This window comes from Mesorhizobium shangrilense (assembly GCF_040537815.1).
Lineage (GTDB): Bacteria > Pseudomonadota > Alphaproteobacteria > Rhizobiales > Rhizobiaceae > Mesorhizobium > Mesorhizobium shangrilense.
The window spans coordinates 4,969,735-5,025,234 of the sequence record NZ_JBEWSZ010000001.1 but is presented as its reverse complement, the minus strand read 5'-3'; the positions used below and the strand labels follow the sequence as shown (position 1 = coordinate 5,025,234).

General features: G+C 63.8%; 54 protein-coding genes and 1 tRNA gene (2 of these 55 cut by a window edge). 29 read left to right on the top strand and 26 right to left on the bottom strand.

The genetic code is table 11. The features are described from left to right. From leuB to leuD, 6 genes are all read right to left on the bottom strand, one after another. Nucleotides 1–925, bottom strand: the 5' portion of a protein-coding gene (leuB, locus tag ABVQ20_RS24225) for a 3-isopropylmalate dehydrogenase (protein WP_354461993.1). 179 nt of this gene lie to the left of the window's left edge; only the first 925 of its 1,104 coding nucleotides appear in the window; it begins with the start codon at nt 923–925; its stop codon lies off the left edge, out of view. 276 nt (nt 926–1,201) lie between these two features. Continuing rightward, nucleotides 1,202–1,552: a VOC family protein gene (locus ABVQ20_RS24220; protein ID WP_354461992.1), complete on the bottom strand. Its 351-nt coding sequence runs from the start codon at nt 1,550–1,552 to the stop codon at nt 1,202–1,204. A gap of 9 nt (nt 1,553–1,561) precedes the next feature. Then, nucleotides 1,562–1,945, bottom strand: a complete 384-nt coding sequence (locus tag ABVQ20_RS24215; protein WP_354461991.1) for a RidA family protein — start codon at nt 1,943–1,945, stop codon at nt 1,562–1,564. Between the two features lie 35 nt (nt 1,946–1,980). Next, complete coding sequence (locus ABVQ20_RS24210) at nt 1,981–2,472, bottom strand: ester cyclase (protein WP_354461990.1); 492 nt, start codon at nt 2,470–2,472, stop codon at nt 1,981–1,983. A gap of 36 nt (nt 2,473–2,508) precedes the next feature. Then, the gene (locus ABVQ20_RS24205) at nt 2,509–3,441 is read right to left on the bottom strand and encodes an Ivy family c-type lysozyme inhibitor (RefSeq protein ID WP_354461989.1); all 933 of its coding nucleotides are present in this window, start codon (nt 3,439–3,441) and stop codon (nt 2,509–2,511) included. Nucleotides 3,442–3,513: 72 nt separating this feature from the next. Beyond that, a complete protein-coding gene (gene leuD, locus ABVQ20_RS24200; protein ID WP_354461988.1) occupies nt 3,514–4,119 on the bottom strand; it encodes a 3-isopropylmalate dehydratase small subunit in 606 nt (201 codons plus the stop codon). Nucleotides 4,120–4,284: 165 nt separating this feature from the next. Here leuD and ABVQ20_RS24195 point away from each other — a divergent pair, with 165 nt between their 5' ends. From ABVQ20_RS24195 to ABVQ20_RS24175, 5 genes are all read left to right on the top strand, one after another. Next, entirely contained in the window at nt 4,285–4,710 is a 426-nt protein-coding gene (locus tag ABVQ20_RS24195; RefSeq protein WP_354461987.1) for a GNAT family N-acetyltransferase, read from the top strand. An 88-nt stretch (nt 4,711–4,798) separates the two neighbouring features. Then, nucleotides 4,799–5,113, top strand: coding sequence for an ArsR/SmtB family transcription factor (locus ABVQ20_RS24190; protein ID WP_354462259.1), 315 nt, complete (start codon nt 4,799–4,801; stop codon nt 5,111–5,113). Further along, complete coding sequence (locus tag ABVQ20_RS24185) at nt 5,110–5,556, top strand: SRPBCC family protein (RefSeq protein WP_354461986.1); 447 nt, start codon at nt 5,110–5,112, stop codon at nt 5,554–5,556. Before ABVQ20_RS24190 ends, ABVQ20_RS24185 begins: the two co-directional genes overlap by 4 nt. 43 nt (nt 5,557–5,599) lie before the next feature. After that, nucleotides 5,600–6,091: an SRPBCC family protein gene (locus ABVQ20_RS24180; RefSeq protein ID WP_354461985.1), complete on the top strand. Its 492-nt coding sequence runs from the start codon at nt 5,600–5,602 to the stop codon at nt 6,089–6,091. Between the two features lie 100 nt (nt 6,092–6,191). Continuing rightward, nucleotides 6,192–6,929 carry a DUF72 domain-containing protein gene (locus ABVQ20_RS24175; protein ID WP_354461984.1) on the top strand — a complete coding sequence of 246 codons (738 nt, stop codon included), beginning with the start codon at nt 6,192–6,194 and terminating at the stop codon, nt 6,927–6,929. Nucleotides 6,930–7,025: 96 nt separating this feature from the next. Here the strand turns inward: ABVQ20_RS24175 and ABVQ20_RS24170 are convergent, their stop codons facing one another. After that, the gene (locus ABVQ20_RS24170) at nt 7,026–7,538 is read right to left on the bottom strand and encodes a hypothetical protein (RefSeq protein ID WP_354461983.1); all 513 of its coding nucleotides are present in this window, start codon (nt 7,536–7,538) and stop codon (nt 7,026–7,028) included. 279 nt (nt 7,539–7,817) lie between these two features. On the opposite strand from ABVQ20_RS24170, the gene ABVQ20_RS24165 reads away from it, so the two are divergent. Next, nucleotides 7,818–8,954 carry a patatin-like phospholipase domain-containing protein gene (locus ABVQ20_RS24165; RefSeq protein WP_354461982.1) on the top strand — a complete coding sequence of 379 codons (1,137 nt, stop codon included), beginning with the start codon at nt 7,818–7,820 and terminating at the stop codon, nt 8,952–8,954. 10 nt (nt 8,955–8,964) lie between these two features. On the opposite strand, the gene ABVQ20_RS24160 is transcribed toward ABVQ20_RS24165, so the two are convergent. Genes ABVQ20_RS24160 through ABVQ20_RS24145 form a run of 4 tightly spaced genes read right to left on the bottom strand, consistent with a single transcriptional unit; the run spans nt 8,965 to nt 13,994 of the window. Next, the gene (locus ABVQ20_RS24160) at nt 8,965–10,131 is read right to left on the bottom strand and encodes an NAD(P)/FAD-dependent oxidoreductase (RefSeq protein WP_354461981.1); all 1,167 of its coding nucleotides are present in this window, start codon (nt 10,129–10,131) and stop codon (nt 8,965–8,967) included. A 39-nt stretch (nt 10,132–10,170) separates the two neighbouring features. Then, entirely contained in the window at nt 10,171–11,754 is a 1,584-nt protein-coding gene (locus tag ABVQ20_RS24155; protein WP_354461980.1) for an ATP-binding protein, read from the bottom strand. After that, nucleotides 11,745–12,437 (bottom strand): response regulator, encoded by a 693-nt coding sequence (locus ABVQ20_RS24150; RefSeq protein ID WP_354461979.1) that lies wholly within the window; start codon nt 12,435–12,437, stop codon nt 11,745–11,747. Before ABVQ20_RS24150 ends, ABVQ20_RS24155 begins: the two co-directional genes overlap by 10 nt. 3 nt (nt 12,438–12,440) lie before the next feature. Continuing rightward, a complete protein-coding gene (locus ABVQ20_RS24145; protein WP_354461978.1) occupies nt 12,441–13,994 on the bottom strand; it encodes a DUF4153 domain-containing protein in 1,554 nt (517 codons plus the stop codon). 381 nt (nt 13,995–14,375) lie between these two features. Here ABVQ20_RS24145 and ABVQ20_RS24140 point away from each other — a divergent pair, with 381 nt between their 5' ends. Together ABVQ20_RS24140 and ABVQ20_RS24135 are read left to right on the top strand one after the other, a co-directional pair. Beyond that, on the top strand, nt 14,376–15,272 hold the full coding sequence (locus ABVQ20_RS24140) for an HpcH/HpaI aldolase/citrate lyase family protein (protein WP_354461977.1): 897 nt from the start codon (nt 14,376–14,378) through the stop codon (nt 15,270–15,272). 41 nt (nt 15,273–15,313) lie between these two features. Further along, nucleotides 15,314–15,520 carry a DUF1737 domain-containing protein gene (locus ABVQ20_RS24135; protein WP_056585621.1) on the top strand — a complete coding sequence of 69 codons (207 nt, stop codon included), beginning with the start codon at nt 15,314–15,316 and terminating at the stop codon, nt 15,518–15,520. A 252-nt stretch (nt 15,521–15,772) separates the two neighbouring features. Here the strand turns inward: ABVQ20_RS24135 and ABVQ20_RS24130 are convergent, their stop codons facing one another. Next, entirely contained in the window at nt 15,773–16,195 is a 423-nt protein-coding gene (locus tag ABVQ20_RS24130) for a metallopeptidase family protein (protein WP_111544069.1), read from the bottom strand. Between the two features lie 182 nt (nt 16,196–16,377). Here ABVQ20_RS24130 and ABVQ20_RS24125 point away from each other — a divergent pair, with 182 nt between their 5' ends. The 3 genes from ABVQ20_RS24125 to ABVQ20_RS24115 are packed head-to-tail and all read left to right on the top strand — an operon-like array spanning nt 16,378 to nt 22,167. Further along, on the top strand, nt 16,378–17,424 hold the full coding sequence (locus ABVQ20_RS24125; RefSeq protein ID WP_354461976.1) for an ImuA family protein: 1,047 nt from the start codon (nt 16,378–16,380) through the stop codon (nt 17,422–17,424). After that, nucleotides 17,366–18,847 carry a DUF6504 family protein gene (locus tag ABVQ20_RS24120; RefSeq protein WP_354461975.1) on the top strand — a complete coding sequence of 494 codons (1,482 nt, stop codon included), beginning with the start codon at nt 17,366–17,368 and terminating at the stop codon, nt 18,845–18,847. The genes ABVQ20_RS24125 and ABVQ20_RS24120 overlap by 59 nt, the downstream gene beginning before the upstream one ends. Continuing rightward, complete coding sequence (locus ABVQ20_RS24115; RefSeq protein WP_354461974.1) at nt 18,844–22,167, top strand: error-prone DNA polymerase; 3,324 nt, start codon at nt 18,844–18,846, stop codon at nt 22,165–22,167. The genes ABVQ20_RS24120 and ABVQ20_RS24115 overlap by 4 nt, the downstream gene beginning before the upstream one ends. Before the next feature lie 260 nt (nt 22,168–22,427). Here the strand turns inward: ABVQ20_RS24115 and ABVQ20_RS24110 are convergent, their stop codons facing one another. The 4 genes from ABVQ20_RS24110 to ABVQ20_RS24095 all read right to left on the bottom strand — a co-directional run bounded on the left by ABVQ20_RS24110 (nt 22,428) and on the right by ABVQ20_RS24095 (nt 25,188). Continuing rightward, nucleotides 22,428–22,670, bottom strand: coding sequence for a Trm112 family protein (locus ABVQ20_RS24110; protein WP_354461973.1), 243 nt, complete (start codon nt 22,668–22,670; stop codon nt 22,428–22,430). A 69-nt stretch (nt 22,671–22,739) separates the two neighbouring features. Further along, nucleotides 22,740–23,411, bottom strand: a complete 672-nt coding sequence (locus ABVQ20_RS24105; protein ID WP_354461972.1) for an LON peptidase substrate-binding domain-containing protein — start codon at nt 23,409–23,411, stop codon at nt 22,740–22,742. 180 nt (nt 23,412–23,591) lie between these two features. Then, complete coding sequence (gene trxA, locus ABVQ20_RS24100) at nt 23,592–24,587, bottom strand: thioredoxin (RefSeq protein ID WP_354461971.1); 996 nt, start codon at nt 24,585–24,587, stop codon at nt 23,592–23,594. 103 nt (nt 24,588–24,690) lie between these two features. Further along, complete coding sequence (locus ABVQ20_RS24095) at nt 24,691–25,188, bottom strand: prolyl-tRNA synthetase associated domain-containing protein (protein ID WP_354461970.1); 498 nt, start codon at nt 25,186–25,188, stop codon at nt 24,691–24,693. A 255-nt stretch (nt 25,189–25,443) separates the two neighbouring features. On the opposite strand from ABVQ20_RS24095, the gene ABVQ20_RS24090 reads away from it, so the two are divergent. Continuing rightward, nucleotides 25,444–25,518 (top strand) — tRNA-Gly (locus ABVQ20_RS24090). Nucleotides 25,519–25,596: 78 nt separating this feature from the next. Here ABVQ20_RS24090 and ABVQ20_RS24085 read toward each other — a convergent pair. Further along, nucleotides 25,597–26,958 carry an aminotransferase-like domain-containing protein gene (locus tag ABVQ20_RS24085; RefSeq protein ID WP_354461969.1) on the bottom strand — a complete coding sequence of 454 codons (1,362 nt, stop codon included), beginning with the start codon at nt 26,956–26,958 and terminating at the stop codon, nt 25,597–25,599. A gap of 96 nt (nt 26,959–27,054) precedes the next feature. Here ABVQ20_RS24085 and ABVQ20_RS24080 point away from each other — a divergent pair, with 96 nt between their 5' ends. Genes ABVQ20_RS24080 through ABVQ20_RS24060 form a run of 5 tightly spaced genes read left to right on the top strand, consistent with a single transcriptional unit; the run spans nt 27,055 to nt 31,284 of the window. Further along, nucleotides 27,055–27,756, top strand: coding sequence for an aspartate/glutamate racemase family protein (locus tag ABVQ20_RS24080; RefSeq protein WP_354461968.1), 702 nt, complete (start codon nt 27,055–27,057; stop codon nt 27,754–27,756). A 25-nt stretch (nt 27,757–27,781) separates the two neighbouring features. Next, on the top strand, nt 27,782–28,660 hold the full coding sequence (gene ehuB, locus ABVQ20_RS24075) for an ectoine/hydroxyectoine ABC transporter substrate-binding protein EhuB (protein ID WP_354461967.1): 879 nt from the start codon (nt 27,782–27,784) through the stop codon (nt 28,658–28,660). A gap of 5 nt (nt 28,661–28,665) precedes the next feature. Further along, the gene (gene ehuC, locus ABVQ20_RS24070) at nt 28,666–29,343 is read left to right on the top strand and encodes an ectoine/hydroxyectoine ABC transporter permease subunit EhuC (RefSeq protein WP_354461966.1); all 678 of its coding nucleotides are present in this window, start codon (nt 28,666–28,668) and stop codon (nt 29,341–29,343) included. After that, nucleotides 29,333–29,986 (top strand): ectoine/hydroxyectoine ABC transporter permease subunit EhuD, encoded by a 654-nt coding sequence (ehuD, locus tag ABVQ20_RS24065; protein ID WP_354461965.1) that lies wholly within the window; start codon nt 29,333–29,335, stop codon nt 29,984–29,986. The genes ehuC and ehuD overlap by 11 nt, the downstream gene beginning before the upstream one ends. A 53-nt stretch (nt 29,987–30,039) precedes the next feature. After that, the gene (locus tag ABVQ20_RS24060) at nt 30,040–31,284 is read left to right on the top strand and encodes a M24 family metallopeptidase (protein WP_354461964.1); all 1,245 of its coding nucleotides are present in this window, start codon (nt 30,040–30,042) and stop codon (nt 31,282–31,284) included. 262 nt (nt 31,285–31,546) lie between these two features. Here the strand turns inward: ABVQ20_RS24060 and ABVQ20_RS24055 are convergent, their stop codons facing one another. The 5 genes from ABVQ20_RS24055 to ABVQ20_RS24035 all read right to left on the bottom strand — a co-directional run bounded on the left by ABVQ20_RS24055 (nt 31,547) and on the right by ABVQ20_RS24035 (nt 37,452). Continuing rightward, nucleotides 31,547–32,989, bottom strand: a complete 1,443-nt coding sequence (locus ABVQ20_RS24055; RefSeq protein ID WP_354461963.1) for an amidase — start codon at nt 32,987–32,989, stop codon at nt 31,547–31,549. A 209-nt stretch (nt 32,990–33,198) separates the two neighbouring features. Then, entirely contained in the window at nt 33,199–34,284 is a 1,086-nt protein-coding gene (locus ABVQ20_RS24050) for a Gfo/Idh/MocA family protein (protein ID WP_354461962.1), read from the bottom strand. Nucleotides 34,285–34,546: 262 nt separating this feature from the next. Continuing rightward, the gene (locus ABVQ20_RS24045) at nt 34,547–35,704 is read right to left on the bottom strand and encodes an ABC transporter substrate-binding protein (RefSeq protein ID WP_354461961.1); all 1,158 of its coding nucleotides are present in this window, start codon (nt 35,702–35,704) and stop codon (nt 34,547–34,549) included. 75 nt (nt 35,705–35,779) lie between these two features. Then, nucleotides 35,780–36,628 carry an ABC transporter permease gene (locus ABVQ20_RS24040; RefSeq protein WP_354461960.1) on the bottom strand — a complete coding sequence of 283 codons (849 nt, stop codon included), beginning with the start codon at nt 36,626–36,628 and terminating at the stop codon, nt 35,780–35,782. Beyond that, nucleotides 36,625–37,452 carry an ABC transporter ATP-binding protein gene (locus ABVQ20_RS24035; RefSeq protein ID WP_354461959.1) on the bottom strand — a complete coding sequence of 276 codons (828 nt, stop codon included), beginning with the start codon at nt 37,450–37,452 and terminating at the stop codon, nt 36,625–36,627. The genes ABVQ20_RS24040 and ABVQ20_RS24035 overlap by 4 nt, the downstream gene beginning before the upstream one ends. A 355-nt stretch (nt 37,453–37,807) precedes the next feature. On the opposite strand from ABVQ20_RS24035, the gene ABVQ20_RS24030 reads away from it, so the two are divergent. Together ABVQ20_RS24030 and ABVQ20_RS24025 are read left to right on the top strand one after the other, a co-directional pair. Further along, entirely contained in the window at nt 37,808–38,737 is a 930-nt protein-coding gene (locus ABVQ20_RS24030) for a MurR/RpiR family transcriptional regulator (protein WP_354461958.1), read from the top strand. 207 nt (nt 38,738–38,944) lie between these two features. Further along, nucleotides 38,945–40,735, top strand: a complete 1,791-nt coding sequence (locus ABVQ20_RS24025) for an NAD(P)-binding domain-containing protein (RefSeq protein WP_354461957.1) — start codon at nt 38,945–38,947, stop codon at nt 40,733–40,735. A gap of 157 nt (nt 40,736–40,892) precedes the next feature. Here ABVQ20_RS24025 and ABVQ20_RS24020 read toward each other — a convergent pair whose 3' ends face one another. After that, on the bottom strand, nt 40,893–42,128 hold the full coding sequence (locus ABVQ20_RS24020) for an amidohydrolase/deacetylase family metallohydrolase (RefSeq protein WP_354461956.1): 1,236 nt from the start codon (nt 42,126–42,128) through the stop codon (nt 40,893–40,895). A gap of 28 nt (nt 42,129–42,156) precedes the next feature. Continuing rightward, nucleotides 42,157–42,522, bottom strand: a complete 366-nt coding sequence (locus ABVQ20_RS24015; RefSeq protein ID WP_354461955.1) for a RidA family protein — start codon at nt 42,520–42,522, stop codon at nt 42,157–42,159. Between the two features lie 207 nt (nt 42,523–42,729). Here ABVQ20_RS24015 and ABVQ20_RS24010 point away from each other — a divergent pair, with 207 nt between their 5' ends. Continuing rightward, nucleotides 42,730–43,215 carry a hypothetical protein gene (locus tag ABVQ20_RS24010; protein WP_354461954.1) on the top strand — a complete coding sequence of 162 codons (486 nt, stop codon included), beginning with the start codon at nt 42,730–42,732 and terminating at the stop codon, nt 43,213–43,215. 88 nt (nt 43,216–43,303) lie between these two features. Here the strand turns inward: ABVQ20_RS24010 and ABVQ20_RS24005 are convergent, their stop codons facing one another. Beyond that, nucleotides 43,304–44,377: a peptidase C39 family protein gene (locus tag ABVQ20_RS24005; protein ID WP_354461953.1), complete on the bottom strand. Its 1,074-nt coding sequence runs from the start codon at nt 44,375–44,377 to the stop codon at nt 43,304–43,306. A 190-nt stretch (nt 44,378–44,567) separates the two neighbouring features. Between ABVQ20_RS24005 and ABVQ20_RS24000 the strand changes: the two genes are divergently transcribed. The 8 genes from ABVQ20_RS24000 to ABVQ20_RS23965 all read left to right on the top strand — a co-directional run bounded on the left by ABVQ20_RS24000 (nt 44,568) and on the right by ABVQ20_RS23965 (nt 54,212). Continuing rightward, the gene (locus ABVQ20_RS24000; protein ID WP_354461952.1) at nt 44,568–45,491 is read left to right on the top strand and encodes a LysR substrate-binding domain-containing protein; all 924 of its coding nucleotides are present in this window, start codon (nt 44,568–44,570) and stop codon (nt 45,489–45,491) included. Between the two features lie 181 nt (nt 45,492–45,672). Continuing rightward, nucleotides 45,673–47,802 carry an acetate--CoA ligase family protein gene (locus ABVQ20_RS23995; protein WP_354461951.1) on the top strand — a complete coding sequence of 710 codons (2,130 nt, stop codon included), beginning with the start codon at nt 45,673–45,675 and terminating at the stop codon, nt 47,800–47,802. A gap of 19 nt (nt 47,803–47,821) precedes the next feature. Continuing rightward, nucleotides 47,822–48,991 (top strand): acyl-CoA dehydrogenase family protein, encoded by a 1,170-nt coding sequence (locus ABVQ20_RS23990; protein WP_354461950.1) that lies wholly within the window; start codon nt 47,822–47,824, stop codon nt 48,989–48,991. A gap of 44 nt (nt 48,992–49,035) precedes the next feature. Then, entirely contained in the window at nt 49,036–49,869 is an 834-nt protein-coding gene (locus ABVQ20_RS23985; protein ID WP_354461949.1) for an ABC transporter permease, read from the top strand. Continuing rightward, on the top strand, nt 49,866–50,666 hold the full coding sequence (locus ABVQ20_RS23980) for an ABC transporter permease (protein WP_354461948.1): 801 nt from the start codon (nt 49,866–49,868) through the stop codon (nt 50,664–50,666). The genes ABVQ20_RS23985 and ABVQ20_RS23980 overlap by 4 nt, the downstream gene beginning before the upstream one ends. Then, nucleotides 50,663–51,781, top strand: a complete 1,119-nt coding sequence (locus ABVQ20_RS23975; protein ID WP_354461947.1) for an ABC transporter ATP-binding protein — start codon at nt 50,663–50,665, stop codon at nt 51,779–51,781. Before ABVQ20_RS23980 ends, ABVQ20_RS23975 begins: the two co-directional genes overlap by 4 nt. Next, the gene (locus ABVQ20_RS23970; RefSeq protein WP_354461946.1) at nt 51,774–52,826 is read left to right on the top strand and encodes an ABC transporter substrate-binding protein; all 1,053 of its coding nucleotides are present in this window, start codon (nt 51,774–51,776) and stop codon (nt 52,824–52,826) included. The genes ABVQ20_RS23975 and ABVQ20_RS23970 overlap by 8 nt, the downstream gene beginning before the upstream one ends. A gap of 81 nt (nt 52,827–52,907) precedes the next feature. Then, nucleotides 52,908–54,212 carry an NAD(P)/FAD-dependent oxidoreductase gene (locus tag ABVQ20_RS23965; protein ID WP_354461945.1) on the top strand — a complete coding sequence of 435 codons (1,305 nt, stop codon included), beginning with the start codon at nt 52,908–52,910 and terminating at the stop codon, nt 54,210–54,212. Nucleotides 54,213–54,276: 64 nt separating this feature from the next. On the opposite strand, the gene ABVQ20_RS23960 is transcribed toward ABVQ20_RS23965, so the two are convergent. Next, a complete protein-coding gene (locus ABVQ20_RS23960) occupies nt 54,277–54,912 on the bottom strand; it encodes a methyltransferase family protein (protein ID WP_354461944.1) in 636 nt (211 codons plus the stop codon). A 493-nt stretch (nt 54,913–55,405) separates the two neighbouring features. On the opposite strand from ABVQ20_RS23960, the gene ABVQ20_RS23955 reads away from it, so the two are divergent. Beyond that, a protein-coding gene (locus tag ABVQ20_RS23955; protein WP_354461943.1) for a hypothetical protein crosses the window boundary here: on the top strand, nt 55,406–55,500 show its 5' portion. The gene runs 163 nt beyond the window's last position; the window shows 95 of its 258 coding nt (coding positions 1–95); the start codon lies at nt 55,406–55,408; the stop codon falls past the right edge of the window.

Genomic DNA, 55,500 nt, shown 5'->3' with positions numbered 1-55,500 from the left:
AGGCGATCATGGCGATCGGGTTGGCGATGCCCTTGCCGGCGATGTCGGGCGCCGAGCCGTGCACCGGCTCGTAGAGCGCCTTGCGCTTCTTGGTCTTGGCGTCCGGCGCGCCGAGCGAGGCCGACGGCAGCATGCCGATCGAGCCGGTCAGCATGGCGGCGATGTCGGACAGCATGTCGCCGAACAGATTGTCGGTGACGATGACGTCGAACTGTTTTGGCCAGCGCACCAGCTGCATGCCACCGGCATCGGCCAGCATGTGGTCGAGCTTGACGTCGGCATATCTGGCCTTGTGGGTCTGGGTGACCACCTCGTTCCACAGCACGCCGGATTTCATCACATTGCGCTTTTCCATCGAGGTGACGTGGTTCTTGCGCGTGCGTGCCAGCTCGAAGGCAACGCCCGAGATGCGCTCGATCTCGAACGTGTCGTAGACCTGCGTGTCGATGCCGCGCTTCTGGCCGTTGCCGAGATCGATGATCTGCTTGGGCTCGCCGAAATAGACGCCGCCGGTCAGTTCGCGCACGATGAGGATGTCGAGGCCCTCGACCACTTCCTGCTTGAGTGAGGAGGATGCCGCCAGCGCCGGATAGCAGATTGCGGGGCGCAGATTGGCGAACAGCTCCATGTCCTTGCGCAGGCGCAGCAGGCCGGCCTCGGGGCGCACTTCATAAGGCACGGCATCCCATTTCGGACCGCCGACGGCGCCGAACAGCACCGCGTCCGCCGCCATCGCCTTGTCCATATCGGCATCGGAAATCGCCACGCCATGGGCGTCGTAGGCTGAGCCGCCGACCAGGCCCTCGTCGGTGACGAAGCCGCTTCCCAGCTTTTCATTCATGGCGGAGATCAGTTTCTTGACCTCGGCCATGGCCTCCGGACCGATACCGTCGCCGGGGAGCAGAAAAAGATGCTTCGTTGCCATGGAAAACCGTCCCAGAAAGATTTGAACCGCGGCCTTGCTAAACGCCAAGCGCTCAGCGCGCAAGGGGACGAGCGCCGAGATCCTTCACACCCCCCTCAGCCCTATCGAGCATCTCCCCCGCAAGGGGGGAGATCGAATGTTACTTCGGCCTTCGCCAATCGCGGGCGTTGGAGGAAGGGCGGAGTTACGAAGCTGCCAATCTCCCCCCTGCGGAGGAGATGTCCGGCAGGACAGAGGGGGTGCTGTCCCGCCAGCGTTGGAAGAGTCCCGTGGCCATCACCGATGCGAGAGAATGTTGACCAGCCGGCCCAGGGGATCGCGCACGTAGAAGCGCCGCACGCCCCAGGGCTCGTCGGCGGGTCCATATTCGATGGCGAAGCCGGCCTGCTTCATGCCTTGCAACGCGGCATCGACGTCGTCGACCTCGATCGAGAGATCCGGCACCGGCGTCCCGGATCCGCCTTCGGTCATGAAGCTCACCTGCACGGTCATCGTCTCGGCAGAGCCGCACGTGGCTATCCAGCCAAGGTCCATCAGCAGATCAAGGCCAAGCACATCCTGGTAGAAGCGCTTCGCCGCGGCGATATCCGACGTGGCGATGTTGGCAACGATGCGTCGGACTTTCATGGTCGCACCTCAGACTGTGCGCCGCAACGCCGTCACCTCGATCTCGATCTTCATTTCCGGCTTGTTGAGCTGGCAGACGATCATCGTCGCCGCCGGCCTGATGTCGCCGAATGTCTCGCCCAGGATCGGGAAAACCACATCCACGAAAGCCTGGTCGGTGATGTAGTAGTGTGCCCGCACCACGTCGGCCATATCGAAGCCGCCGTCCTTCAGCGCCTTGCCGATGGTCGCCAGGCAATTGCGCGTTTGTGCCTCGACCGTATCCGGCATGGTCATGGTGGCATAGTCGTAGCCGGTCGTTCCGGACACGAAACACCAGTCCCCCTGCACCACGGCGCGCGAATAGCCGGCGGTCTTTTCGAAAGGCGAGCCGGTGGAGATCAGTTTGCGCATGGTGTCCTCGCAGAATTTTCAGTTGCCTTGGATCGTCAGGCGCGCAGTTGCGCCAGGACGCCCGCGATGTCGCCCATGCCCCAATGCTCGACGATGCGACCGTCCGCCACCCGAAAAATGTCGCATGAGGTGAAACGCAGTGCCCGACCGGTCGGCGCGACGCCGAAATAGACGCCCTTGTGCGTGCCGCTGTAGACGAAGCTCGCCGCCACATGGTCCTTGTCGGCGACCACGGCTTCGATGGCGACCTTGAGATCCGGCATCGCCGTCAGCCGTGCCTTGAAGAAGGCGACCGTTGCCTGTTTCGGGCTGACATTCGCTGGCGGTGGCGCGGCAGCGCTCTGCTGGTGATTGACATAGCTGTCGGCGAACAGCGCGGAGAAGCCGTCGATATCGCCCGCGCTCAGTGTCGCCGCGAATTGTTCAGCCAATGATTGAGGCGAGGGAGCCGACTGGGCGAGGGCCGGAGTCAGCAGCCCGCTGCCGAGAAGCAGCCCGGCTGCCGTTACTTGCCGCCGATTCTGCATCATGACCTCCGTCAGTACATCACGAACGAACGCTTGTCAGTTCGCCGAACCCGTCGCCTTGTCGAGCGCTTCCTTGATATCGGCCGGCCATGTCGCCACCGCGGGCCAGGCCTGGGGTTCGCCATTGTCGCCACGCCGGGCGAAATAGAGTTTCTGCTTGGCCGGGTCGACCGCCATGAAACCGTCATTGCCGCCGCAGTCATGCGGCACGCAACCGGTAGCGTAGAAGGCGCCAGACGCTGTCTTTTCGGTGCCGCCGCCAACCAGCAGGCTGGTTGCCATGTCGGTCATATCCTTGCCGAGCACCTTTTCGGCTTCCTTGTAAACGGCCTCATTGTGGAAGGCGTCGATGATGTTGTCGTATTTCGACGGATCGACATCCTTCCACTGCGTGCCGGGTTCGGGCATGTAGGTGAGGTTGCCGGAGGTCGAGAGGCCACCCTGCGGCGACCATTGCAACGCCGGCTTCGAATCCCCAGGCAAAAGATACGGCACGAAATAGATGGCGCTGTCGGAGATCGCGGCCGGCGGCGCACCGCATTCGTCCTGCTCGACCCTGATGCTCTGGATGGTGCCGCCTTCAGGCTTCCACACGATCAGCTTGGCTGGACCACACTGGTTGCCGCCGTCTCCGACATCCACCAGCGCGACGTTGACATCGCCAATCTTGACGATCTTGTCGAAGAAGACGTCGTAGTTGCTGGCCAGTTGCTGGCCGTCATAGGACAGCACCTTCTCACCGTCCTGCTCCGGCTGCGTGATGGTGAGTTGGCCGCCCTCGAACGGGATTGGCGCCTGCTTGTCATTCTCGGTCAGCGCCGCGCTGCTCGTGCCTGACGCGCCCTGGTCAGCGGCGCCGGTCGCATTCTCAGCCGGCACGAGCACACTGTCGGTCTGTGCATGCGCACCCGCCATCGGCAGAAGGATCACCGCCAGGCAGCAAACGCCGGCAAGAAGCGAACGTGTCATGACTCTCCCTCCCTTCAGTCGCCGCGAACCCGGCCTGGGAAGGCCGGGCCTATCCATTCCGGACGGTGCCGCTCAAGCCCAGGGGCGCAACTCGGCGTTCCGCTTTTCGAATGACGTGATGGCGCCGGCCTTCTCCATGGTCAGGCCGATATCGTCGAGACCATTGAGCATGCAGTGCCGCTTGAAGTCGTCGAGGTCGAACTTGACCACGCCGCCGTCGGGGCCATGGATTTCCTTGGTCTCGAGATCGACCGACAGCGTCGCATTGGAACCGCGCGAGGCGTCGTCCATCAGCTTCTCCAGATCCTCGGGGCTGACGGTGATCGGCAGCACGCCGTTCTTGAAGCAGTTGTTGTAGAAGATGTCGGCAAACGAGGTCGAGATGACGCAACGGATGCCGAAATCGAGCAGCGCCCATGGCGCGTGCTCGCGCGAGGAACCGCAGCCGAAATTGTCGCCGGCGACGAGGATCTGCGCCTTGCGGTAGGCCGGCTTGTTGAGCACGAAATCCGGATTCTCCGAACCGTCGTCATTGTAGCGCATTTCGGCGAACAGCCCGGTGCCGAGCCCGGTGCGCTTGATCGTCTTCAGATAATCCTTGGGGATGATCATGTCGGTGTCGACATTGATGATCGGCATCGGCGCGGCAACGCCGGTGAGCTTGGTGAATTTTTCCATGGCTTTTGCCCGTGTCTTCGTTGCAGGGATTGCTGACGCACGGTTTACACAAAGCCGTGGGCAAATAAAAGGCGGCTGTTCCCGGCCGGCCTTGGTCCATGGCGATGCATGTTAGAACACAAAAACAGCTTCGAAACCGCCGTTCCTTGGTGCAGTCTGGCCGGCATGGCTGAGCGTTCCCACGTCCTCTACGCAAGCGAGCCGGCGCTTGATGTCGCCGAGTTCCGCCGCGTGCTGATCGAATCCGGCCTTGGCGAGACACGCCCCATCGACGACGAGGCGCGGTTGAAGACGATGCTGTCGGGCGCCAGCCTAGTGCTGACGGCGCGCCTTGATATTGAAGGCAAGCCGCTGATCGGCGTTATCAGGGCCATCACCGACTTTTCCTGGGTCTGCTATATTTCCGAACTCGCCGTTTCCGGATCGGCACAGGGGCTCGGCATCGGCAAGGGCCTGCTGAATGAGGCGCGGCGGCAACTCGGGCCCTCCGTCGCCATCAGCCTGCTCTCCGTGCCCGACGCCGTCGGCTTCTACGAACGCATCGGGATGAAACGGATGCCCGACGCATTCTGGTTCAATCGCAAGCGCTGACATCCCGCCTCAAAAGGACCGCGCCTCCCAATATGAAGGTCGTGCCTCTTGACATGCAACCAAATGGTTGCATATTAGAGCCATGAGCATGGATGCCGTCTTTCGCGCCCTGGCCGACCCGACACGCCGGCAATTGCTGGACAGCCTTCATGAGAGGAACGGGCAGACGCTGAACGCGCTGTGCGAACAGATGGACATGACGCGCCAAGCGGTGACCAAGCACCTGGCGATCCTGGAGGAGGCAAACCTCGTCACCACCATCCGCAAGGGGCGCGAGAAGGAGCACTACCTCAACCCCGTTCCCATCAACGAGATCGCCGACCGCTGGATCGGCAAGTTCGAGCGAGGGCGATTGAACGCCCTCAGCGACTTGAAGAAACGGCTTGAAAGGGAAGAGCCATGAGCAACGCCTTCGTCTACGTGACCTACATCCGCACCACGCCCGAGAAACTCTGGCAAGCGTTGACTAATCCGGAGTTCAACCGGCAGTTCTTCCTTTGCTCCTATCAAGAGAGCGAGTGGAAAGTGGGCTCCAGCTGGAAGCTGATCCTTCCGGACGGGCGTCTCGCCGACAGCGGCGAGATTCTCGAGATCGACCCGCCGCGGCGCCTCGTCATCAAATGGCGCAATGAATGGATGCCGGAGGTAAAGGAAGACGGCTACACGCGCTGCACCTTCACAATCGAGCAGGACGGCGAGTTGATGAAGCTTGCCGTCACCCACGAGGCGGACGGTCCGCACAAGTTGATCGGGAACGTCGCCAAGGGCTGGCCGCTGGTGCTGGCCAGCCTGAAGAGCCTGCTCGAGACCGGCAAGGGTTTTGAGCGTCCTCCATCCAAAGGATGATAAGTCGTTTCGATCTCGAAACAAACCCTACACGGAGGCATCCATGATACGCGGTTCCAACGTGCAGAGCATGACCAATGGCGAAACCGTCATGGCATCAGCCGAGATCGACGCGCCTCCGGATCGCGTCTTCCGCGCGCTGGTCACGCAAGAGGTCGAGACGTGGTGGGGATCCGCCGATACCTATCGCACGGTCGACTGGTCGGCAGATCTTCGCGTCGGCGGCCGCTGGACGGTCGTCGTCAGAACGGCTGACGGCAGGGATCTGCCGGCCAGCGGCGAATTCCTTGAGATCGAAGCGCCACGCCGGATCGTACAGACGCGGACCTATGAGTGGGATCATCCGACCCTTGGCCGGCGGCAGACGACCGCCGCCTGGCTGCTGGAGCCGATCGCCGACGGCACGCGCCTGACCATCTGTCACGGTGGCTTTGCCGGGCTGAGCCACGCAGCGACCGAGCATGCCGAGGGTTGGGGACGGGTGCTGGCCTGGTTGCAGGCGTATGCCGACGCTGGAAGACTGGCGGCGGCTTGAGCAGCGGGTCGGGGGTGCTGTCCTGCCAGTGTCAAAGGAGACCGCCCTCCAAAGCGCCGTCACACCTTGACGTTATCGTCGCCCAATCCACATCCCATGCATGCAAAAGCAGGGATGTTTCACGGGCACGGCCGGCTGGGGCATTTCTGCGCGATACAAGGAAGACTTCCCGCAATCCGGCTCGCATCTCGAACGTTACGCCGAGCGCCTTCCGATCGTCGAAATCGACACCTCCTTTTACAAGCCGCACCGTCGCGAGACCTATGAGCGCTGGAAAGACTCCGTGCCCGAGCATTTCCGCTTCTCGGTGAAAGCGCCCAAGGCTGTGACCCATGAGCGCCGTCTCGTTGGCTGCGAGGACCTTGTCGAGGCGTTTCTCCTTGAGGTCGAAGGTCTCGGCGCCAAGCTCAGCGTGCTGGTGGTGCAGTTGCCGCCGGGCCTGGCCTTCGATCCGGACATCGCAGCCTGCTTCTTCGCCATGTTGCGCAAGCGAACCGTCGTCAAGCTGGCCTGCGAGCCGCGCCATCCCAGCTGGTTCGCTGCGGACGCGGATGCGCTCCTCGCCGGCTGCGGCGTCGCGCGTATTGCGGCCGATCCGGCCCTGGTTCCAGCCGCGGCGCTGCCGGGCGGCTGGGCCGGCCTTGCCTACTTCCGCATGCATGGCGCGCCGCGCATCTATTACTCGGACTACGACGCCGAAAGGCTCAACCAGATTGGGCGGCAAATGCAAACAGCAGCGGCAGCCGGTGCCGAAGTCTGGTGCATTTTCGACAACACCGCCGACGGCCATGCGCTTGGCAACGCCCTCGTTATCGGCCATTTCTGCACGCGGCAATAGACTTTTCACAAGAAGAGGCACATCGTCTGCTGGGCACCGACCGCATGGCAGCAGTACATGCTGTGTCGAATGCTTCCTGTGTTGGCGATTTTGCTTTCAGCATTTTGGGAGGGGTCGGTGGCGGAGAGTTTGTCCAGATATTGTGATCTTGTGATGAAGGGCGGCATCACCAGCGGTATCGTTTATCCCAATGCCGCCCTGGAACTGTCGAAAACCTACCGATTCAAGAGTATTGGCGGAACATCCGCCGGCGCGATTGCCGCCGCTGCATGCGCGGCCGCCGCGGTCGGAGAGCGGCGAAAGACCCTCGGATCCGAAATCTCCGGAGATCCGGGCCTGATCGGCTTCCACGGCCTGGCGGGAGTGTCGGGGAATCTTTCGAGCGATGGCTTCATCTACAACCTCTTCCAGCCCGCCCCGGGGGCCTGGAATGCCTACAGGCTGCTCGTTGTCCTGGCTGGAAACGCCGGCATCATACGAAAGTGCCTTTGGCTTCTCTTCGCGGTTATCGCCATCGCTCCGCTTGAAACGTTTTTCCTGTTTGCCCTCCTTTGTTGCGGATGGTGGGCCGCGGGATATTTTTCGAGCTTCTGGGCAATCCTGCTGCATGCAATCCCCTCATTTCTCGGGGCCTATGCGGTCGGCGCGGTGTTCGCGGTCTTGCGCGTGGCGCGTGTCGCGCGGCGCAATCTCCTCGGTCTCTGCTCGGGCAAACAGCAGGCCAGGCATTTCGGCGGAGGGTCGAAACCGGCGCTTACCGACTGGCTTCATGAGACCCTGCAGAATCTGTCCGGCCAGTCTCCTGACAGGCCGCTCCTGTTCAGCGATCTGTGGCACGCGCCGCGCTATGAGCATGAGCCGCATTCGGACCATGCCGTTTCGCTGACGATGATCACCACCGACGTCTCGCATAGCGAGCCGCGAAGCCTGCCCTTCGACAAGGACACACATTTCTGGTTCCTGAAGCACGAATTCGAGACGCTGTTTCCCAAGGATCTCGTTGACTGGATGATCAGGCAGGCTCCTGAAAATCGTTCCTTCAAGGGCGATACATACTACCCATTGCCAGCCGCATGCGATCTGCCGGTGCTGGTGGCCACGCGGATGAGCCTGAGCTTTCCCCTGCTGATAAGCGCCGTTCCCCTCCATGAATCGGTTGGCGCCGGATCCATTCAAGGTGTGGCGACGCCGGAGCGGAAGCGCGGCAGGCCGAAAACGCAGCTGGAGAGCACCGACTCGCTCGCAGCCGGAGGCATCGGAGAAGGGCCGGCTGCCGCCGCCTTCCGACAGTGCTGGTTTTCCGACGGCGGTATCTGCAGCAACTTCCCCATCCATCTGTTTGATGCCCCCCTGCCACGGTGGCCTACTTTCGCGATCGACCTCGTGTACCCTGATGCAAATGGGCCCAGTGCGGGCAACCAGACGAAAACCCCTGACGTTTTCCTGCCGAAACCCAGCGACGGCTGGCAGGCTCAGTATCAGTCGATCGCCAGCATGTTGGCCGTGAAGGAGCTGTCGGGATTTATTTTTGGCATCATCGCGACGATGCAGAACTGGCGCGATTTGCTCCAGTCGCGCGCCCCCGGCAATCGCGAACGGATCGTCCATGTTTCCCTGACGCAGGAGCAGGGCGGCATGAACCTGAACATGTCCAAGGAGATTCTGGCGCAGATTTCGCTGAAGGGAACGCAGGCGGGCGAGAAGTTCGCGGAATTCTCTTTCGACGACCATTATTGGACACGCTGGCGCAACCTCGCGTCGGCCATGCAGCGCTACACGATCAAGGTTGCCGACAGCGCGAACTACACGCCGAAGATCGCCGATTACGTGAACGCCTATGAATCTGCGCGTACCGACAATCCGATGCCGCCCTATGATTTCGAAGGTTCCGTGCAACGCGAGGAGGCAAGAAGTCTACTCGAAGGCCTGATCGCCAAGGGCCATGAATGGAAAGACAAAGGGCCCGATTTCACCAACACGGCACCAAGACCGCTGCCCCAGATGCAGATTACGCTGACGTATTAGGACACGCCCCTCAGATCACGTTCAACTCCCGGAACGCCCGCCCTTCGGCGACGCGGCTGTAGCCGAACGCCGAACAATCGACGGTGCGGTAGCCGCCATGCACGATCAGTTCCGCCAGCGCCTTGCCGACGGCCGGCGCCTGCTGCAGGCCGTGGCCGGAAAAGCCGTTGGCGAAGATGAAATTGCCGACCTGCGGATGCGGCCCGACCACCGCGTTCTGGTCGAGCGTGTTGTAGTCGTAATGCCCGGCCCAGGCCCGCGTCGGCTTGATCGCCTCGAAGGCGGGGATACGGGTGGCCAGCACCGGCCAGATAACCTCTTCGAACAGCGGCCAGTCCGGCTCGAAATCGGCGGGATCGGCGGGACCATCGCCCTCTTCCGGCTCGGCGCCGCCGGTGAGGTAGACCGAGCCTTCCGGGCGCACATAGATGCCGGAGGGATCGACCAGCAGCGGCATGTCGGCATATTTCTCGCGTGCCTCGAAGACGAAGACATTGCGCTTGCGCGGCTCGACCGGCAGCGCCAGCCCGGCCATGCCGGCCACCTTGCCGGCGTTCGGCCCGGCGGCATTGACGACGATACCGGCCTCCAGCGTCTCGCCATTGCCGAGGATGACGCCGGTGACGTGGTCGCCCTGCCGCTCGATGCCGGTGACCGAGGCAGCAAGGAAATCAACATTCTTGTCGCGCAGCGCCTTGCGGAACAGCATCAACATCGCATGCGCGTCGAACCAGCCTTCGCCGGTCCGGCCATAGGCGCCGGCGGAAATACCTTCGGTTGACAGCCACGCGAAGCGCCGCGTCAGCTGCTCGGCGTCCTCCAGCACGATGTCGGCGCCTTCGGCGATCTGCGCGTCATGATTGGCCTTGAGGATCGGCAAGCCGTTCTCGCCGGCGAGGATGAGATAGCCGCCCTCGCGGAAACCGATGTCGGCGTCCGTGCCGAATTCTTCCTTCAGCCGCCGGAACAGTTTCAGCGTGAATTGCGACAGGCGGATGTTTTCTGGAATCGAGAATTGCTGGCGGATCGAGGCCATGGACAGTGTCGTCGCCGCATGGGCGAATTGCGGGTCCCGCTCGATCAGCGCGATGGAGCCCGAAAACCCTTCCTCGCGCAGATAATAGGCAACCGAGGAGCCGACGATGGCCCCGCCAATGATGACGATGTCGTAGCGCACTCTCTTATGCCCTTTCCGATTCGAGCCGCTGATGGGGAGTTACGCGGCAGGCAAGATGATCTCGAAGCGCGTGCCGGCCTCGGAGTCAACCAGCCTGATCGTACCATCATGCGCTTTCAGAAGGGCCAGCACGATACCCAGCCCCATCCCGGTGCCGCCGGATTCGCGGCGCGTGGTGAAGAACGGCTCGAAGATTCGCGCCCGGTTGCTGGGCGAAATGCCGGCGCCGTCGTCATCGATCAGGATGCGCGCCTTGCCGTCGATACTCGTCGCAGTGACCGAAACCAGCGTTGCGCCGTGCCTGGCCGAATTGTCGATGAGATTGGCGAGCACGATTGTCCCGTTCTCGGTGGACATGCGCAGGCCGACATCACCGCCGGCCTCGACGCGAACCGCCAGCCGGTTATCGACGGGGAGCGCTGCAAGCGCTGCACTCATCGAGGTGCTTTCCCCGCTTGGCGGACGGTTTTCGGCGCGCGCCAAGTCGAGCAGGCGACGGACCAGAAGATTGAGACGCCCCGCATCGGTGACGATATTGTTGGAGAAGCGCCGCCGCTCCGCATCGTCCATCGCCGCACCGGAATCGCGCAACAATTCGGCCGCGCCCTGGATGGCCGTCAGCGGCGATTTGAGCTCGTGCGAGACATGGGTGGCGAAAGTCTGGATGCTGTCGGACCGCGCCTGCAGTTTTTCGGCCATGTCGAGGAAGGCGGCGGACAGTTCCGCCATCTCGCGCGTGCCGTGGTGGTCGAGCGGCCTGATCGCGTCGCGTTCGCCGGCGGCGATGCGCTGGGTGCGGTCGATCAGCGCATAGATCGGCCGGCTGACGGTGCGCAGGAAGACCAGGCCGATCAGCAGCGTGCCGCCGAGGATGGCGATCGCCGCCGCCGTCACCTTGCCGCGCTCGCCATAGAGATGCTTGACGATGTTGTTGGGCGTTCGCGACACATAGACCACTCCGGCGACATGGCCGTCGACGACCACCGGCATGGCGACGAAGACACGCACCCTGGTGCCTCGGCTGACCGAATAGAGTGGCGGCGTCGGCTGGTCGGGGATCCGCAGCCTCAGTTCGCTGGCATAGCGCCCGGCGAGCGCCTCCCGCACCTCCGCGACATCGGCCAGCGACAGTCCGACCTCATCGCGCCCGGCAATGACGACGCCCGCAGGGTCGAGCAGCCGGAAGCCGGCCAGCGTGGTTTTCTGCGTGGCGTCGAGAACACCGGACAGGCGCGCACCGATCGCCGCGAAGGCAGGATCGATGGTTGCTGCCTTCCCCTCGGGCCGGGTCGGAAGCACAGTGTCGGAGGCAAGATCGAGGCTGGGCTCGATCGGCAGGTAGGGATAGTTCACATTGCCTCGGCTGGCGGGCATCGGCGCGCCGAGCTTGTCTGCGGGAATGCCGGCATCGCGCACGTCCTGCGCATAGATGGCGGCGATGGCAGCACCCTGCGCGATCAGCTCCGCCTCGGTCTGGCGGATCAACTGGTTTTCGTAGAGGCGGAAGAAAAACAGGCCGACCAGCGGCAAGGCCATCACCAGGACCAGGATGGCGACGACGACCGTGGCCAGGCGCGGCCGCCATTTGCGGCCGATCCATTTGTTGGAGGTCGTCAGCCGCATCGGCCGAGCCGGAAGCCGACGCCATGCACGGTCTCGATCACATCCGCGCAACCCGCCGCCGCCAGCTTGGCGCGGATGTTGCGGATATGGCTGTCGACGGTGCGGTCGGCGACATGGATGTTGGCGGCATAGGCATTGGCCATCACCATGTCGCGGTCGAGCACATGGGTGGGCCGCGCCAGGAATCCCCTGAGGATCGAGAACTCGATGGCGGTCAGGGCAAGCGGCTTGCCGTCGAAGCTGGCGGCATGGCTGGCCGGCGCCAAGGCGAGCTTGCCGTGGGTGAACTGCCTGTCATCCGCCTGTTCGGGCGACACTGGGCGGGCGCGGCGCAGGATGACGTTGACGCGGGCGACCAGCTCGCGCGGGCTGAACGGTTTTGTCACATAGTCGTCGCCGCCCATTTCCAGCCCAAGCACCCGATCGATTTCTTCATCGCGCGCGGACAGGAACAGCACCGGCACGTCGGATCGCTGCCGCAGCCGCCGGCAGACTTCCAGCCCGTCCATTTCCGGCATGCCGATGTCGAGCACGATGAGATCGGGCGCGCGGCGCTCGACCGCCTGCAGGGCGGCGGCGCCATCAGCCACCGCCTGCGTTTTCATGCCGGCTTTTTCGAGCGCGAAGCAGATCACTTCGCGGATATGCGGATCGTCATCGGCGACGAGGATGTGATGCGGCATGGGTCAGCGGCCCGGTAGGTAAGGTTCGGAAACAGAGGGAATCACGACCGGACCTCTCCTGTCGAGATAGGCAAGCAGCCGCCAGTCGCGAAAGCTCCAGACACGCCAGTTTTGCTGGATGGTGCGATACCATCGTTCGTCGCTTCCACGCACTCCCGTGAGGTCGCGGAGGGCCGGATCATTGGCGGCAGCCGTCCGGCTCTGATGATCGAGGAAACGATCGAAGGCCGGAAACGCAGCCGGGCCAAGCGCACGAAGATACGAGGCGTCGAGTGGAGTGCCCTGGCCGGTCATTTCGAGGGAATGGTCGACATTGTAATTGGCGATCGTTGCTGCGAAATTGATGAAACAGCAGGTATAAAGCGTCGCCGATAACGTCAGAAGATTGGCGGACAGCAGCCACGCATTGGATTTGCCAAGCGCGATGCGGGCGATGATCAGGGCAAGACCGGCCGCCACCAGCCCCATCCACACGAAGGCGGCGATGCGCCAGTAGGTCAGCGCATAGACGCCGATATAGAGGTCGAGCCGCAGGATCGACGAGATGACCAGCATGATGTTCTGCGCCACCCAGGCGTAAACAAGCCTGCGAATAAGGGGATCGGCGGATGTCGCGCTGTCGGGACGCAGCGCCGCGAGCACGAAGCCGGCGGCGAGCAGCGCTGTGACGATCAACGGATAGGCGCCGCGATGCGCATAGACGGCGTAGGTCAGCCCGTCGGGCAGCGCGATGCCGCCCCACAGATAGACGGCATCGAGCCCGGTCTGCACCGCAAACAGGATGTTGAAGACGATGAGCGCACGCAGGATGGCGGCTTTGCCGAACAGGACGTCCTCGACGACGCGCTTGTCCGGATTGGCCGTCGGCTGAACAGCGGCAAGGTCGGGCTTGAGACGTGCAATGCGGCGCGGAAATCGTGGCAGGCGCGGTCGCAGGAAGACCCAGACGCTGGCAAGCATGAACAGCCAGAACGCAATCCGCGCGAACTGGATGAGATCGAGCAGCTTTATGAGATCGATCAGCGACAGCCAGTATTCGATGACAGGGTTGGCGGCGCCGAACAGAGCGAGGAAGACGGCGCCGAGCGTCAGCGGCATCACCCAGACGGCAAAAGTCGCAAAGCGGATACGGCGTTGGCCGATCCGTCGCGCCGCCTTTCGCCAGCGGATGAAATCGCGGATGAACCGGAACGGTGCGGCCAGCAGGAACAGCGCGACCTGGCCGGCAATACGAGCGATGCGGTCGCGCAGCCGGCCGGCCAGCGAAAGCGCGAAAATGGCCATGGCCACAAGCGCGATCGAGACAGACAAGGGGCTGACATTTTCAACAAGCGGCAGCAGCGCGACGAACAGGGCGCCCGGCCTGAGCCAGACCCTGCCGTCGCTGAAGGCCGCCGGGTGCACGGCCACGACCGCACCGGCAATCAGGATGGCGAACAGGAAAACCGTGATGCCGGCGGGCTGGCCGTAGAACAGGAAATCCGCCAGCACGACAAGCAGGACAGCGGCGCCGAAGCGGCTGCAATAACGCGGCGCGGCAGTGAAGAACGATGTCATGACCGGGCTTTCCTGATGGCGTCCAGCCGGATGGTCGGCGGGCTCCTGCGGGCAAAAGGGATGAGGATTGCCGCGGGGTTCGCACGTGTCGCATCACCGAGCCACCAGCCGTCATTGCGGAGCCGGGAGGGTAGGGACCAACGGGGTTTTCGTATTGTTTGCATGCCGCCTGTCTCACACGTCGACATGCAGGCGGTTGGGCGGTTCCGAGGAGGTTTTCGGCAATCTCGTGCAGTTTTCGTGCAGGGCAATCGCTTGAGATCGAATTCGCCATGTTTCCAGACGTTGGCGCCGCCCCTCACCCGCCTTGGCGATTGGTGGTCTATCTCAGGCACAAGTCGGACGCTTGCCTCGACCGGCCACAGGCGGCATAGATCGGGCATGACAACCGACACCTACCGCCCGCGCCGCTCGGTGCTCTATGTCCCGGCTTCGAACGACAAGGCGCTGGCCAAGATCGCGCAGCTTTCCTGCGACGCCGTCATCATCGATCTGGAAGACGGTATTGCCCAGGCCGACAAGGTTTCCGCGCGCGAAAAGCTGGCGGGAATCGTCGCCAATCGCCCAGTCGCCAACCACTTTGGCCGGCGTTGCGAGATGATCGTGCGCATCAATGCGCTCTCCAGCGAACGGGGCGCGGATGATTTGCTGGCTGCTGCAAATTGCCTGTCCGATGGCATCCTTTTGCCCAAGGTCAGCACGCCACGCGACATTCTCGAAGCCGGCGACGTGCTCGACGACAATCTCGTGCCGGACGACGTGAAATTATGGGCGATGATCGAGACGCCCAAGGCCATGCTCAACATCGGCGCTATCGCCGAACTCGGCCGCGACCCCGCCTCTCGGCTGGCTTGTTTCGTTGCCGGAACGAATGACCTGGTGAAAGACACCGGTGTGCTGCCGACGCCCGACCGGCGTTATCTCGTGCCTTGGCTGATGCAGATGGTGCTGGCGGCGCGCGCCGGTGGTCTCGACGTGCTCGATGGCGTCTTCAACGATTTTCGCGACCTCGACGCTTTCGGCCGCGAATGCGCGGAAGCCGCCGTGATGGGTTTCGACGGCAAGACCCTCATTCACCCCACTCAGATCGAAGCCGCGAACAATGCCTTTGCACCATCGTCCGAAGCCGTGGCCGAGGCACGCGCGGTGAAGGCCGCCTTTTCGCTGCCAGAAAATGCCGGCAAGGGTGTGATTGCACTCGATGGAAAAATGGTCGAGCGGCTGCATCTGGCGCAGGCCGAAAAACTGCTGGCGAAGGCGGCCGCCATCGGCGCATGATAGGGCCCGATGCACGTGCTACTCACGACAGGACTTGACGGATGAAACTCTACCGCTTTCTGACTGGCCCCGACGACGCCAGCTTCTGCCACAAGGTGACGGCGGCTCTGAACAAGGGCTGGCACCTGTTCGGCTCGCCGACCTATGCCTACGACAAGAAGGCCAAGGCCATGCGCTGCGGCCAGGCCGTGGTCAAGGATATCGACGGTCAGGAATACGGGCCGGATACGAAGCTTAGTGATTGGTAGACTCGCAAAACGCCTGTCCTTCCTTCGTCATCCTAGGGCGTAGCAGTCGCGAAGCGACGTCGCGGAGACCCTAGGATCCATGCCGTTACCTTGGCCAAGGAGCGCGGCGGATCAGGATTGGTGCGACAGGAAAAGCGCAACTGATGGTGCTCTGTCGTGCACCGTCGAGCACGGCACCACCATCCCGGCATGGATCCCAGGGTCTGCGCTCCGCTTCGCGTCGCTCCGCTCTGGGATGACGAAGGTGTGCCCCTATTCAGCCGCCTCTTCGATCTTTTCCATATCATCATCCGACAGGCCGAAATGATGGCCGATCTCGTGGATCAGCACATGGGTGACGATATCGCCCAGCGTTTCCTCGTTCTCGGACCAGTAGTCGAGGATGGCGCGGCGGTAGAGTGTGATCCGGTTCGGCCCCTCGCCGGTCTGCGGGTTCCAGCGCTCGGCGATGCCGCGTCCCTCGAACAAGCCGAGCAGGTCGAAGGGCGTTTCCAGCGACAGGTCGTCCATGATTTCATCGGTCGGGAATTCGGCGATCTGGATGACGATCTCGCCGGTCAGTTTGCGGAAATCCTCCGGCAGATGGGCATAGGCCTCCAGCGCCAGGAACTCCATTTCCTCCATCGAAGGCGAAAGCTCGTCGTGCCAGGTGCGGGTCTTGTAGATGCGGGCCATGCTTTTTCCTTTGAACCCGGCATATAGGCTTTCGCAGGGGTCGAGGCAAATGCCGGACGGCCAAGCTTTCCGCAAACCAAGCCGACAGGAATAAATTCCCCATGAGTCTGCTTGACTCTTCCCGCCCCCTCTGGAATCTATAGGAACATAACAGGAACAATTGTGAGTGGAAGCTGACCGTCATGGCGATGACCGCCGTGGCGCGGGAAACTGTTTTTGCCCTGCGCCGCCAGATCGCGAAAATCGAGGGAACGCTGCCCGAGCGCCTGGAGGTGCCGGTCGGCGCGCCTGTTGACGCCGATCTTACTCTCAAGGCCGATCTCACCTTTGTCCGGCGCGGCCTTGCCGTGGCGCCACAGGACGCGTTTCTGCAGACCGGCGCCACGCGTCTCGACGGTGCCTTGAGCGGTGGACTGCCGAAAGCCGCCCTGAACGAGATCCATGGTACTGAAACCCGCGATGCCGGAGCCGTCGCCGGTTTCGCTTTGTCGCTCATAAGCCTGATCCTCAAGCAGGGGCCGCGACTGCCCGTGCTGTGGGTCGGCACATCGGAGATTTTCCACGAGGCCGGCTTTCCCTATGCCAGGGGGCTTCATTCGCTCTTCGGCATCGAGCCTGAACAGCTGCTGTTCTCCGAGGCGCCAAAACTGGTCGATGCGCTGTGGGTGACCGAAGAGGCCGCCCGGATGACGGCGCTCGCCGCCGTCATCCTCGAAATCCGCGGCAACCCGCAACGGCTGGATCTCACGGCGACGCGCCGGCTGCACGCCCGGGCGCAGAATGCCGGCCGGCCGGTGTTCCTGCTGCGGCAGGCCGCCGAACCCGAACCGACGGCGGCACCCGTGCGCCTCATCCTGTCGCCGGCGCCAGCAACCGCGCGCGAGACCATCGCCGGGCCGCTTGCCGGCTCGATCGGCCGCCCGGCCTTCACCGTCACCATCGGCAAGAGCCGTACGGCCTTGCCCGGACAATTCACACTGGAGTGGAACCCCGATGAACACTGCTTCGAGGAAAGATGGCCCCAGAAAGGACGGACAGAGAAAGGACGGGCAGAGAATTCTGTCCCTGTGGTTCCCGCATCTCGGCGCGGAAAGGATCCTGCGGCAGCGGCTGGGGCGGTCCTGGCGTTCCCGGCCATCGGATCACCCGACGCCATCTCATCCACCGCTCGTGATCAGCCATCGCCAGGGGAACGCGCAGCGCATCTCAGCCCTCGACGAGCGGGCTGAAGCGCTTCACCTGAAGCGCGGCATGGGCATCGCCGACGCGCGCGCCATGCATCCGTCGATCGACATCGTCGAGGCCGATCCGGAGGCCGACCGGCGCCTGCTCGAAGGCCTTGCCGACTGGTGCGACCGCTACACGCCACTGGTGGCGCTGGACGGCAGCGACGGCCTGTTCCTCGACGTCACCGGCTGCACCCATCTTTTCGGCGGCGAACGCGCCATGCTGGACGACATCCTGTCGCGCTTCTTCCACCAGGGTTTCGATGTCCGCGCCGGACTTGCCGCGACGCCGGGCGCTGCCTGGGCGGCGGCACGCTTTTCCGGCGACCGCATCGTCGCTGGCGGCGGGGAGGAGGAACTGCTCGCGCCCTTGCCGCTGGCCGCACTGCGCATCGAGCCGGCGATCCGTGACAGTCTGGAGAGCGTCGGCCTGCGCACGGCGGGCGCCGTCATGGCGACGCCGCGCGCACCCCTTGCCCGCCGCTTTGGCGCCTCCCTGCTGTTGCGCCTCGACCAGGCGCTTGGCCGTCTCGACGAGGCGGTGTCGCCGCGCCTTCCCGTCGCGCCGCTTTCCGTCGAACGCCATCTTGCCGAGCCAGTCACCCTGACCGAGGAGATCGAACGACTGGTGGGCATGCTGGCGACGACATTGAAGAGCGACCTCGAACGACGCGGCGAGGGCGCCAGGACGCTGGCGCTGCTGCTCTTTCGCGTCGACGGCGCCGTCAGCCGCATTGCGCTGGGCACCTCACGGCCGATGCGCGAACCCATGCTGATCCAGAAACTGTTCCATGAACGGCTGGCCGCGCTCGAGCAGGATATCGATGCCGGCTATGGCTTCGATCTCGTGCGCCTGTCGGTGCTGTCGGCCGCCGCCTTCGACATGCAGCAGGCCGATCTGACCGGCGAGGTGACCGATGACGGCGCCGATATCGCTTTGTTCGCCGACCGCATCCGCGCCCGGCTCGGCGAGAGCGCGGTTTTGAAGCCTGTTCTTGTCGAGAGCCATTTGCCGGAGCGCGCCGTCGCCACGATTCCCTTTACCGAAGCGCCACGAAAAACCACGCCACCGAAAAAGCCGGACAGGATAACGACGCCCGTGCCCACGACCGTGTTTCGGCAGGAGCGGCCGATCCGGCTTTTCCGTTCGCCCGAACCCGTCGAGGTGCCGGCCACCGAAATGCCCGAGGGTCCGCCGCTGAATTTCCGCTGGCGCCGCGCGCTCTACAGGGTCACGCGTGCCGAGGGGCCGGAACGCATCGCGGCCGAATGGTGGCGTGAGGCTTCGAGCGACGAAGCGGCATCGACGCGCGACTATTTCCGCATCGAGGATGCCGATGGCCGCCGCTACTGGCTCTATCGCCAGGGCCTCTATGGCGGCTCTCAAGCCGCGCCGCGCTGGTTCATGCATGGGGTGTTCGCATGAACGCGCTGACCGTCATTCCCTATGCCGAGTTTGGCATCCAGTCGAATTTCTCTTTCCTGCGCGGTGCCTCCAAGCCGGAGGAGCTGGTGGTCGCGGCCAAGCTCCTGGGATTTTCCGCGATCGGGCTCGCCGACCGCAACACGGTGGCTGGCGTGGTGCGCGCCTGGCAGCAGGCCAAGGTCGAGGCGCTTGCCTACCACCCCGGCTGCCGGCTGGTCTTTGGCGATGGCACGCCCGACATCCTCGCCTATCCCAGGGATCGCAAGGGCTGGGGTCATCTGTGCCGCATGCTCACCCAGGCCAATCTGCGCGACGAAAACGAAAAGGGCGCGACCCTTCTCGAACGCAGCGACTTGCTCGAATGGGGTGATCTCATGTCGCTGGCGGTCCTGCCTGATCTGACGGCGGACGCGCAAGACAGTCTCGCTTTGCTTCGCCAGCTCAAGAGCCGCTTCGGTGGGAACCTGCGGCTTGGCGTCTCGCCTTGCTATGCGGGCAATGACCGTTTCCGGATCGAGCAGGCAGCGGCGATGGCGGACGTTACCGGCATTCCGCTGATGGCGACCAACGACGTTCTCTACCACACGGCGGAGCGGCGCCCCTTGCAAGACGTGCTGACCGCGATCCGCCTCAACACGCCCGTCGCCGAGGTGGGGCTGGAACTGACCGCCAATGCCGAGCGCCATCTGAAGCCGCCGATGGAAATGGCCAGGCTTTTCCGCCGGCATCCGCAGGCGTTGGCCGAAACCTTGCGATTTGCGCAAGAGCTGACTTTTTCGCTCAGTAACCTCCAGTACAACTACCCGGACGAACCGACGGAATCGGGCCTCGGCCCACAGGCCGAGCTGGAAAGGCTGGCGCGGGAGGGAGCGGTCAATCGCTATCCGGCAGGTGTGCCTGAATCCGTGACCAAGCGCATCGAGGAAGAACTCGCTCTCATCGAACGCCTGAACTACGCGCGTTACTTCCTGACCGTCTACGACATCGTCAAGTTCGCCCGCAGCCAGGACATTCTCTGCCAGGGGCGCGGTTCGGCCGCCAATTCGGTCGTCTGCTTCTGCATTGGCATCACCGAAGTCGGGCCGGAAATAATCGATTCCCTTTTCGAGCGCTTCATTTCCGAGGAGAGGAACGAACCGCCAGACATCGACGTCGATTTCGAACACGAAAAGCGCGAAGCCGTCATCCAGTACATCTACGAGAAATACAACGCCAAACATACGGCGCTGGCCGCCGCCGTCATCAGCTATCGAGGCCGCTCGGCGTTGCGCGAAGTGTCGAAGGCCATGGGCCTGTCGGAGGACGTCAGGGCGTCCCTGTCCGGCTCGATCTGGGGCTGGTCGACATCCGAGCTTGGCGAGAAGGAAGCAAGGGCCGGCGGCCTCGACCGCACCGACCCGGTATCGCGACATGTGATGGAGCGCGCCAACGAGATCATGGGCTTTCCCCGCCATCTGACTCAGCATGTTGGTGGCTTCGTCATCACCAAGGATCGGCTCGATGAGATCGTGCCTATCGTCAAGACGGCGATGGATCAGCGCAAGATGGTCGAATGGGACAAGGACGATCTTGACTCGGTGAAGATCCTCAAAGTGGATGTGCTGGCGCTCGGCATGCTGACCTGCCTCCAGCACGCTTTCACCTTGCTCACAGACCACTATCCGAAGGCGCGGGACCCATACGGGCAACCCTATGTGTTGGCCACCTTGCCCGCTGAAGACAAACGCGTCTACGACATGATCTGCCGCGCCGACACGCTCGGCGTCTTTCAGATCGAATCGCGAGCGCAGATGTCGATGCTGCCGCGCCTCAAACCTGAAAAGTTTTATGACCTCGTCATCGAGGTCGCAATTGTGCGGCCAGGTCCGATCCAGGGCGACATGGTCCATCCCTACCTACGTCGTCGGCAAGGCAAGGAAGAGGCCGAGTATCAAAAGCCAGAGCTGGAAGCGATCCTCAAGAAGACGCTTGGCGTGCCGTTGTTCCAAGAACAGGCGATGAATATCGCCATTGTTGCCGGTGGTTTCAAACCGGGCGAGGCTGACGAATTGCGCCGTGCCATGGCCACCTTCAAGCGCACCGGCACCGTTGGCAATTACCGCCAACGCATGGTCAACGGCATGGTCGACAAAGGCTACACGAGAGACTTCGCCGAGCGGTGCTTCAAGCAGATCGAAGGCTTTGGCGAATATGGCTTTCCCGAAAGCCATGCCGCCTCCTTCGCCCTGCTCGTCTATGCCTCGTGCTGGTTCAAGACCTTCTATCCCGACGTGTTCTGCGCCGCGATCCTGAACTCGCAGCCGATGGGGTTCTACCAGCCGGCGCAGCTGGTGCGCGACGCGCGCGACCATGGCGTCGAGATCCGTGACGTCGACGTCAATCTCTCCGTCTGGGATTGCACCTTGGAAAAGACCCCCTTCGATCCGTCGCGCATCCTCGCGCGCCATGCCGAAATGCGCGGCGTTATCGAGACCAGCCATGCGCTTCGGCTCGGCTTTCGGCAGATCAAGGGACTTTCCAACGAGCGCATGGAGCTGTTCGTCACCAGGCGTGGCGATGGCTACGAGTCCGTCCGGGATGTCTGGCTGCGCTCCGGCCTTGATGTCGACGAAATCGAAAGGCTGGCCCAGGCCGATGCCTTCCGCTCGATCGGCCTCGACCGCCGTGACGCCCTATGGGCGGTCCGCGCGCTCGACCGCAAGAGTGCCACCGAAACCCTGCCGCTGTTCGACCAGCCGGCGATCCGCCTGCGCGAGCTGGAGCCCGAGACGAAGCTTCCCAAAATGCCGCTCGGCGAGCATGTCATCCACGACTACCGCTCGCTCGGACTGTCGCTGAAGGCCCATCCGGTGGCCTTCCTGCGTGAGCGGCTTGACCGGACCGGTGTCACGCCCAATGCGAACCTCCCATCCGTACGCGACGGCAGGCGTGTCTCGGTCGCCGGCCTCGTGCTGGTGCGGCAGCGCCCCGGCAAGGGCAATGCGATCTTCCTGACGCTGGAGGACGACAAGGCCGTCGCCAATGTCATCATCTGGCCAAGGGTCTTCGACCGCTATCGTCCCGTCATCATGGGGGCCAGGTTCATCCGCGTCACCGGCAAGCTGCAGTCCGAATCGGATGTCATCCATATCGTCGCTGACAGGATCGAGGATCTGACGCCCTGGCTGACCGTGCTTCTGGAGAAGGTCAGCGGGGCCAGACAGTTGAGCCCTGACCACTCCAGCCAACCGGCGCTACGCAACGCGCCGATCAAACAGGATCTCGCAACGCTGTCTGAAGAGGCGGAAAGCGTCATGCCCAAGGGGCGCAATTTTCAGTAGGAAGGCCCATTCATCGTCCCACGGCGGAGCGAACACCGAGCGCGCCGGCGATCCTTCGCCCCCCTCTGTCCTGCCGGACATCTCCCCCACTTGGGGGGAGATCGGCAGCTCCGCCGTCTGGCTCGTCTTTCAACATTGGAGATTGGCGAAGCGGGGATGACAGCTGATCTCCCCCCAAGTGGGGGAGATATCCGGCAGGACAGAGGGGGGCGCTGTCCCGCCAACCTCTGTAGCTTCTACATTGTGGCGACGCTCGAATTTCAGGACGGTCCGCTCAAGCGCGGTGGCGACAGCACATCTTCCGCCGAAAGCACCCGCGCTTCCGAGGGCAGCATGATCGGAATACCGTCGCGCACCGGATAAGCGATCTTGGCGACCCTCGATATCAGCTCGCCGCGCTCCGGATCCCAGGCCAGCGGACCCTTCGTCAGCGGACAGGCCAGCAATTCCAGCATCCTGGGATCGACACTGGCCCTCTTACCGTCACGTCCATCCGCCGCCATCATATCCTCTTCACAGCCGGGCCTAGCCTGTGTCAGGTCAGGCCGGTATCACCTGAAGCCCAAGACATCTTACTGCAGGCTCGAGCCGAAATCCTCATTCTCGCGCGCCAGCGCCATTTCGGTGATGGCGATCAGCGTTTCGGCGCGCGTCTTCAGGTCGGGCGCTTCGAGCAGTGCCTGCTTCTCGGCCGGTCCGTAGGGAGCCATCATCGACAGCGCATTGACCAGCATGGCGTTTTCGGCGCGGCTGACGCTTTCCCAATCGGCCTCCAAGTCGTTGGCCTGCAGATAGGCGCGAAACGCCTTCAACAGTGCCGGCCGGTCCACCTCTGTCGCCGCCGGATCGTCGCCAAGATCGGTGAGGAAGGGCGCAAGCCGGCCCTGGCGAAACGGTGTCTTCACCGCAAGTTCCTGCGCGATGCGGAACCGGCACACGCCCTGCAGCGAAATCAGGTAGCGGCCGTCACCACTCTCGGCCATGGAAATGATGCGCCCGGCACAGCCGACATTGCATAGTTCCGGCTCGCCATCCTCGCGCAGGGCCCCATCGAGGCTCGGCTGGATGATGCCGATCAGCCGCGACCCGGCAATGGCTTCATCCACCATCTGCAGATAGCGCGGCTCGAATATGTTGAGCGGTATGCGGCCGCCCGGCAGCAGCAACGCGCCTGTCAGCGGAAAGATCGGGATCGTCGACGGCAAATCCGTACCGAGCCGGTAATGCGCGTTTCCCGCTTGCACCTCAATCCTCCGATTGCTTCCCCAGAAGCCGCCAAATCCGGAATTGCGCCGTCGCAATCCGACAGGCGCACGCTGTTCACAAGGAAAAGAACATGGATCAGTCCGACCTGATCCAGCTTCTAATCTGGCGCGCCCACCGCCGGGCGCAAGGCCATCAGGCAAAAACAACCGTAATCCGGCTCAGGAAAACAGCAGCGCCGACAATTTCCGCCGCGCCGCAAGCGTCGCTTCGTCAGTCATGCCCCAGGCCTCGAACAACTGCAGCAACTGCGTTCTGGCGCCGTCCTCGTTCCAACCCCGGTCGGCCTTGATGATCGCCAGCAGATTGTCGGCGGCGGCCGTGCGGTCTCCGCCAGCGTTCTGGATCATGGCGAGATCGAAGCGCGCCTGATGGTCTTTGGGGTTTTCCGCCAGACGCCGCTCGAACTCCGCCGGATTGCCAAGCGAGGCCGCCTGCGCGGCAAGCGCCATCTTGGCGCGCAACGCGGCAAGCAGCGGGGCATCCTTCTTCGCTTCCGGCGCCCGCGCCAGGAGCTCTTCGGCGCCTGCGACATCACCGGCTTCGAACAGCAAATCCCCCAGGCCGGCGATCGCCTCGATTGTCTCCGGCGCCTGTTCCAGGATCGCGTCGTAGATGTCGGCCGCGGTCTGCATGTCGCCGGCGGCGCGCGCTTCGGCCGCAGCGGCCAGGGCGTCGGCGACAGCAGGCGCACCATTGCCTTTGCCGCCCACCTTGGTGATGAACTCGGCGATCTGGCTCTCCGGGATGGCGCCCATGAAGCCGTCGACCGGCTGGCCGTCCTTGAAGGCAATAACAGCTGGAATGGACTGGATGCCAAGCTGGCCGGCGATCGAGGGATGGTCGTCGATGTTCATCTTGACCAGCTTGACCTTGCCGCCGGCGGCCTTGACGGCCTTCTCCAGCAGGGGGGTCAGCTGCTTGCACGGTCCGCACCAAGGCGCCCAGAAATCGACCAGAACCGGCTGACGGCGCGATTCCTGGATGACATCGGCCGCGAAAGCCGCCGTCGTCGTGTCCTTGATGACGTCGGCTGGCGGCGCGTCGCCAAGTGCGACCTTCGCGCGGGGAGCCTCGGCTCCCCCATACTGCACGGTGGTGGCATACTGACCGCCACTATTGCCAAATGGGCCGCCAAACTGATTGTTGTCACTCATCTCGTCACCCTTTCGGTCGCGCCACCGGCCAATGGATCGGCGCAACGTCCTTCTTTAGAAGCCAGTTTTCCGCCATCCCGGTTTTCCACCACCCATGTGGCGATCACGCCGAGACTTTCAAGATAGCAGCATCATGCCCGGTTGCCTTGACGAATTTGAGAAGGTCGTCGGCGCCAATCGAGGTCGTCGCCTCATTGGTCAGCGGATGCGCATTGATGAGCGAATGCGTCATCAACTCCTCATCGAGGATGAGTTTCACCCTCTGCTCGGTGTCGTTGATCACGCCGAAAACAGTCACCGCTCCCGGCACGACGCCAAGCAGCTCCATCAGCATTTCCGGCTTGCCGAAGGACACTTTTCCGGATGCGCCGATCAGGTGATGGATCTGCTTGAGGTCGACCACGGCCTCCTCGCCGACGGTGACGAGGAAGAAATTGTCCTTCTTGTCCTTGAGGAACAGGTTCTTGGTGTGGCCACCGGCGATCTCGCCGCGCAGCGCCTGCGAATCAGCGACCGTGAACAGGGGCGGGTGGCGCATCGTCGAAGCGTCGATGCCAAGTTCGGCGAGAAAGGCGAAAAGCTCGGCTTCGGTCTTCGGCATCGTTCCGCTTCCATGTCACGGTTTTATCTGCGCCGCCGCATGGTCTGCTCGACGCTTTGCACTATCGCCGTTTACGGCCAATGAGGCCGCCGAGACAAGACCGTTAGCCAACGGCGCTGCGATTCCGCCCAGGCGGGACCACGCGGGAGCGTGTTTGCCAGGTTTGCACAGGCTGAAAAAGCCTGCGATTTCCCTGTTGCAATCGCCGCGCTCTTCAGCCATATAGGCCCGGCTTGCGGCGGAAACGTCGTGTGAGCGGGTGTAGCTCAGGGGTAGAGCACAACCTTGCCAAGGTTGGGGTCGAGCGTTCGAATCGCTTCACCCGCTCCAGTTTCCTTCGGGGAACCAAGTATCGAAAAGCCGCGGTTCGCCGCGGCTTTTTCGTTTCTGGCGATCATCACTCGCTTTTCATCCCCCTCGCAGCACGGTCCTGCAAACGGTCAGAGCCGACTGAAGCGCGGTTTCGCTGTCGATCGTGCACAGGCTGAGGCGCACGACGTTCTGCCGGCCGCCGGGGTCTGCCGACATTTCGGAACTGGGCAGAACGGCAACGCCCTGCTGCTGCATGTGGGCGCTGAACTGCTCGGACCGCCAAGGTTCGGGCAATCTCAGAAGCAGGTGCAGCGCGGCGTCATGCGTGACAATGTCGAACTCGCCCAGGATCTGCCTGGCGATATCCTGCCGTCGCCCCGTCATCGCCCGCTGCCGCTCGCAGAGCCTGCCAGCGGTGCCGTCGAGTATCCAGTTTGCCGCGATCTGGCCAAGCAGGGGCGATGTCATCCAGGTCGACACCCGGATGGCATTCAGCGCGTCGGCCCGCAGCGACGCTGGCATCAGCAGATAGCCGATGCGCAGGCCCGGTGCCACGGATTTTGACAGGCTGGTGCAGAAGCAGGTGCGTTCGGGCGCCATGGCTGCCAGCGGTGCAGGGCGGTCCGGCTGCCGCAGAAGCGGCCCGTAGACGTCGTCCTCGATGAGGATAAAACCGAAACGCCGGGCGATCTCGACGATCTGCCTGCGCCGCTCCACGGGCATGGTCGCCAGGGTCGGGTTCTGCAGGTTTGGCACCACGACCAGCGCGCGCGGACGCTCGCGTTTCACCATGGCTTCCAGAACGTCCGGGCGCAGGCCGCCGGCATCCAGCGGCACCGCTCCGATGCGCAGGCCCAGCGCCCGGCAGGCGCCGATGATGGCGGGCGAGGTCAGTTCTTCCAGCAGCACGAGATCGCCCGGACGCGCCACGGCAAGCAGCGACACGAAGACGCCGTGGATGGCGCCCGAAGTGATGAGAAGCCGCTCCGGCGCGGTCTCGACGCCGAGATTTCTCACCCAGGCGGCACCCCCAGCCAGATGGCTGGGATGCGCGCTGTTGGGATGATAGCGCAGCAGATCCGCCGAATAGGGCAGGGAGCCCAGCGTCTCGAACGCCAGGCGAAGCTCGTCGTTGGAGGCGGAAGGAAACGGAAAGTTCGAGCTCATGTCCAGGGCATCGACGCCGCCCGACTGGGGCCAAGGCATGCGTTCGGGCACCGAGAGCATGCGCACGAAGGTTCCCCGGCCGACCTCGCCGGCGACGATCCCCATCTCGGCGGCAAGATCATAGGCCTTGGAAACGGTGGAGAGGTTCATCCCCAGGCGCGCCGCGAGCGCCCTGCGCGGCGGCAGTCGGGTTCCCGGCAGCAGCGTCCCCGACCGCGCCGCCTCCGCGATCGCGTGGGCAAGGGCGACATATTTGGGCCCGGAAGCCGGAAGAATTTCGGGTGTCCACATTGAATGCCACACAATCCGATCAGGAGTCACTCAATCATTATCATTGTCTGGTATCTGGGAGAACCTTTACGCTCCGGCGACGAAAAGGAGATGGGAATGCGTAGGCTTGGCCTGATTGGCGGAATGAGTTGGCAAAGCACGGCGATCTACTATCGCCATCTGAACACCATCGCGCACCAGCGGCTTGGCGGCCTGCATTCGGCTGACATCATCCTGCGCTCGCTGGATTTCGCTGATATCGCGGAAAAGCAGCACAAGGACGATTGGGACGGAGCGGCCGAAATGCTGGTCGCGGCCGCGCGCGACCTGGAACGCGGCGGCGCGGAAGCGCTGGTGCTCTGCACCAACACCATGCACCTTCTCGCTGACCGCATCGAAGCGGCCTGTTCCATCCCGCTGATCCACATCGCCGACGCCACCGCTGGCGCCATCAGGCAGACGTCCTCCAAGACACCAGCGCTGCTGGCCACCCGTTTCACGATGGAACGCGCCTTCTATCGCGACCGTCTTGTCGAGAAACAGGGCATCGCGACGATCGTCCCCGACGAGGCTGGCCGGGCGACCGTGCACAGGATAATCTACGAGGAACTCTGCGAGGGTGTTGTCACCGCCAGCTCCAAACAGGCATATCTCGACGAAGTGACGCGTTTGCAGGCTCGCGGCGCCGATGGTGTGATCCTTGGATGCACCGAGATCACCATGCTGATCGGGCAGGACGATTTCGACATTCCGGTTTTCGACACGACCTGGATCCATGCCAAGGCGGCGATGGATTTCGCGCTGGGCGAGAAGAGTTGAACAACAGCAGAAAGGAATACGTATGATGAGAAGCGTATTGGGCAGGCTGAGCTACGGGTTCCTGGCGGCCGCATTGTGGACCGTGGCCCCGACAACGCAGGCGATGTCGGCGACGGCATTCGAGACGGCCAAGCAGACGGGCACCGTCACCGTCGGCCTCGCCAACGAAAAGCCTTACGCCTATATCGAAACCGACGGCAAGGTTACCGGCGCCATCGTCGAGGTGCTGCGCGCCGCACTCGAGCCGCTGGGCATCACCAAGATCGAAGCCAACGTCAACGAATTCTCGGCGCTTGTTCCCGGCGTCATGGCCGGCCGCTTCGACATCATCGGCGCCGGCATGTATGTCACGCCGAAACGCTGCGAAAGCATCGCCTTCACCAATCCGTTGACGCAGATCGCCACCGTCCTCGCCACCCATGCCGGCAACCCCGGCAACATCCATTCGCTCGAGGACATCGCAAAGTCGTCGACGCTGAAGGTCGGCAGCCAGCTCGGCACCGCGCAGGTTGATGACCTGCACCGCGCCGGCATACCCGACAACAGGATCGTGCTGTTCTCGCGCGACACCGAAGGCTTTTCCGGGCTGCAGGCCGGGCGTGTCGATGCGATCTATTATCCGGCACTGGAAATAAGCGAACTGATCGCCAAGACCGGCGCCAAGGATGTCGAGCGCGTCGAGCCGTTCACCATTGCCAAGGGCGCCGACGGCAAGCCGCTGCTCAACTTCCAGTCGCTTGGCCTGCGCAAGGAAGACACCGATTTCATCGAGGCGCTCAACAAGCAGATCGCCGCCTTGCGCGCCTCGGGCAAGCTCGCCGAAATCCTGAAACCGTTCGGCTTCAGCGCACAGGACCTGCCGGCTGACGGCGTCACCGCCGCCGCCATCTGCTCGGGTTCGTAGCCCCGGTGACGGACAGCTTCGCCAAGCTGGCCGAACTCATGCCCCTTCTGCTGGAGGGGGCATGGGCGACCTTGCGGATATCGGCCATGTCGCTGGTCGCGGCCATGGCCGTCGCCTTCCTGATCGGCATGGCCAGGCTGTCCGGCCTGCGGCCGCTGCGCATCGGCGCCGTCATCTTCGTCGAGTTCTTCCGCGGCACCTCGCTCTTGGTGCAGCTTTTCTTTCTCTACTTCATCCTGCCGCTTTATCACATTCGGCTGGGTGCCGAGACGACCGCGGTGCTCGGCATCGGCCTCAACCTCGGCGCCTACGGCTCGGAGATCGTCCGCTCGGCCATCGCCAGCATCGGCATAGGCCAGTATGAGGCGGCACGCAGCCTTTCGCTGCCCCGCTGGATCACCTTCTCGAAAATCATCTTTCCGCAGGCCATGCTGATCATGCTGCCGAGCTTCGGCAACCTGGCCATCGAGATCGTCAAGGCCACCGCGCTTGTCTCGCTCATCACCATCACCGAACTGACCCAGACCGGCCACAATCTGATCAACGCCACCGGCGACACGTCGCTGGTCTGGCTGATCATCCTGGTGATGTATCTCGCCATCAACACGCCGCTGAATCTTCTCGTGTCCTGGGCGGAAAAGCGCGCCGGCCGCTTCAAGCAGGGGAAATCGCGTGTCGTTTGATTTCGGCTTCGCGCTCGGCATCCTGCCGGTCCTGCTGCAAGGCGCCGTGCTGACTGTGCTGGCGACGATCGGCGGCTTCGCCGGCGCGCTGGTTGGCGGCGCCATCGTCGCGACCATGCACCGTTCCGATATCAAGGCGCTGCGTTTCCTGGCGATCGGCTTCGTCTATGTGATCCGCAACACACCGCTTCTGGTGCAGCTCTATTTCGTCTTCTACGTGCTGCCGTCCTTCGGCATCACCATCGGGGCCCTTTCGGCCGGCATACTCGGCCTGTCCCTGCATTATTCCGCCTTCATCGCCGAGGTCTATCGCGCCGGCATCGGCGCGGTGCCCGTGGGCCAGTTCGAGGCCGCCGACGCGCTTGGCCTCGGCACCGTCCAGAAATGGGCGCTGGTCATCGCGCCCCAGGCAGTCAAGCCGATCCTCCCGGTGCTCGGAAACTATCTGATCGGCATGTTCAAGGAGACGCCGATCCTGGCGACCATCACCGTCATCGAACTGTTTGGCGCCGCGCAGGATGTGGCGGGCAAGACCTATCGCTACAACGAGCCCTACACTCTGGTGGCGCTGATCTTCCTGGCCATCAGCATTCCCTGTTCGCTGCTTGTCAGGCGGTTAGATAGCACCCGCAAGGGCGCCTAGATGCAAAGACCCGCAAGAACGCCGCCGCATTGGCGGCGTCGGAAAGGAACCTCATGACCGACTTTGTGGATCGTGAACGCGCGACGCGGCTGATGGAGCACGCGGGGATAGAGGCGCTGGTACTTTGCGAGCCCGAAGCCTTTCAGTACGCGACCGGAGCATGGATCGGTGCTGCCGGTCTGTTCCGGCGGGCAGGGGCGGGCTTCGTCGTCATTCCCAGGAGAGGCGACCTACCGATCGGCGTGGTCGTGGCCGATTTCTACGCGGCGCAACTGCGGGCAGCGTCCCCGGATGCTCTCGTCTACACCCATCCCATCTGGATCGAATCCGCACCTTTCGAGGCCTCGACATCAGGGCATTCGCTGGGAGAGCGCATCGAGGCCGGGCTGATCTCGCTTGGTCGGGGCCTAGACTTTTCCAGGCCGGGCACTTTCGAGCTCGCCAACTCGGCCGTACAGCTCAAGCGGATCCTCGGCGAATTCGGGCTCGACCGCGCGACGATCGGCATCGATCTGGATTTCGTGTCCGCGACTGACTTTTCGGCGCTGCAAACGATGCTGCCGGACTGTCTGATGATCAATGGCTCGCCGGTTCTCGACAGGCTGCGCGCCATCAAGTCGCAGCGAGAAATCGACCTTCTCCGGCAAGGTATCGTCCTGTCCGAGGCCGGCTTGGTGAGGCTGCGGGAGCGTGCGGCGCCAGGCATGCGCCAGTCGGACCTTGTTGCCCTCTACAGGGAAGGCGTGGCCGGTGCGGCGGCGGGATTGTCCCACCCCGTCTCGACGGCGGAGTATGTAACGCTCGGCGCCCATGCCAAGGGCGCCGACGCGGTTGCGGCAACCGGCGATCCGCTGAAGTGCGACATGGTCTGCACGCTCACTGGCTACGCGGCCGACATGTCGCGCAATTTCGTCTTCGGGCCGCCATCGGCCGATCAGGCCGAATTGCACGCCATCGCCGAAAGAGCCTTCGAGGACGGACTGGCGCAACTGATGCCTGGCAAGCCGATTTCGGGCGTGCACCGCGCCGCCACCGAGAGCCTGGCGCGGCAGGGCCTGCGCTCTTATCGCCGTGGCCATTTCGGCCATGGCGTCGGCCAGTCGGTGTTTTCCGAGCAATGGCCGTATATCGCCGCCGATTGTGATGCCGAGATCGAAGCCGGCATGGTGCTGGCGTACGAAATACCGCTCTACATCAACGGTCTCGCCAGCTTCAATCTCGAGGACCAGTTCCTGATCACGCCGGACGGGCCGGTCTCGATGAACCGGCTGCCGAGGCGGCTGGAGATCATCGGGTAGCGAAGACGGGTTGGCGCTTGTCGTTGTTCATCGCGAGGCAGTGCTCTATGGCGCCCCCTCTGCCCTACCGGGCATCTCCCCCACGAGGGGGCAGATCGCTGTCGTGACCGCTTTCGCCAATTTTCAACGCAGCAAAAAGAAAGGCCGGCGCCGAAGCCGCCAATCTCCCCACCTGTGGGGGAGATGTCCGGCAGGACAGAGGGGGGCGCCGCAGAGTGCGACGGTGGATATTGGCTCTCTGCCCCATCACCGTTCCGCGCTATCAAGCACTCATCGCCGGTCGCTTATCCTTCCAGGGCATGTCCTGCTCCAGCTGCGCCGACGCCGCCAGCACCGTCGCCTCGTCGCCATAGCGGCCGACCAACTGCACGCCGATCGGCACGCCGCCTTTGGACCAGCCGAGCGGCAGCGAGATCGCCGGCTGCCCCGAAATGTTGAACGGGAAGGCGAAGACCGAGTCCGCCCATTTGGCGTTGTAGCGGTCGATGTCCGTTTCCGACATGTCGTAATAGCCGAAGGGCCGGGGCAGTTGCGTCAGCGTCGGCGTGATGAAGAGATCATAGGCCGAGAGATCGCCGACGATGGCGCGGCCGACCTGCCTGAGCTGCTCGACGTCTGAAATGTGCCGGGTGCCGCTGGTCGAACGCCCGCGCTCGATGATCGCCCAGGTCACCGCTTCGACATCGGCTGGCGTCACCGGCCGGCCGATCACTGTTTCAAGATAGTCGAAGGTCGCCGCCGTCTGCACGCAGGTCATGTTGGTGTAGGTCGCCCAGACCGCATCGGCGTCGAGCGGCATGTCGTGTTCCTCGACATTGTGGCCCAGACGCTCCAGCGCGGCCACGATTGCCAGCACCGCCGCCTTCACCTCCGCGTCGATGGCCGTGCCGTTTGGCGGCGTGACGGAAAACCCGATGCGCAGCTTCTTCGGCGCCCGCGCCAACAGGCTGAGCCAGGAGCCGTCGGGGACCGGCGGCGTGTAGGGGTCGCCCGGCAGCGCGCCGGCCACCGCGTCGAGATAGGCCGCGGTATCGCGCACCGTACGCGAGCAGCACAGGAAATAGGCGCCGCCATACCAGTAATCACCAAACGGCGCGAGACTGACACGGCCGCGCGACGGTTTCAGCCCAACGATGCCGCAGCACGACGCCGGGATGCGGATCGAGCCGGCGCCATCGCTGGCCTCGGCGATCGGCACCATGCGCGAGGCGATGGCCGCCGCTGCCCCACCGCTCGAACCTCCCGGCGTGATGCCTTCCTTCCATGGGTTCTTCGTCGTGCCATAGAGTTTTGGCTCGGTGGTGATCGACCAGCCATTCTCCGGCGCGTTCGACTTGCCGACCAGCACCAGCCCGGCCGCCTTCATGCGGCGAACCACCTCGGTGTCGAAGTCGGCGATGACATCCTTCAGGTAGAAGGAGGAATTGGTGTTTGGCGCGCCTGCCCAGGAGGAGGCCAGCTCCTTGAGCAGGAACGGCACGCCGGCGAAAGCCGATGATCTGTCGACCGTATCCGCCTGCGCGCGCGCCATGTCATAGAGGCGATGAACCACCGCGTTGAGCGCCGGGTTCAGCCTTTCGATCATGGTGACGGCACACTCGACGAGCTCGGCCGGCGAAACCTCGCCCCGATGCACCATACCAGCGAGATCCAGCGCGTCGGATTCCGCGTAGGTTTCGAGGAAGCTTTCCGATATCCCAGCCATGTCTCTCTCCCTTGGCCGATAGCTTTGCGTTGATGTCTATTCCCGAGCAGACTGTGTTCGAGGATCGGCCCCCTCGCCCAGCCTCCGCTTCGCTCGGCTGACCTCGCCCCGAGGGGAGAGGAGATTGTCGATGCCAACCTCTTCTCCCCGCCGGGGAGAAGATGGCCGCGAAGCGGCCGGATGAGAGGCCTGCCAGCAACCGGATCGCGTCAGAGGTCGACGGTGCGCCCCAGCGCGATGCTCTGCTCGGCGGCGAGCACGATGCGCAGGCTGTTGACCGCCGCGTCCATCTGCTCTGTCAGGTCGAGATTCTCGCGGATGGCGCGCAGGAAAAAGGCCTGCTCGCGATCGCAAAGCTCCTGGTGGCCGGGCTCGTCCTCCATGCTCACGATCTCGTTGGGCCTGGAGAAATTCTTGTCGCCGTCCACCGCGGCATAGTGGATCTTCAGCGCATCGGTCTTGGTGTGCCGGTCGATGTCGGCCGAGTTGGAAACCTCGGCATCGGTGGCTGCGCTCGCCTGCTGGCCGGCGACGATCGACACCGCGCCCTTAGGCCCGACCACATCCTTCACGAAATAGGCGGTCTCGCTCATCATCGGACCCCAGCCCGCCTCGTACCAGCCGACCGAGCCGTCATCGAAGGTGACGTGCAGATGGCCGTAATTCTGTTTGTCGGCTTCCGCCCAAAGTTTCGCGCCGATACCATGCACGCGCACCGGCTTGGCGCCGGTCAGCTGGCACATGACGTCGACATAGTGCACGCCGCAATCGACGATCGGGATCAGCGAATCGATCAGGTTCTTGTGCCAGTGCCAGGCGCTGCCACTGCTCTGCTGGTTGAGGTTGAGCCGCATCACCAGCGGCTTGCCCAGCGTCTTGCCGACCTCGATGAACTTGATCCACGAAGGATGGACGCGCAGGATGTAGCCGAGCACCAGCTTGCGGTTCCTGGCCCGCGCGGCCGCGACGACCTTCTCCGCATCCTCGATGTTGGTGGCCAGCGGCTTTTCCATGAACACATGGCAATTGGCTGCAATCGCCTTCAGCGCATATTCGGCATGGCTGTTCGGCCAACTGTTGATGGAAACGGCGTCTGGTTTGGTCTCCTTCAGCGCCTGGTCGAAATCCTCGTAGAGCGGATAGCCGGCCAGTTCCGCCGGGATCTTCGTGCTGCTCTTGATCGAGCGGCTCATGATGCCGACGATCTCGAAACCCTCTGAGCGGTGATAGGCGCTGGCATGCGATGCGCCCATATTGCCGAGACCCACCACCAGCACTTTTACCTTGTCGGACACCGCCATCTCCCAATTGTTGATTGAATCTCGGGCGACGACGCTGCCGCCCATATTGCTTCGTCCAGAGCAAATCACGTCAGGTTGGCGCCGCCCCTCATTGCCCTGCCGGGCATTTCTCCCCGTATAGTGACGGGGAGAAAGTGGCTGACCGCAACGTTAGCGATTGGCGAAATCATCGATGAGAGCGCTCCTCGCCCCGTTTACGGGGAGAGGATGCCGGCAGGCAGGTGGGGGGCAGCGCTGGCCTCGACAATTGCAGTCCCTACTTAACCGCCGAGTCGAACAGATGCGCCTTGATCTTCTCTACATCGAGCGCGGCAAAGCCTTCCGACAGTTTTGCGCCGTCGGCGTCGGCCTTGACCTTCGCCTTGTCGAAGTCGTTGGCGGCAGGGATCAGCTCGTTGGTGCAGACATCCTCGGCCTTCACCGGATTGGTGATCTGGCCGATCTTGTGGATCTCATCGAAGAAGCCCTGCCAGCTCGCCATGTCGTGCGAGCCCCATCCGCCGCGCTTGTCCATGTCGCCGCGGAAGACGTTGATCTGCTGCAGGATCGAGGTGGTGCCGAGCTCCGGCCCGAGATTCTTGGCCAGCGTCGGGAACTGCTCGAACACCGCTTCGACGGCCGCGCGCGGGTTCTGGTAACCGAACTCAAGCCCCATCGCCCAGCCGCGCAGGTACTTTTCCAGGAAGGCCTTCTTGTCGGCATCCTCGAGATCGGCGGCGCGCACGACGAAGGTGTTGGCCGGCAGCTTCGAATGCTCGACGCCCAGCCAGTATTCGAAGTCGAGGCCCTTGGCGATCCATTCGGCGCGCAGCCCTTCCCACGACAGGGCGGCATCGCCCTGGCCGCCGGCAAGCGCGGTACCCCAGGTCGGCCAGCCGGCCTCGACATATTTGACCTTCTTGATGTCGACGCCTTGTGCCGCCAGCAACGGATCGGTGATCGCCTGCCAGGCAGCGGAACCGAGCAGGATGGTCTTGCCTTCCAGCTTCTTCAGGTCGTTCGATCCTTCGCCCTTGCGGAAGGCGATGCTGAACGTGTCGCGCGCGCCCATATGGAACACCGATTTCAGCTTCATGCCGTTCTGGATGGCGAAGGAGAACACGCCGGGCGAGGGGAAGCCCATGTCGGCCTGCCCGACATCGACGAACTTCACCGTCGCCGTGCCGTCCGAGGGGCCCGGCTGCATGTCGGTGTCCAGCCCATCAAAGTAACCGGCCTTCTTGGCCGCCCAGTAGGGATAGTCGTCGAGCACTTCGAGCGTGCCGCGCGGCGAGATCCAGGTGAACTTTCCATAGGCTTCGGCCTGTGCGCGGAAGCCGGAAGCGCCGAGCGCCGTTGCGGTCACCAGGCCGGCGCCGGTGACCTGCAGGAAGTAGCGGCGGTTCATTCCTCCGATCGAATTTTCATTTGCCATGATGATATTCCCCCTTTTGTTGACATGGTTTCCGGGCTGACGCCCGCTTCCCGGGCGCCATCACTCACTTCCGCTCTATGCCTCCCAGCTCGCCCACTTCTTGCCGATCAGGAAGAAGAGCACGTAGATGAGGATGCCGAGCGTCGACAGGATCAGCACCACCGCGAAGAACTGCGGCATCTGGATCATCGACGAATAGGTGGTCAGCCGGTTGCCGAGGCCGAAGCCGCCGCCGACCATCTCGGCGCCGACAGCGGTCAGCAACCCGAAGATCGCGCCGATCATCAGCCCGACCAGGATCATCGGCAGCGCCATAGGCGCGCGGATCTTCCAGAAGATCTGCAAGGTGCTGGCGCCATAGGAACGCGCCAGCGCGATCTTGGCACTGTCGACGCGGCGGAAGCCCGTGGCCGCGTTGATCATCACCATCGGCCCGGCGGCCAGCGCCACCGCGATGATGCGCGGCGTGTAGCCGAAGCCAAAGCGCAGGATCAGCAGCGGCACCAGGGCCAGCATCGGCGTGGTGACCAGGAGCAATATGTACGGCGCAACGATCTTCTCGGCGAAGGGAAACTGGGTGATGACGGCGGCCATGACCAGGCCGACGATGGCACCGATGGTGAAGCCGGAGACCAGCTCGACCAGCGTGTAGCCTAGATGCGGCGCGATCAGCGGAAACTCGTCGAACAGCGCGTAGGCGATCGAGCTCGGCGGCGGCATGATGTATTGCGGCACATGGAACAGCCGCAGCGCCAGTTCGATGCCGCCGATGATGATCACCGCCACTGCGATAATGGCCATCACCTCCGCGCCCGACTTGATGCCGGGCCCGCTGGCGAAGGCCGAAAGATTGGTCAGGCTGACATCGCGGCCATCGCCGGATTTGGACTTCGAGAATTCCGGAATCGCGTCGCCTCCGCTCACGGCCTGATCCTCACGATTTCGGCGCTTGCGCGCTCCTGCGCCTTCGGTGTCGTGCGCCCGCCGACGATGTCCATCTTGATCCGGTTGGTGAGGTCGAAAACCTCCTTCGTCGCCATGATCTCCATCGAGCGCGGCCGCGGGAACGGAACAGCATATTCCCTGGCCACGCGTCCCGGCCGGGCGCTGAGCACCACCACCCTGTCCGAAAGGAAGATGGCTTCCTCGATGCTGTGCGTGATGAAGACGATGGTGGTCTTGGTATCCAGCCAGATCTCCTCGACCAGCCGGTTCATCTCCTCGCGGGTAAAGCTGTCGAGCGCGCCGAACGGCTCGTCCATCAGCAGCACCGAGGGTTTCAGCGCCAGCGCCCGCACGATCGCCGCGCGTTGCTGCATGCCGCCCGAAAGCTCGCGCGGGAACTTGCCGCCGAAGCCGTCCAGCCCGACGCGGTTGAGCAGATGCGCGATCCAGGCCCGGTCCGGGGTCTCGCCCTTGATCTCGAAAGGAAAGCGGATGTTGGCGTCGAGATTGCGCCAGGGCAGGAGGTTCGCTTCCTGGAACACGATGCCGATATCGGGATGCGGGCCGGTGATCGGCTTGCCGTCCAGCCGGATCTCACCGCTGGTCAGGCCATGCAGGCCCGACATCGACCACAAAAGGGTCGTCTTGCCGCAACCGGAAGGACCGACGATCGAGACGATTTCGTTGGCGCGGATGTCGAGATCACAGCGGTCCAGCGCCAGCAGGTCGCCGGAGGCCGTGCGATAGATCTTGGTCGCGGCCTGCACGCCAAGCTTCGGGTTTTTGACATCGCCCGTATTCATCCGACCCCCTCGGAGATTGCGCGGCGATCCCATGGATCAGCCGTCTGCCGGATCAGTCTGTAACTATCCTACTTTCGTGTCAAGCGATGACCGATGTTGGCCGACAGCAAATAACCTGAGGCTAATGTAGTCGGTTGTTTTTGCGATATTTTCTCCATATTGAAAAGCTTGTTGCTTTCCTACATACTTCCGAAAACAAGCACCCGCAGTGCACGCGCTGGCGGCCAATACGACGGGCGACCGGGGCAGGATCCCGGGCGGCATGCCCGGCTCCCACACGATGGAGCGCGTGGAGCCTTGGCGTGCAAACATGGTAAGAGGCGAGGTTCAGAAACGTGGAGAAAGACGTGACCTCATGAGCGAAGCTGACAGTTCAGGCAGCGATCCGGACGGACGCGAGCATGTCAGGCGCATTCCCGACATCATTTCGCTGGTCAAGGATTCCTATGGCGAACTTCGCCCGGCCGAACGCCGTGTCGCCGACGTCGTGCTCAACGATGTCAGATACGCCGTCGATGCCTCCAATGCCGCACTCGCCCAGCGCGCCGGCGTCAGCGAACCCACGGTAACCCGTTTCTGCCGCGCCATCGGCTGCGAGGGCGTGCGCGACTTCAAGCTGAAGCTGGCACAGAGCCTTGTTGTCGGTGCGCTCTATCTGGACACGTCGCCGGCCACGACCAGCGATAATGATATGCCGTTCTGGAATGCCGTGTTCGGCGAGGCGCGCCGGGCGTTGCAGGAGGCGGAACGGCAACTCGATCCGGCGCAGCTGGAAAAGGCGGCCGAGCTCATCGCCCGGGCGCGCCAGGTCACCGTGTTCGGGCTGGGCGGCAGTTCTTCCGCGCTGGCGCAGGAAACCCAGTACCGGCTGTTTCGCTACGGCATCACGGTCAACGCCCAGTGCGATCCCTATTTGATGCGCATGACCGCCTCGACGCTGAAGCCTGGCGACCTGGTGATCGCCATTTCGGCCACCGGCCGCACGCGCGAGGTGATCGAGGCCGTGGAACTGGCCAAGCACTACCGCGCCAATTCGATCGGCGTGACGGCGCCCGACACCGACCTTGCCCGCGCCTGCGACGTGCGCTTGACCGTGGCCGTGCCCGAATATCCCGATACGCTGAAGCCGACGGCCTCGCGTTATGCCTTCCTGGCCATGATCGACCTGATGGCCGTCGCCGCCGCCTACAAGCTCGACGGCTCGGCCCGCGAGACCGTGCGCCGCATCAAATACAACGCCCAGATCCACCGCACCGGCAAGGAGATGGAGCCGTTGGGGGATTGAGGGCCTGACCTACCGGGCGCTTGCGCTGCCCCTCACCCTTACCCTCTCCCCGTGAGGAACGGGGAGAGGGGGTCGCCAACGTTGGCGCGCATCTCTTCTCCCCGTCACTATACGGGGAGAAGGTGCCGGCAGGCGGATGAGGGGCAGCGCCGAGTTCGACAGTTTACCGCCCGATACGGATTGGGCGCATTACAGGAGGGGGAAGAAATGCTCGACATGGCACCATCGAAGCAGGCGGCCGCATGGCTTGGGTCCTTTGCGCAGGCGCTCGAAACGCGCGACGTGGCGGCCGCGATCAGCCTGTTCGCCGATGATTGCTACTGGCGGGACCTGCTGACCTTCACATGGAACATCAAGACCATGGAAGGACACGCGGCGATCGAGGACATGCTTCGCGAAACGCTGGCAACGACGAAACCGGCCACTTGGGAGCTGTCGGGCGAAGCGACGTCGGATGACGGCGTCATCGAAGCCTGGTTCACCTTCGAGACGGCGTCGGCCTGGGGGCAGGGCCTCATGCGCCTGCGCGACGGCCGGTGCCGGACGCTGTTCACGGCGATGACCGATCTCAAGGGTTTCGAGGAACGCAAAGGGCCGGCGCGGCCGCTGGGCGTCCGCCACAAGGCCGATCCCAACCGCGAGACCTGGTCGGAGGCGCGGGCGCGCGAGACGCGCGAGCTCGGCGCCAGCGCGCAGCCCTATTGCCTGGTCATCGGCGGCGGCCAGGGCGGCATCATGCTGGGCGCGCGTCTGCGGCAACTCGGCGTGCCCACGATCGTCATCGAGAAGAACGCCAGGCCCGGCGATTCCTGGCGCAAGCGCTACCGCTCGCTCGTGCTGCACGACCCCGTCTGGTACGACCATCTGCCCTACATTCCGTTCCCGGAAAACTGGCCGGTGTTCACGCCCAAGGACAAGATGGGCGACTGGCTGGAAATGTACACGCGCGTCATGGAGCTCAACTATTGGGTCGCCACCCAATGCGTCAGCGCCAGCTATGACGAGGCCGAAAAGGTCTGGACGGTCGTCGTCGATCGCGTGGGCCAGCGCATCACGCTGAAGCCGAAGCACATCGTCTTCGCCACCGGCGCCTATGGCCCGCCCCGGCAGATCGACCTGCCCGGTGCCGGCCAGTTCAAGGGCGAGTTGCTGCATTCCAGCCAGTATTCCAGCGGCGAGACATTTCGCGGCAAACGCGTCGCCGTTATCGGCGCGGCAAGCTCCGGGCATGATGTCAGCGTCGATCTCTGGGAAAGCGGCGCGGAGGTCACGATGATCCAGCGCTCGCCGACCACGGTGGTCAAATCCGACACGCTGATGGACGTCGGCTTCGAGATCTTTTCGGAGAACGCACTGGCGCGCGGCATCACCACCGAGAAGGCCGACATGATCGTCGCCTCGACGCCGTTCGCGCTGGTGCCCAAGGGCCAGCAGGCGCTCTATGACGTCATCAAGGCGCGCGACGCGGCCTTCTATGACCGCCTCCGCAACGCCGGTTTCGCCATTGATTTCGGCCATGACGAGACCGGCCTTTTGATGAAGGCCTACCGCACCGGTTCCGGCTACTACATCGATGTCGGTGCTTCCGAACTGATCATAGACGGACAGATCGGAGTGCGTAGCGGCGTCGCCATCGAGTCGTTGACGCCCACCGGCATCCTGTTCGAGGACGGCACCGAACTGGCTGTTGACGCCATCATTTCCTGCACCGGCTACCAGTCGATGAACGAGAATGTGGCCGCGCTTGTTTCGCGCGAGGTCGCAGACAAGGTCGGTCCCTGCTGGGGCCTCGGCTCCGGCGTCAAGGGCGATCCGGGCCCATGGCAAGGCGAGCTGCGCAACATGTGGAAGCCGACCGCGCAGGAGGCGCTGTGGTTCCACGGCGGCAATCTGGCGCTGTCGCGCTTCTATTCGAAATATGTCGCGCTGCAGATCAAGGCGCGCATGGAGGGTGTTGCGGCGCCGGTTTACGGGGAGCCGAGTAACTCCGGGCGGTAGAATCTCCCCCCTTGAGGGGGAGATGTCGCCGAAGGCGACAGAGGGGGTCGCCGCGCGTGAAGCGCCAACCTTGATCTGCCGCAAGGAGGTCGAGCCCGGTCGAACCGACCCCCTCTGGCCTGCCGGCCATCTCCCCCTCGAGGGGGGAGATCAGCTCTCACTCGTGTCGATGCCCGAAATGCCGGGCAGCAACCTCGACATGCGTGTGCTGCGCATGCGGCTCAAACCGCTCGGTCTCGCTGACATCGTTCACCGCCTCGTTCGGCCACCATGTGCCGCCGATGACGATCCCTTCCGAGACAAGCCTCTGCTCGGCAACCATCGACGCCCCAACCGCGTCGACGAAGGTGAAGCGGCCGGAGCGCATGCGCAGCAGCGCGACGTCGGCCACGCCGCCGACCTTGAGCACGCCGAGCTCCAGCCGCGCGATCGCTTCCGCAGGCCGCTGCGTGGCCGCGCGCAGCACCTCGACCAGCGGCATGCCGAGCGCCAAGAGTTTCGACATACAGACCAATATATCGAAGGCCGGCCCATCGACGCAGTAGAGATGCACGTCGCTGCTGATGACGTCTGGCGCCAGCCCATCCTTCAACATCGCCCGGGCGACTTCGAAGTCGAACGAACCCATGCCGTGGCCGAGGTCGAAGATGACGCCGCGCTCCCGTGCCAGCCGCATGTCGGGCCGTACGGCGCCGGAGGCAAAGACTGGCGCGTTGGGGAAGGGGCGGAAGCAGTGGGTGAGGATGTCGCCCTTGCGCAGGCGCGGCAGCACTTCCGAGCGGCCGGGCGGCGGCTCGTCGATATGCGCCATCAGCGGCAGGCCTGCCTGGTCGGCAGCCTCCAATGCGAGATCGACCGGCGCGATGCCGCTGGTGCCGCCGGCATGCTTGCCGGAGCGGACCTTGACGCCGACCACCACCTCGGCATGTTCACGCGCCGCCGCCACCACCTCGCGCGGTTCGCATAGCCTCAGATCGCTGCATTCGCCGACCGACACGGTCTGCGAGAAGCCGAAGATGCCGGCAAAGGAAATGTTGACATAGGCGAGGATGCGGACCTTCGACCGCTCCATGACATGGCGGCGAAAGCCGAGGAAATTGCCCGCACCCGCACTTCCCGCGTCGATGAAGGTGGTGGTGCCGCTCTTGGCCGCGAGGCGGTCGGCATCGACGCCGAGCGACGTGCCGCCCCAGTAGACGTGGCTGTGCAGGTCGACGAGGCCAGGCGCGACGATGCAGCCTGAGGCATCGATGACGCGCCCCGCGCGCTCGGCCGGGATATCGGCACCCACAGCGGCGATCCGGCCATTTGCGATGGCGACATCGCGCTGAGCGTCGACGCCGGACGCCGGATCGATCAGGCGTCCACCCTTGAGCAGCAGATCAATGTGCACGCGAGCCTCCCACCTATGCTTCGTCGTGTCAGAGAGGACGGTAGGCGACGGCTTCGACTTCGATCTTGATGTCGATCATCAGCCGCGACTCGACCGTCGTGCGTGCCGGCGGGTTCTTGGGAAAATGCCTGGCATAGACAGCGTTGAAGGCGCCGAAATCGCGCGCGTCCTCGAGCCACACCGTGGTCTTGACCACGTCATCCATCGTACAGCCGGCAAGCGCCAATGCGGCCTTCACATTGGCCAGCACCTGTTCGGTCTGCTCGGTTATGCCGCCCTTGACCACAATGCCGTCGCCGCCGACCGGCACCTGGCCCGAGACATAGACCGTGTCGCCGGCACGGACAGCGGGTGACAGCGGCACATGGGATGTTCCGAAGCATTGCTTGGGCAAGGGTATCCTCCTCTTGAATTGGCTAGACAGTGCGATCCTCTAGGCCTGTGAGCATGATCCTCATAGAGGCTTTGTTGGAAAGCAACATTTTTCGAGAATAATGTTGCTTTATTACAAGAGCCTCAGCATCTTGCGTGACAACCGACGTCATCGCAGACAACGAAGCCGGCCGTGCGGCCAGCATAGTGCCGGGCAGGAGAGAAAAGAATGACCTTCGACAAGAACCCGTTTCCCGCCGGCGACGGCGACCGCCACGCGCTTTGGGAGATGCTGGTGCGGCGCGACATCGACGCTTTCATCGGCCAGGACTGGTCGATGGTCGAGAATGATTTCGCGGCCGAAAGCTTCTTCGGCATGCACGCGCATTTCCTCAGCAATGCCGACGCCTGGCGGCTGCAGTTTCCGAGGCTCGAGGTCTATCGCGACGAATGGCTGCGCCAGGCCAAGGAGACGGCGGCAACGAAATTCGCCGAGCCGCTGCGCGAGGCGCTGTTTCGCGTCACCAATCTGCGCGACATCGATGTCGACGGCGACCGCGCCGTGCTGCACAAGAAATTCGACGGAACGGTCGCCAAGGCCGACGGAAGCGTCGACAGGCTGAAATGGCAGACGCTGTATTTCTGCCGGAAGATCGCCGGAAGCTGGAAGATCGCCGGCTTTGTCGGCTACATGCCCTATCCGCTGGGTGCCTAGGGCAATTCCCAGGAGACGTGAGAAACGGCGTCCGTCCGGAATTGCGTCAAATTGCGGTTAGAGCAGTCGGAGGCGCCCACGCCCTAGCCTAGCATGACCACTTTCCCGCGCCGATCAGCACAGCGGCGCGATAGGCCGGCGTTCCATACCAGGCCATGCGGTCCAGCATCGGTGCGGCGACGGGAAGATCGAACACGTCAGCCGGCAGTTCGAGCCTGTCCGGCTCGATCCACGGATCGTTGATGAAATAGACCCCATCGCCATGGCCATGCACCAGGACCCAGTGCGGGCAGGTGTAGCCCATCATCGGCGCTTGATCGATCAGCACCAGCGCCAGGAGCCCGCGATCCAGCGCTTGTCGCAGTTCGTCGATCGCGAAGGCGCGATGCTGCAGGGGAATGCCCGCCATCCCGGCCTCGCGCTTGAAGCCGGTCTGGACGAATTCCATCAGGCCGCGACGCTCCTCCGTGCTCGCGCGGTCGAGAAAGATCGGCTGTTCGCTGCTCATGAAGACTTCGACCCGCAGCCCGCGCCTGTGCGCCGCCAGCGCGAGACCATAGGGGTCACAACCGCCCGGGCCGGTCGGGCCGATGATGGTGGTGGCTTCCCGCCACAGCTCGATCTCGAGGACGCGATCGGGCTGCGCCGACGTATCGAGACCGGCCATGGCCATGACAAGCGTGGAGGGACCGCAGGTGAATCCTGCGCTCTGCGGATAGAGTGGCGCAACAGCCTCCGGACGCCGGCCCGGCCGACCGCCGATCCAGTGCTCGCGAAAGCCGTTCCGGCCTTGCCATGACCGCTCGTCGACAAGGCCAGCGATGTCCTCGCCAGCCCGCAGGCACAGGACGCCTCGGCTGAAGGCTTCCTTCTCCAGCGTCTCCAGGACACGGGTGGTGTCGGCCGGGAAAAAGCTCGGCGCGGTCCAGAACAGCACGATGCGCATCATCGCCGCGGCCGGGCGGCGCTGGCCAACCATGACCGCGACCGGGCGGCCTTCCGCGCTGTGTTGCACAACCCCGACGACGCCGGCGATCGCCTGCAGGGCCGGCACACGCCGCGCAACGTCCTGCGGCAAGGCAGCAGCGAGCGTCGCCCAGCCATCGGCCCGGGCATCGAGGACCGCCATGCCGACGGGGGCATTCACAAGGAGGCGTTGCATCGGCTTGCGCCCGGATTTGTGTGGCTGGCTGTCCACCGATCCCGTACCATCCGCAATCGGCGACATCATGACCTTATCTGGAACCGTAGCGGCCCGCTTGATGATGATGGTACCGATATAATTCCGTAGACTGATTGATCAGTCAACGGTAATCTCAAACCTCTTTGGCCCGCGAAGGTGTCCGGCTTCCATGACACTGCGCAAACTGCTTCCCTCGCCCAACGCGATCTTCATGTTCGAGGCCGCGGCGCGCCATCTCAATTTCACCGTCGCGGCGCGGGAATTCAACGTCACCCAGTCGGCGGTGAGCCGCATGATCGCGCGGCTGGAAAGCCATCTCGACGTCAAGCTTTTCATCCGCTCGCCAACCGGCATCGAGCTGACCGATGAAGGCCGCATGCTCTATGGCGCGGTCGGCAGCGGCTTCCAGCAGATCGAGATCGCGCTGGACGATATTCGCGCGCGGCAGGGCGAAGCGGGAACCGTCACGCTGTCGCTCTCTTCGGCCTTTGCCATGCACTGGTTCATGCCGCGCTTCGACCGCTTCCAGGCGAGCTTTCCGGGCATCGACCTGCGCTTCCAGCTGGTGCGCGGCGAGCCGAGCGGACCGGTCGAGGATGTCGATCTCGCCATCCGCTACAACCAGCCGCCAAACGCCGAACAACAGAGCTGGGAGCTGATGGAGGAGGTCGTGCTGCCGGTCTGCAGCCCTGCCTACCTGGCCGAACATGGCAGCCTCGACGATTGCGCCGATCTCGGCCGGCACACGCTTGCGCATCTTTCCGGCTCGATCCGCATCCCCTGGCAGCGCTACCTCGCGCAGTTCGACTACCCGCAGCCGGCAGGCAGCCGCAGTCTGACTTTCTCCGACTATACGCTGGTCATCCAGTCGGCGATCAAGGGACGCGGCATGGCGCTCGGCTGGTGGCATGTTGTGGCGCACGAATTGCTGCAGAAGGGCCTGGTCAAGGGTGGCCGGCATGAGTTGCGCACCGGTGACCACTATTACCTGGTGGCAACGGCCAGGCGCCCACTGCGCAAGCCGGCGATCCTGGTGCGGGACTGGCTGCTCAACGAAATGGCCGTGTTGAAACGGGAAGTCCTGGCGAGCTGAGCCGCCGGTCAAAGCGAGCATCCCTTGGGGGCATAACCTGTAGTCATCGGCTCGTGACTATTTCGGACCGTGCGCGATCGATTCCGGGTCTTATAGTCACCCCATCCGCTGAACCGCAAAACCAAGAACACCGGGCAGCAGGACAGACAAGGCTTTGGGAACGAGCCGAGGGAGCAGATTGTTGATTGGAGCCATTGCCGCCGTTGACGGCATGACAGAAGCCGTGCATCGCCTCGATCCGCTGCTGCGGCCGGCATCGATTGCCTTTGTCGGCGCGTCGATCCGCCCCGACACGCCGGGCAACACGATGGTGCGTGCCGCGGCTATGGATGGCTATCGCGGCCGGCTCTACGCCATCAATCCGAAATACGATTCGGTGGAAGGCGTGCCCTGCTTTCCCGATCTGGCGAGCTTGCCCGAAAGGGTCGAGCATGTGGTCCTTGGCGTCGCCAACGATCAGCTGGAAAAAAGCCTGCTCGATGCAGCCCACCACGGCGCCAAGGCCGTTACCATCTTCGCCAGTTGCGACCTGACCGGCGCCGCCAATGACGGCCTTGCCGACCGGCTGACAGGGATCGCCGAGGATGCCGGCATGGTCATTTGCGGCGGCAACGGCATGGGCTTCTGCAACCCCGGCATCGGCCTGCGCGTCTCCGGCTTTGCGGCAGATCTTCCCATGAAACCCGGCGGTGTGGCGCTGATCACCCAATCGGGCTCGGCTTTCAGCGCGCTCGCCTACAATGACCAGCGGCTGAAATTCTCGCTGTGTGTTTCCAGCGGCCGCGAACTGACGACGACGGCCGCCGACTATGTCGATTGGGCGCTCGACCAGCCCGCGACAAAGGTCGTCGGTCTGTTCCTGGAGACGGCCCGCAAGCCGCGCGACTTTGCTCGTTGTCTCGAAAAGGCTGATAGCCTCGGCATCCCCGTCGTTGTCCTGAAAGTCGGGCGCACGGAACTGAGCGCGAGCTTCGCCGCCAGCCACAGCGGCGCGATTGCCGGCGACGATGCGACCTATGAGGCCTTGTTCGCGAGATGGGGCGTCGTCAGCGTCGATACGCTGGACCAGCTGGCCGCCAACCTGCTGCTGTTCTCCGCCGGGCGGCCGGCCGCGAGCGGCGGCCTTGCCAGCCTGCATGATTCCGGCGGCGAGCGCGAAATGGTCGCCGATCTCGCGGCCAGGGCGGGCGTGCCATTCGCCGTCATTTCCGAGAAGACCAAAGAGGAGCTGCGGCTTCATCTCGACAGCGGCCTGCAGCCGGCCAACCCGCTCGACGTCTGGGGTTCGGGTTCCGATTTCGAGACGCATGTCGAAGCCTGCATGGACGCCATGCTTGCTGATCCCGACACCGCCATCGGCGTTCTGTTCCAGGACATACGCGACGGCTCCTACATCGCCGAAGGTTTTGCCCGCGCGGTGATCCGCTCGCACGCCAAGACCGGCAAGCCGGTTGCCGTGGTCAGCAACTACGCCACGGTGAACCACCGCGCTCTGGCGCTGGCGACCACCGAGGCCGGTGTGCCGGTCATCGACGGCACCGACGAGGGGCTGCATGCCATCCGCAATCTGCTGGCCTTTCGCGACCGGCGCTCCCTCCAGCATGCCTACCCGCCTGCCGTGGCCAGGGGCATCCGCGAGCGCTGGCGGGCCCGCCTCCAGCAGGCCCTGCCCTTCGACGAAAGCGAGGCGCTGGCGCTGCTGGCCGACTACGGCATCGCCACGCCCCATTCGATCAAGGCCAACACATCGGCCGAGGTTCTCCAAGCCGCGCGCGACATCGGCTTTCCCGTCGCCCTGAAGACCGCGGCCGGCATCCAGCACAAATCCGACCAGGGCGGCGTGGTGCTCGGGCTCGCCGACGAGGCCGCGCTGAAACGGACCTACTCGGACATGTCGGCACGGCTCGGCCCCCAGGTGCTCGTCGCCGCCATGGCGCACAAGGGCGTCGAGATCGCCTTCGGCCTGATCCGTGACGAACAGTTCGGACCCTATCTTGTCGTCGCCTCGGGCGGCATCTGGATCGAGATCCTCAGGGACCGCGCCGTCGCCTTGCCGCCGCTGAGCTTCGAACAGGCGCAAGCCTTGATCGGCAGGCTGAAGGCCAGCCCCTTGCTTGATGGCGCGCGCGGCATGCCGCCCGCCGACAAACCGGCGCTCTACGCAGCACTTGCCCGTTTCTCGATGCTGGCTGCCGATCTCGGCGATCTCGTCGACGAGATGGACGTCAACCCGCTGCTGGTTTCGGACCGGGGCTGCGTCGCCGTCGACGCACTTGTGGTTGGCCGGAATGCCAACCGCTCATCACGATAATCCGCAATCGAGGACTTCCATGAATTTCGACCTCAGCCCACGCGAAAAGGAACTCTCCAGGAAGGGCCGCGACTTCTGCGACCAGGTCCTGCTGCCGCTGGAGCAGATCACCGACGAGCATGGCGAACTGCCGATGGAACGCCGCGAGGCAGTCCGCCAGGCAGTGCGCGACTGGGGCCTGGCCGGCATCAACCACAGCAAAGAGAATGGCGGGCTTGGCCTGTCGATGGTCGAGCAGACGGCGATCGAGGAACAGCTCGGCCGCGTCACCAACGGCCTGTGGAGTTGCGTGTGGCGCCCACCGGTCAGCCTGAAGTTCGGCACGTCGGCGCAGAAGCAGGACTATCTGCTCCCCTCGATCAACGGCTACCGGCGCGGCGCCTTCGCCATCACCGAGCCAGAGGCCGGTTCAGACCCGCGCCGGGTGAAGACCCGCGCCGTGCTGAAGAACGGCATGTGGCATCTGACCGGCGAAAAATGGTTCGTCACCTCCTACAACGCTTCGGACTTCATCATCGTCCACGCCCATGTCGATGATACCCCCGACAAGCCGACGCTGTTCCTTGTCGACAAGCCGGCTAACAACATGGTGCATCTGCGCTCGCCGAAGTTCATGCATAATTTCGCCTTCGACCACGCCGAGCTTCGCTTCGAGGATACACCGGTTGGTGAGGACAGGATGCTCGGCGGCATCGGACAGGGTCTCGAGCTGACCAAGGACTGGTTCGTCGAGGCCCGCCTGCAGATCGCCTCGCATGCCGTGGGTGCGGCGACGCGGGCCGCCGAAATCGCCAATGACTACGCCACGACCCGCCACCAGTTCGACCGCCCGATCCGCGACTTCCAGGGCGTCGAGTTCATGCTGGCCGACATGGCCGTCGACATCTTCGCCGCCAAGTCGATGCTTTACCGCGTCGCCTGGGAGATCGATCAGGGGCTGGACCGCAAGCGCGTGCATGCCCATGCCAGCGCGCTGAAACTCTACTGTTCGGAGACTGCCGGCCGCGTCATCGACAAGGCGCTGCAGGTCCTGGGCGGGCGCGGCTACATGCGCGAGAACCCGGTCGAGCGGCTCTACCGCGACATCCGCGTCGACCGCATCTGGGAAGGCACGTCGGAAATCCAGCGTGTGATCGTCGCCGGCCAGATCCGCAAGCGCGGTTTTGGCGTCTTCAGCGAGGTCGCCTGACCCATGCCAGCGCGCCACGGGAATCGAAAGGAGTGCCGGCCTTGATGTCGCGCCGGCATCTCGAAACCGCATGCCTGCTTGGCCCGGCCCTGGTCGTACTGGCGCTGCTGTTCGTGGTGCCGCTGGCGCGGCTTTTCTCGCTGGCCTTCACCGATCCCACCGGCCCGTTCGCCACCTTCGGCATCCTGGCCGAAAGCGCCGTCTATCGCCAGGTGATGTGGAACACCTTTGTCGTCGCCGTCGTCGTCACGGCACTTTGCGCATTGCTGGCCTGGCCGGTCGCCTATGTGCTGTCGCGGCTCAAGGGCGTGTGGTTCGCGGTGGCGCTCTATGGCGTGCTGTTTCCCTTCTGGATATCGGTTCTGGTGCGGACCTTTGCCTGGATGATGCTGCTCGAGCGCAACGGGCCGATCAACCGGCTGTTGATGAGCACGGGTCTCACCGATGAGCCGCTGGCGCTTCTCTTCAACAATGTCGGTGTGCTCATCGGCATGATCCACATCCTCCTGCCCTACATGATCCTGCCGCTTTACGGCGCCATGATCCGCATCGACCGCCGGCTGCTGCTCGCCAGCGACGGGCTCGGCGCCGGCCTGCTCGACACCTTCCGCCGCATCTATTTTCCGCTCTGCCTGCCCGGCCTTGCCGGCGGCGCGACCTTCGTCTTCCTGCTGTCGCTCGGCTTCTTCATCACGCCCGCCCTGCTTGGCGGCTCGAATGCGATCACACTTTCCATGCTGATCGCGAGCTTCGTCAACGACCGCCTGGCCTGGTCGCTCGCCGCGGCCGGCTCGATGGCGCTGCTGGCGATCGTGCTCGTGCTGATGGCGCTGACCGCAAGGCTGCTGCCGATGGAGAAGGGGTTCTTCGCCCGATGAACAGGCTGCCGCTTTTCCTGCGCATGGCCGCCAACGCCGGCGCCAGCCTGGTCCTGGCATTCCTGGTGCTGCCGATCCTTGCCGTGGTTCCCGCCTCCTTCAACAAGGCGAGCTTCATCTATTTGCCGCCGCGCGCCTGGTCCGACATCTGGTACGAGCGTTTCCTCGCCGATCCGGAGTGGCGCAGCTCCCTGTTCAACAGCGTCGAGGTCGCGACGCTGGCGACGGTGATCGCCGTGGTCATCGGAACGCTGGCGGCAATCGGCCTGCGCCGCATCGATGGCCGCCTGCGCACGCTCGTCACCGGGCTGTTCCTGGCGCCGATGATCGTGCCGGTCATCGTCACCGCCGTGGCACTCTACCGTAGTGCGCTTGATGTCGGCCTGAGCGGCACCATCCTCGGGATGAGCCTTGGCCATGCGCTGCTGGCGCTGCCTTTCGTGGTCATCAATGTCGGCATCGCCTTGCGGGCCGTCGACGGCAACTGGCTGAAGGCGGCCGCCGGCCTCGGCGCCGGACCATGGACGATCTTTCGCACCGTCACCTTGCCCAACATCGTGCCCGGCATTGTCGGCGGCGCCATCTTCTCCTTCATCACCTCGTTCGACGAGGTGATCGTCGCCGTGTTCATGGCCGGCTATTCCTCGAAAACCCTGCCGGTGAAGATCTGGGAATCGATCCGGCTGGAATTCACCCCGGTCATTGCCGTCGCCGCGACCGTGATGATCGCGCTTGCGATCGTGCTGTTCGCCCTGGCGCAGATTGCCAGCAGCAAAGCCGGAGGCCATACACGATGATCAAACCGGGGACCCAATCAGGACTGCCGCTGCGGCTTGCCGGCCTGTCGAAGAACTATGGAAGCTTCAAGGCACTCGAGCCCACCAACCTCGACGTGAATGCCGGCGAGTTCCTGACGCTGCTTGGCCCCTCGGGTTCGGGCAAGACCACGCTGCTCAATTTGACCGCCGGCTATATCGAACCGACGGCAGGCGAAATCCGCATCGGCGATCGCGACGTGACGCACACGCCCGCCCGCCACCGCAACATCGGCATGGTGTTCCAGAACTACGCGCTGTTTCCGCACATGAGCGTCGGCGAGAACGTCGCTTATGGCCTGACCGTACGCCGGCTATCGAAGCCCGACATTGCCCGAAAGGTCGACGAGATCCTGGCGCTGATGCGGCTCGACGGCTTCGCCGACCGGCCGATCCAGCAATTGTCGGGCGGACAGCAGCAGCGCGTGGCTTTGGCCCGCGCGCTGGTCATCGAACCCGACGTGTTGCTGATGGACGAGCCGCTCGGCGCGCTCGACAAGCAGCTTCGCCGCTCGGTGCAGCTTGAACTGCGCCGGCTTCACCAGCGCCTTGGCCGCACCACCATCTATGTCACCCACGACCAGGAGGAGGCGCTGGTGCTGTCCGACCGTATCGCGGTGATGGACAGCGGCCGCATCCAGCAGCTGGGAACGGTCGATGATCTCTATGATCGCCCCGTCAACGCCTTCGTAGCCGGCTTCATCGGCGAGTCCAATCTGTTGCCGGTGCGCGTTCTCTCGACATCCGGCGGCCAGGCCTCGGTCGATGTCGAGGCCTTCAGCAGGACGATTGCCGTCGACGCGGCACCCGGCACAGCGCCCGGCGAACCGGCGCGGCTGCTGATCCGGCCGGAACATGTCGAACTTGGCCAGGGCGGCGACGGCGTCGTCGCCGAGATCGTCGAGGTGATCTATCTCGGCGAACTCACCCAGCTCACCCTGAGGCTGGAGAGCGGCCAGACGCTCGCCGCCCGGCAGATCACCGACCGGACATTGCAGGCCGGCGCCAAGGTCCATGTGTCGTGGAAACCGGGCAATGTCCGCGCCGTCCCTCATTCCCCACCCAAACCCACCAAAACGGAGAAAGCTGATGCATAGGCGTACTTTCCTTCTGACGGCAGCGGGCGGCTTGCTGGCCGGCGCGACGGGTCTTCCGCGACTGGCCAATGCTGCCGGCCGGCCCTTCACCTTCACCTCCTGGGGCGGCGCCCTGTCGAATGCCGAAAAGGCGGCGTTCATCGATCCTTTCGGCCAGCTCAAGGGCATCGAGGTGATCAACACATCACCGACCGAGACGGCCAAGATCAAGGCCATGGTTCAAGCCAAGGCCGTCGAGTGGGACCTCGTCGACGTCGGCGGCCGCACCGTCTGGCAAGGCGGCAATGAAGGGTTCCTCGAGCCGATCGACGTGTCGAAGATCCCCAATGCAGCGGCACTTGAAAAAGGCTGGATCGCGCCGAACGGCATCGCCACCTCGACGGGCGCCACCGTGATCGCCTGGTCGAAGACGGCGTTTCCCGATGCCGGCCCGCAGTCCTGGGCCGACTTCTGGGATGTGAAACGCTTCCCCGGGCCACGCGGCCTCTACCGCTTCTTCTACTACAATTACGAAGCAGCCCTTCTGGCATCCGGCCTGAAGCCGTCGGAAGTGTTTCCCTACACGACCGAGAAGGCCGACATGGCCATGGCCAAGATCAAGGAGCTGAAGCCGCATGTCTCGGTCTGGTGGGGCACCGGTGCGCAACCGCCGCAACTGCTGTCTTCGGGCGAGCTGGCGCTGTCCTCGGCCTGGAGTGGTCGCGTGCTGGCGGCGGAAGCCGAAGGCGCGCCCGTCGGCTTCACCTACAAGGACGGCATCGCCTGGGCCAATTGGTGGGTCATCCCCAAGGGATCGCCCAATGCCGAACTGGCGCATGAAGCCATCAACTTCGCGCTCGCCGAACCGCAGCAGGCAAAGCTGCTGGCCCTCAAGACCTATGGGCCCGTGCTCAGCACCGCGACATCAGGCGCCGACGCCGAGACCAAGAAGATCCTCGTCATGTCGGCGGACAACATCAAGGACATGCTGATCCTCAACGAAGGCGAAGCCGACAAATACTCTGTCGCCTATGAGGAAAAGTGGAACCAGCTGATGCTGCAATAACCGGCCATAGCAATGTCCGGGCGCTCCGGCACATCGTCTGCCGGAGCGTTTCCTTGCCAATACGCTCAGGGAGAGCCAACCATGCCCGCCGCCGGTCCACATGCCCTGCCAGCCAGCCTCTGGGCGGCGACCGCGACCCCAGCGCCGCCATATTCCACGGCTGGGGGCGACATCGCGGCCGACGTCGCCATCGTCGGCGCCGGCTATACCGGTCTCAGCGCCGCGCTGCACCTGTCGCAGGCCGGCAAGAAGGTGGTCGTGGTCGAGGCCAGCGAGCCCGGTTGGGGAGCTTCGGGGCGCAATGGCGGCCAGATCATCGCCGGGCTCAAGCACGACCCCGACAAGCTCGAAGCCAAGTTCGGACAGGCGCTGGGCACCGCCATCACCAGGACAATCGGCGGCGCGGCCGACCTGGTCTTCGACATCATCGAGAAATACGGCATCGACTGCCACGCCAGGCGCAGCGGCTGGATCCAGGGCGCGCATGGCGTGAGGGCTTTCGAGGAGATCGTGACCCCGCGCTTTCGCCAGTGGCATGCGCGCGGCGTCGGGGCCCGCCTGCTCGATCGCCAGGCGATGGCGACGCTGACCGGGTCGTCGCCCAATGCCTATCATGGCGGCTGGTTCGACCCGCGCGGCGGCGTGCTGCAGCCACTCGGCTACGCACGCGGGCTGGCAGCCGCCGCGATGTCGCAAGGCGCGACCATCCTGGCGAATGCGCCGGTGCTCAGGCTGAGTTCGACGGACAAAGGCTGGACGCTAAATCTTGGTCAGGGCAGCGTCCGTGCGCGAAAGGTGATCCTGGCCACCAACGCCTATACCGGAGATCTCTGGCCGGGCCTTCGCCAGACCGTCATTCCCGTGACCAGCTTCCAGATTGCCACGCACCCGCTGGCGCCAGCGGTTCGCAGCACTATCCTGCCGGGCGGCCAGGGCGTGGCCGACACCAGGAGGCTCCTGCTTTACTTTCGCCTGGACCATGAAGGTCGGCTGATCATGGGCGGCCGATCTCCCGTCGACGACAATCCCACAATGGACGATGCCAGGACGCTGAAGGCGGCTCTGGCGCGGATTTTTCCGCTGGCCGCCGGTTCACCCATTGAATTCGTCTGGAGCGGCAAGGTTGCCATCACCAAGGACACGATGCCGCACATCCACATCCTGGCTCCCGGCCTGCTTACGGCACTTGGTTGCAATGGTCGCGGCGTCGCCACATGCACGGCCATCGGCAAGCTGCTGTCCGCTCTTGCGACCGGAACCGAGCCTGCCGATCTGCCCTTCCCAGTGACCGCGCCGAATCCCTATGCGCTGCATGCCTTGCGCAAGGTCGGTGTCTTCGCCGTCAGCCAGTACTACAGGCTCCTCGACAGCCAAAGCGCTACATGACGGCACGAGTCGCTTAGCCGGCTGTCTTCCAGATCAGAGGAACGGTGTTTCGAACCGCCAACGCTCAGTAGAGCGTGAGCAAGGGCTGGAACAGCAGGCCGCTCGCCCGGAATTGCTCAAGCAGCTCGATGGCTGGAAAGATCGCCAGGAAATAGAGCCCATCGTAGAATGTGCGCTTCAGCGCCCGCGTCGAGAACTGAAGCTCGTCGGGATCATGGAAGAGCATCGGGTTCGGCCAGAAACGTGGCGTGCTCTGGGCATAGGCCAGGTAGGCGGGGCCGAATTTACCGAGCAGATATTCGGCTTCCTTGCGCGCCGTGACCCGAAAGATGAAAAAGCTGGCAAGGCCCAGCGCGATGGCGGCCGTCAGCGAGCCAAAGATCAGTCCGACACCGACAGCGCCGACCGTCGAGAAGAAGTAGAGCGGGTTCTGGGTCATCGAAAACGGTCCCGACGACACCAGTTCCTGGTTCTTCTTGCCGCCGACATAGAGGATGCTCCAGAGCCGTCCGGCAATGCAGACGAGCACCAGGCAGAAGCCGATGAACTCCAGGGTTTCGTGTCCGTTCGAGCCCTCGGTCAGGGCCGGTCTGGCAAACAGCAGCAGCAACACCGCAAGCACGGCGGCGGCTCGAACGACGATCAGACGCTTGCGCTGGTCGAAGGCCTCCAAAACCGGCTTGAGAGGAACATAGGTCATTGCGCGTTTTCCTTGGCTCGACAAGCCCGGGGGGCACTGGTAACGACATTCAGGCAGGACACCGGTCCCTATCACCGCACCGCGAGGCGTTCGTAAAGGCCCTTTTCGCGAACGAGGTCCATTCTTACGAATTTGTAAGCCTCTGGACAAGCGAGCGTGAGTGGCAGTGTCAATTGCACTGGCTCACGTCAATAGATGCCGGATAGAATCGACCGGAATGCATTGGTCCTGAAATAATGCCCTCGACACTGACCGCCGTGCGGTCCGCCTGAAGACAGATCTGGGTCAAGTTGTGGTCATTTATTCTTTGGACCCGCAATCGTGCTTCGATCGTCGGCTCCTCTGATCCGCAAGCATATTTACGAAACTGTAAGGCTCCGGAAAGACGGAGGAGAGTTCACGTCCCTATTGTGCGGAGGCCGGCAGGGTCTTGCCCTGGCCGGGATTGCTCAATGTCGCCGGGAACCGGCGCCAGACAGGGGAAACCATCCAGATGAAAAAGCTTATCATTGCCCTCGCCCTCGGCACCATTGCCATCACCAATCCGATTGCTTCCGCATTCGCCGCCCCGACGCCCTGCGAAGACGC

Excerpts from the sequence above, each read along its gene's own strand:
- ABVQ20_RS24000 (WP_354461952.1), top strand. The coding sequence starts at position 44,568 with ATGACACTGCGCAAACTGCTTCCCTCGCCCAACGCGATCTTCATGTTC.
- trxA (WP_354461971.1), bottom strand. The coding sequence starts at position 24,587 with ATGAGTGACAACAATCAGTTTGGCGGCCCATTTGGCAATAGTGGCGGT.
- ABVQ20_RS24010 (WP_354461954.1), top strand. The coding sequence starts at position 42,730 with ATGACCTTCGACAAGAACCCGTTTCCCGCCGGCGACGGCGACCGCCAC.
- ABVQ20_RS24085 (WP_354461969.1), bottom strand. The coding sequence starts at position 26,958 with ATGTGGACACCCGAAATTCTTCCGGCTTCCGGGCCCAAATATGTCGCC.
- ehuB (WP_354461967.1), top strand. The coding sequence starts at position 27,782 with ATGAGAAGCGTATTGGGCAGGCTGAGCTACGGGTTCCTGGCGGCCGCA.
- ABVQ20_RS24155 (WP_354461980.1), bottom strand. The coding sequence starts at position 11,754 with ATGCGGCTGACGACCTCCAACAAATGGATCGGCCGCAAATGGCGGCCG.
- ABVQ20_RS24130 (WP_111544069.1), bottom strand. The coding sequence starts at position 16,195 with ATGGCCCGCATCTACAAGACCCGCACCTGGCACGACGAGCTTTCGCCT.
- ABVQ20_RS23990 (WP_354461950.1), top strand. The coding sequence starts at position 47,822 with ATGAATTTCGACCTCAGCCCACGCGAAAAGGAACTCTCCAGGAAGGGC.
- ABVQ20_RS24165 (WP_354461982.1), top strand. The coding sequence starts at position 7,818 with ATGATCACCACCGACGTCTCGCATAGCGAGCCGCGAAGCCTGCCCTTC.
- ABVQ20_RS24170 (WP_354461983.1), bottom strand. The coding sequence starts at position 7,538 with ATGCAGCAGGATTGCCCAGAAGCTCGAAAAATATCCCGCGGCCCACCA.
- ABVQ20_RS24080 (WP_354461968.1), top strand. The coding sequence starts at position 27,055 with ATGCGTAGGCTTGGCCTGATTGGCGGAATGAGTTGGCAAAGCACGGCG.
- ABVQ20_RS24215 (WP_354461991.1), bottom strand. The coding sequence starts at position 1,945 with ATGCGCAAACTGATCTCCACCGGCTCGCCTTTCGAAAAGACCGCCGGC.
- ABVQ20_RS24210 (WP_354461990.1), bottom strand. The coding sequence starts at position 2,472 with ATGCAGAATCGGCGGCAAGTAACGGCAGCCGGGCTGCTTCTCGGCAGC.
- ABVQ20_RS24115 (WP_354461974.1), top strand. The coding sequence starts at position 18,844 with ATGAACGCGCTGACCGTCATTCCCTATGCCGAGTTTGGCATCCAGTCG.
- ABVQ20_RS24055 (WP_354461963.1), bottom strand. The coding sequence starts at position 32,989 with ATGGCTGGGATATCGGAAAGCTTCCTCGAAACCTACGCGGAATCCGAC.
- ABVQ20_RS23975 (WP_354461947.1), top strand. The coding sequence starts at position 50,663 with ATGATCAAACCGGGGACCCAATCAGGACTGCCGCTGCGGCTTGCCGGC.
- ABVQ20_RS24140 (WP_354461977.1), top strand. The coding sequence starts at position 14,376 with ATGACAACCGACACCTACCGCCCGCGCCGCTCGGTGCTCTATGTCCCG.
- ABVQ20_RS24110 (WP_354461973.1), bottom strand. The coding sequence starts at position 22,670 with ATGGCGGCGGATGGACGTGACGGTAAGAGGGCCAGTGTCGATCCCAGG.
- ABVQ20_RS23965 (WP_354461945.1), top strand. The coding sequence starts at position 52,908 with ATGCCCGCCGCCGGTCCACATGCCCTGCCAGCCAGCCTCTGGGCGGCG.
- ABVQ20_RS23960 (WP_354461944.1), bottom strand. The coding sequence starts at position 54,912 with ATGACCTATGTTCCTCTCAAGCCGGTTTTGGAGGCCTTCGACCAGCGC.
- ABVQ20_RS24190 (WP_354462259.1), top strand. The coding sequence starts at position 4,799 with ATGGATGCCGTCTTTCGCGCCCTGGCCGACCCGACACGCCGGCAATTG.
- ABVQ20_RS24185 (WP_354461986.1), top strand. The coding sequence starts at position 5,110 with ATGAGCAACGCCTTCGTCTACGTGACCTACATCCGCACCACGCCCGAG.
- ABVQ20_RS24220 (WP_354461992.1), bottom strand. The coding sequence starts at position 1,552 with ATGAAAGTCCGACGCATCGTTGCCAACATCGCCACGTCGGATATCGCC.
- ABVQ20_RS24145 (WP_354461978.1), bottom strand. The coding sequence starts at position 13,994 with ATGACATCGTTCTTCACTGCCGCGCCGCGTTATTGCAGCCGCTTCGGC.
- ABVQ20_RS24045 (WP_354461961.1), bottom strand. The coding sequence starts at position 35,704 with ATGGCAAATGAAAATTCGATCGGAGGAATGAACCGCCGCTACTTCCTG.
- ABVQ20_RS24175 (WP_354461984.1), top strand. The coding sequence starts at position 6,192 with ATGCAAAAGCAGGGATGTTTCACGGGCACGGCCGGCTGGGGCATTTCT.
- ABVQ20_RS24150 (WP_354461979.1), bottom strand. The coding sequence starts at position 12,437 with ATGCCGCATCACATCCTCGTCGCCGATGACGATCCGCATATCCGCGAA.
- ABVQ20_RS24035 (WP_354461959.1), bottom strand. The coding sequence starts at position 37,452 with ATGAATACGGGCGATGTCAAAAACCCGAAGCTTGGCGTGCAGGCCGCG.
- ABVQ20_RS23985 (WP_354461949.1), top strand. The coding sequence starts at position 49,036 with ATGTCGCGCCGGCATCTCGAAACCGCATGCCTGCTTGGCCCGGCCCTG.
- ABVQ20_RS24180 (WP_354461985.1), top strand. The coding sequence starts at position 5,600 with ATGATACGCGGTTCCAACGTGCAGAGCATGACCAATGGCGAAACCGTC.
- ABVQ20_RS24135 (WP_056585621.1), top strand. The coding sequence starts at position 15,314 with ATGAAACTCTACCGCTTTCTGACTGGCCCCGACGACGCCAGCTTCTGC.
- ABVQ20_RS24195 (WP_354461987.1), top strand. The coding sequence starts at position 4,285 with ATGGCTGAGCGTTCCCACGTCCTCTACGCAAGCGAGCCGGCGCTTGAT.
- ABVQ20_RS24125 (WP_354461976.1), top strand. The coding sequence starts at position 16,378 with ATGGCGATGACCGCCGTGGCGCGGGAAACTGTTTTTGCCCTGCGCCGC.
- ABVQ20_RS24030 (WP_354461958.1), top strand. The coding sequence starts at position 37,808 with ATGAGCGAAGCTGACAGTTCAGGCAGCGATCCGGACGGACGCGAGCAT.
- ABVQ20_RS24095 (WP_354461970.1), bottom strand. The coding sequence starts at position 25,188 with ATGCCGAAGACCGAAGCCGAGCTTTTCGCCTTTCTCGCCGAACTTGGC.
- ABVQ20_RS24060 (WP_354461964.1), top strand. The coding sequence starts at position 30,040 with ATGACCGACTTTGTGGATCGTGAACGCGCGACGCGGCTGATGGAGCAC.
- ABVQ20_RS24005 (WP_354461953.1), bottom strand. The coding sequence starts at position 44,377 with ATGCAACGCCTCCTTGTGAATGCCCCCGTCGGCATGGCGGTCCTCGAT.
- leuD (WP_354461988.1), bottom strand. The coding sequence starts at position 4,119 with ATGGAAAAATTCACCAAGCTCACCGGCGTTGCCGCGCCGATGCCGATC.
- ABVQ20_RS24205 (WP_354461989.1), bottom strand. The coding sequence starts at position 3,441 with ATGACACGTTCGCTTCTTGCCGGCGTTTGCTGCCTGGCGGTGATCCTT.
- ABVQ20_RS24025 (WP_354461957.1), top strand. The coding sequence starts at position 38,945 with ATGCTCGACATGGCACCATCGAAGCAGGCGGCCGCATGGCTTGGGTCC.
- ABVQ20_RS23970 (WP_354461946.1), top strand. The coding sequence starts at position 51,774 with ATGCATAGGCGTACTTTCCTTCTGACGGCAGCGGGCGGCTTGCTGGCC.
- ABVQ20_RS23980 (WP_354461948.1), top strand. The coding sequence starts at position 49,866 with ATGAACAGGCTGCCGCTTTTCCTGCGCATGGCCGCCAACGCCGGCGCC.